This is a genomic window from Capnocytophaga haemolytica (assembly GCF_001553545.1).
Taxonomy (GTDB): domain Bacteria; phylum Bacteroidota; class Bacteroidia; order Flavobacteriales; family Flavobacteriaceae; genus Capnocytophaga; species Capnocytophaga haemolytica.
The window spans coordinates 2139618-2197288 of record NZ_CP014227.1 but is presented as its reverse complement, the minus strand read 5'-3'; the positions used below and the strand labels follow the sequence as shown (position 1 = coordinate 2197288).

General features: G+C 43.9%; 48 protein-coding genes and 1 tRNA gene (2 of these 49 cut by a window edge). 35 read left to right on the top strand and 14 right to left on the bottom strand.

The genetic code is table 11. The annotated features are described in order from the left end of the window. From AXF12_RS09840 to AXF12_RS09820, 4 genes are all read left to right on the top strand, one after another. Positions 1–853: the 3' portion of a DUF1835 domain-containing protein gene (locus AXF12_RS09840; protein WP_074860820.1), read on the top strand. It extends 53 nt beyond the left edge of the window; 853 of the gene's 906 nt are visible here — the last part of the coding sequence; the start codon falls outside the window, past its left edge; the stop codon is at positions 851–853. A gap of 624 nt (positions 854–1477) precedes the next feature. Further along, positions 1478–2296, top strand: coding sequence for a 3-methyl-2-oxobutanoate hydroxymethyltransferase (gene panB, locus AXF12_RS09830; protein ID WP_066430693.1), 819 nt, complete (start codon positions 1478–1480; stop codon positions 2294–2296). Then, positions 2296–3087 carry a YoaK family protein gene (locus AXF12_RS09825; protein ID WP_066430692.1) on the top strand — a complete coding sequence of 264 codons (792 nt, stop codon included), beginning with the start codon at positions 2296–2298 and terminating at the stop codon, positions 3085–3087. Before panB ends, AXF12_RS09825 begins: the two co-directional genes overlap by 1 nt. Beyond that, the gene (locus AXF12_RS09820) at positions 3023–3706 is read left to right on the top strand and encodes an RluA family pseudouridine synthase (RefSeq protein WP_066430690.1); all 684 of its coding nucleotides are present in this window, start codon (positions 3023–3025) and stop codon (positions 3704–3706) included. Before AXF12_RS09825 ends, AXF12_RS09820 begins: the two co-directional genes overlap by 65 nt. Before the next feature lie 72 nt (positions 3707–3778). Here the strand turns inward: AXF12_RS09820 and AXF12_RS09815 are convergent, their stop codons facing one another. From AXF12_RS09815 to AXF12_RS09805, 3 genes are all read right to left on the bottom strand, one after another. Further along, complete coding sequence (locus AXF12_RS09815; protein ID WP_066430689.1) at positions 3779–5575, bottom strand: AMP-dependent synthetase/ligase; 1797 nt, start codon at positions 5573–5575, stop codon at positions 3779–3781. Between the two features lie 119 nt (positions 5576–5694). After that, on the bottom strand, positions 5695–6372 hold the full coding sequence (locus AXF12_RS09810) for a PAS domain-containing protein (RefSeq protein WP_066430688.1): 678 nt from the start codon (positions 6370–6372) through the stop codon (positions 5695–5697). 40 nt (positions 6373–6412) lie between these two features. Next, on the bottom strand, positions 6413–7111 hold the full coding sequence (locus tag AXF12_RS09805) for a PAS domain-containing protein (RefSeq protein WP_066430687.1): 699 nt from the start codon (positions 7109–7111) through the stop codon (positions 6413–6415). Between the two features lie 375 nt (positions 7112–7486). Here AXF12_RS09805 and AXF12_RS09800 point away from each other — a divergent pair, with 375 nt between their 5' ends. Next, a complete protein-coding gene (locus AXF12_RS09800; RefSeq protein ID WP_095114462.1) occupies positions 7487–9184 on the top strand; it encodes a M23 family metallopeptidase in 1698 nt (565 codons plus the stop codon). Between the two features lie 13 nt (positions 9185–9197). Then, positions 9198–9575, top strand: coding sequence for a RidA family protein (locus AXF12_RS09795; protein ID WP_066430683.1), 378 nt, complete (start codon positions 9198–9200; stop codon positions 9573–9575). Between the two features lie 90 nt (positions 9576–9665). Here the strand turns inward: AXF12_RS09795 and AXF12_RS09790 are convergent, their stop codons facing one another. Continuing rightward, positions 9666–10850 (bottom strand): C1 family peptidase, encoded by a 1185-nt coding sequence (locus AXF12_RS09790; protein WP_066430682.1) that lies wholly within the window; start codon positions 10848–10850, stop codon positions 9666–9668. A 99-nt stretch (positions 10851–10949) separates the two neighbouring features. On the opposite strand from AXF12_RS09790, the gene AXF12_RS09785 reads away from it, so the two are divergent. From AXF12_RS09785 to AXF12_RS09730, 12 genes are all read left to right on the top strand, one after another. Next, positions 10950–11597, top strand: a complete 648-nt coding sequence (locus tag AXF12_RS09785) for a hypothetical protein (RefSeq protein WP_066431968.1) — start codon at positions 10950–10952, stop codon at positions 11595–11597. A gap of 44 nt (positions 11598–11641) precedes the next feature. Beyond that, the gene (locus AXF12_RS09780; RefSeq protein WP_143325018.1) at positions 11642–12046 is read left to right on the top strand and encodes a hypothetical protein; all 405 of its coding nucleotides are present in this window, start codon (positions 11642–11644) and stop codon (positions 12044–12046) included. Between the two features lie 138 nt (positions 12047–12184). Then, complete coding sequence (locus AXF12_RS09775; RefSeq protein ID WP_066430680.1) at positions 12185–13282, top strand: efflux RND transporter periplasmic adaptor subunit; 1098 nt, start codon at positions 12185–12187, stop codon at positions 13280–13282. 64 nt (positions 13283–13346) lie between these two features. After that, positions 13347–13892 carry an NAD(P)H-dependent oxidoreductase gene (locus AXF12_RS09770; protein WP_066430678.1) on the top strand — a complete coding sequence of 182 codons (546 nt, stop codon included), beginning with the start codon at positions 13347–13349 and terminating at the stop codon, positions 13890–13892. A 299-nt stretch (positions 13893–14191) separates the two neighbouring features. Beyond that, a complete protein-coding gene (locus AXF12_RS09765) occupies positions 14192–14752 on the top strand; it encodes a peptidase associated/transthyretin-like domain-containing protein (protein WP_066430677.1) in 561 nt (186 codons plus the stop codon). A 149-nt stretch (positions 14753–14901) separates the two neighbouring features. Next, a complete protein-coding gene (locus tag AXF12_RS09760; protein WP_082752995.1) occupies positions 14902–16350 on the top strand; it encodes an efflux transporter outer membrane subunit in 1449 nt (482 codons plus the stop codon). A 90-nt stretch (positions 16351–16440) separates the two neighbouring features. Then, on the top strand, positions 16441–17286 hold the full coding sequence (locus AXF12_RS09755) for a DUF6261 family protein (RefSeq protein ID WP_074860805.1): 846 nt from the start codon (positions 16441–16443) through the stop codon (positions 17284–17286). Between the two features lie 113 nt (positions 17287–17399). Continuing rightward, the gene (locus AXF12_RS09750; protein ID WP_066431966.1) at positions 17400–20555 is read left to right on the top strand and encodes an efflux RND transporter permease subunit; all 3156 of its coding nucleotides are present in this window, start codon (positions 17400–17402) and stop codon (positions 20553–20555) included. Positions 20556–20885: 330 nt separating this feature from the next. Further along, on the top strand, positions 20886–22280 hold the full coding sequence (locus AXF12_RS09745) for a PSP1 domain-containing protein (RefSeq protein ID WP_082752994.1): 1395 nt from the start codon (positions 20886–20888) through the stop codon (positions 22278–22280). After that, positions 22267–22755 (top strand): gliding motility lipoprotein GldH, encoded by a 489-nt coding sequence (locus tag AXF12_RS09740; protein WP_066430675.1) that lies wholly within the window; start codon positions 22267–22269, stop codon positions 22753–22755. Before AXF12_RS09745 ends, AXF12_RS09740 begins: the two co-directional genes overlap by 14 nt. Before the next feature lie 8 nt (positions 22756–22763). Further along, positions 22764–25070, top strand: coding sequence for a penicillin-binding protein 1A (locus AXF12_RS09735; RefSeq protein ID WP_066430673.1), 2307 nt, complete (start codon positions 22764–22766; stop codon positions 25068–25070). 177 nt (positions 25071–25247) lie between these two features. Further along, positions 25248–25619 carry a PUR family DNA/RNA-binding protein gene (locus tag AXF12_RS09730; protein ID WP_066430668.1) on the top strand — a complete coding sequence of 124 codons (372 nt, stop codon included), beginning with the start codon at positions 25248–25250 and terminating at the stop codon, positions 25617–25619. A gap of 58 nt (positions 25620–25677) precedes the next feature. Here AXF12_RS09730 and AXF12_RS09725 read toward each other — a convergent pair whose 3' ends face one another. From AXF12_RS09725 to AXF12_RS09715, 3 genes are read right to left on the bottom strand one after another with little or no spacing between them, the layout of a single operon-like run. Beyond that, positions 25678–26601: a site-specific tyrosine recombinase gene (locus AXF12_RS09725; protein WP_066430666.1), complete on the bottom strand. Its 924-nt coding sequence runs from the start codon at positions 26599–26601 to the stop codon at positions 25678–25680. Further along, complete coding sequence (locus AXF12_RS09720) at positions 26601–27695, bottom strand: BT_3928 family protein (protein ID WP_066430664.1); 1095 nt, start codon at positions 27693–27695, stop codon at positions 26601–26603. Before AXF12_RS09720 ends, AXF12_RS09725 begins: the two co-directional genes overlap by 1 nt. A gap of 45 nt (positions 27696–27740) precedes the next feature. After that, positions 27741–28280, bottom strand: coding sequence for a DUF1599 domain-containing protein (locus AXF12_RS09715; RefSeq protein ID WP_066430661.1), 540 nt, complete (start codon positions 28278–28280; stop codon positions 27741–27743). A gap of 113 nt (positions 28281–28393) precedes the next feature. Here AXF12_RS09715 and tpx point away from each other — a divergent pair, with 113 nt between their 5' ends. From tpx to AXF12_RS09695, 4 genes are all read left to right on the top strand, one after another. After that, positions 28394–28891, top strand: coding sequence for a thiol peroxidase (gene tpx / locus AXF12_RS09710; protein WP_066430660.1), 498 nt, complete (start codon positions 28394–28396; stop codon positions 28889–28891). 344 nt (positions 28892–29235) lie between these two features. Next, entirely contained in the window at positions 29236–31623 is a 2388-nt protein-coding gene (locus AXF12_RS09705; RefSeq protein ID WP_066430659.1) for an FtsK/SpoIIIE family DNA translocase, read from the top strand. A gap of 85 nt (positions 31624–31708) precedes the next feature. Beyond that, the gene (gene lolA1 / locus AXF12_RS09700) at positions 31709–32350 is read left to right on the top strand and encodes an outer membrane lipoprotein periplasmic chaperone LolA1 (protein WP_066430658.1); all 642 of its coding nucleotides are present in this window, start codon (positions 31709–31711) and stop codon (positions 32348–32350) included. 72 nt (positions 32351–32422) lie between these two features. Continuing rightward, entirely contained in the window at positions 32423–33973 is a 1551-nt protein-coding gene (locus tag AXF12_RS09695) for an LptF/LptG family permease (RefSeq protein WP_066430657.1), read from the top strand. 72 nt (positions 33974–34045) lie between these two features. On the opposite strand, the gene fmt is transcribed toward AXF12_RS09695, so the two are convergent. The 6 genes from fmt to AXF12_RS09665 form a co-directional block, all read right to left on the bottom strand. After that, entirely contained in the window at positions 34046–34999 is a 954-nt protein-coding gene (gene fmt, locus AXF12_RS09690; RefSeq protein ID WP_082752993.1) for a methionyl-tRNA formyltransferase, read from the bottom strand. Then, the gene (locus AXF12_RS09685) at positions 35000–35716 is read right to left on the bottom strand and encodes a DUF6261 family protein (RefSeq protein WP_066430651.1); all 717 of its coding nucleotides are present in this window, start codon (positions 35714–35716) and stop codon (positions 35000–35002) included. Between the two features lie 653 nt (positions 35717–36369). After that, a complete protein-coding gene (locus tag AXF12_RS09680) occupies positions 36370–37023 on the bottom strand; it encodes a potassium channel family protein (protein WP_066430650.1) in 654 nt (217 codons plus the stop codon). A gap of 3 nt (positions 37024–37026) precedes the next feature. Then, a complete protein-coding gene (locus AXF12_RS09675; RefSeq protein WP_066430649.1) occupies positions 37027–38355 on the bottom strand; it encodes a TrkH family potassium uptake protein in 1329 nt (442 codons plus the stop codon). A 124-nt stretch (positions 38356–38479) separates the two neighbouring features. Beyond that, positions 38480–40603, bottom strand: coding sequence for a suppressor of fused domain protein (locus AXF12_RS09670; RefSeq protein WP_066430647.1), 2124 nt, complete (start codon positions 40601–40603; stop codon positions 38480–38482). A 146-nt stretch (positions 40604–40749) separates the two neighbouring features. After that, entirely contained in the window at positions 40750–45087 is a 4338-nt protein-coding gene (locus AXF12_RS09665; protein ID WP_066430645.1) for a translocation/assembly module TamB domain-containing protein, read from the bottom strand. Positions 45088–45437: 350 nt separating this feature from the next. Between AXF12_RS09665 and AXF12_RS09660 the strand changes: the two genes are divergently transcribed. From AXF12_RS09660 to AXF12_RS09615, 10 genes are all read left to right on the top strand, one after another. After that, positions 45438–46649 (top strand): DUF6051 family protein, encoded by a 1212-nt coding sequence (locus AXF12_RS09660; RefSeq protein WP_066430643.1) that lies wholly within the window; start codon positions 45438–45440, stop codon positions 46647–46649. Positions 46650–47088: 439 nt separating this feature from the next. After that, complete coding sequence (locus tag AXF12_RS09655; protein ID WP_066431964.1) at positions 47089–47850, top strand: TatD family hydrolase; 762 nt, start codon at positions 47089–47091, stop codon at positions 47848–47850. Between the two features lie 125 nt (positions 47851–47975). Then, on the top strand, positions 47976–49109 hold the full coding sequence (locus AXF12_RS09650) for a 1-acyl-sn-glycerol-3-phosphate acyltransferase (protein WP_066431961.1): 1134 nt from the start codon (positions 47976–47978) through the stop codon (positions 49107–49109). Beyond that, a complete protein-coding gene (locus tag AXF12_RS09645) occupies positions 49096–50124 on the top strand; it encodes an asparaginase (RefSeq protein WP_066430641.1) in 1029 nt (342 codons plus the stop codon). The genes AXF12_RS09650 and AXF12_RS09645 overlap by 14 nt, the downstream gene beginning before the upstream one ends. A 63-nt stretch (positions 50125–50187) precedes the next feature. Further along, a tRNA-Ser gene (locus AXF12_RS09640) sits at positions 50188–50275 on the top strand. A gap of 69 nt (positions 50276–50344) precedes the next feature. Next, the gene (locus tag AXF12_RS09635) at positions 50345–51079 is read left to right on the top strand and encodes a MotA/TolQ/ExbB proton channel family protein (RefSeq protein WP_066430640.1); all 735 of its coding nucleotides are present in this window, start codon (positions 50345–50347) and stop codon (positions 51077–51079) included. 27 nt (positions 51080–51106) lie between these two features. Continuing rightward, positions 51107–51508, top strand: coding sequence for a hypothetical protein (locus tag AXF12_RS09630; RefSeq protein ID WP_066430638.1), 402 nt, complete (start codon positions 51107–51109; stop codon positions 51506–51508). A gap of 4 nt (positions 51509–51512) precedes the next feature. Then, on the top strand, positions 51513–52127 hold the full coding sequence (locus tag AXF12_RS09625; RefSeq protein WP_066430636.1) for an ExbD/TolR family protein: 615 nt from the start codon (positions 51513–51515) through the stop codon (positions 52125–52127). A 13-nt stretch (positions 52128–52140) separates the two neighbouring features. After that, entirely contained in the window at positions 52141–52620 is a 480-nt protein-coding gene (locus AXF12_RS09620; protein WP_066430634.1) for an ExbD/TolR family protein, read from the top strand. Between the two features lie 116 nt (positions 52621–52736). Continuing rightward, complete coding sequence (locus AXF12_RS09615) at positions 52737–53237, top strand: outer membrane beta-barrel protein (RefSeq protein ID WP_066430633.1); 501 nt, start codon at positions 52737–52739, stop codon at positions 53235–53237. Between the two features lie 49 nt (positions 53238–53286). Here the strand turns inward: AXF12_RS09615 and AXF12_RS09610 are convergent, their stop codons facing one another. Further along, a complete protein-coding gene (locus tag AXF12_RS09610) occupies positions 53287–55515 on the bottom strand; it encodes a helix-turn-helix domain-containing protein (protein ID WP_066430632.1) in 2229 nt (742 codons plus the stop codon). 329 nt (positions 55516–55844) lie between these two features. On the opposite strand from AXF12_RS09610, the gene AXF12_RS09605 reads away from it, so the two are divergent. The 3 genes from AXF12_RS09605 to carB form a co-directional block, all read left to right on the top strand. Further along, positions 55845–56555, top strand: a complete 711-nt coding sequence (locus AXF12_RS09605) for a DUF1266 domain-containing protein (RefSeq protein ID WP_066430631.1) — start codon at positions 55845–55847, stop codon at positions 56553–56555. 194 nt (positions 56556–56749) lie between these two features. Next, entirely contained in the window at positions 56750–56908 is a 159-nt protein-coding gene (rpmH, locus tag AXF12_RS11935) for a 50S ribosomal protein L34 (RefSeq protein ID WP_074860808.1), read from the top strand. Between the two features lie 228 nt (positions 56909–57136). Further along, a protein-coding gene (carB, locus tag AXF12_RS09600) for a carbamoyl-phosphate synthase large subunit (RefSeq protein ID WP_066430625.1) crosses the window boundary here: on the top strand, positions 57137–57671 show its start. The gene runs 2318 nt beyond the window's last position; only the first 535 of its 2853 coding nucleotides appear in the window; it begins with the start codon at positions 57137–57139; its stop codon lies beyond the right edge, outside the window.

Genomic DNA, 57671 nt, shown 5'->3' with positions numbered 1-57671 from the left:
AAAAATCGCTCCACAGTCGGAGGTGATTACGTGGAATGAGATGCTTAGTGAAGGAAAAACTACCACTGATGTCGGGAGTGAACATTTTTGGCGCAGCCGATACGAATTCCTCAAAAGCGAATATAACACAGGTAAAAAATCATTTATTGACAATGTGCTTAAAGAGTACCGCAACCTCTGTCAGCAGAAAACCCAAGATGAGGCAGTACTTTGGTTCAGTGAGGATCTTCAAAGCCAAATCAATATGATCGCTGTGATGAGTTGGCTGAAAAAATACCGAAAAAACATTCATATCACTTGGGTTAAAGAGCCTATCTCAGCAAAAACAACTCAAAAAGATGCCAAACAGTATTATCAGGCACGTCAAGTTTTTAATACCGACGACCTCGAGTATGCCGATTATATCTGGCAGCTCTATTGTAGCAAATCTCCGCTGCAATTAGAAATACAAGCCAACGCCAACACAACTACCCATCTTACCGCCCTTCCTGAGGCTTTGAAACTACACCTACAACGTTTTCCTTCTGTAAAAAATGGACTTAGCTCTGTGGAGAATGAAGTTCTTACCACCGCATATACTTTTAAAGGTTCTGCGGAAGATTTAGCGCAACAAATGGTGAAATCACAACTCCATTTAGGTTATTCTTCCTTGCAATTCAGTGCGGTGATAGAGCGCCTTAAGGATTTATTCTCATCACTAAATCCTTTGAAAATCAATTTAGAAGGTGAGCAAGTTTTAGCAAATCAAATCAATATGTATCCAATTTTGCGCAATGATGACACTTATTTAGGAGGTGCTCTCAAGTACGACTTCCTGCGCTATGGTGACAGCGATAAATTGTTAAAACTTTGATATAAGAAAAATTTTCCCAATATTTAAATAAAGCTCTCTTTCCTCTGGGGAAGGGAGCTTTCGTTTATAGATTTTCATAGAGGAAGTAACACCCCGAAAAACTTTTAATATTGAGGGTTTTGAAAAAGGCGCAAAAAACTTTTTATATTGAGGGTTTTCAAAAACCCTCGAAAAACTTTTTATATTTGACCATTTCTGTAATTTTGGCGTCAGAAACTTTTTATATTTGACCATTTCTGTAAATTTGGTACCAGAAAATTTTTCTTTTTGGCTATTTTTGTAAATTTGGTGCCAGAAACTTTTTCTTTTTGACTATTTTTGTAAATTTGGTGCCAGAGAACTTTTCTTTTTGGTCATTTCTGTAAATTTGGTGCCAGAGAACTTTTCTTTTTGACTATTTTTGTAAATTTGGTGCCAGAGAACTTTTCTTTTTGATGAATTTTTGAAAAATGGTCAAATTGTAGCTTACAACGGCGGCTTTTTCAAAAAACTGCTAAACGCAATAGTTTTTTTCCACTAAGATGATCTGTGTGAAAATACGTGAAAAGGTTTTTCTGAAAATAATTTTGCCGTTATCTCATAAAAAAACTGTACCTTTGCCCTCGAATTTTAAATGATAAGAATATGTCAGCAGCAACAAAAGAAATCAAGCGCCTCTCGACCAAGACGCTCATCAATATGAAAGCCAAAGGTGAGAAAATTGCTATGCTCACCGCTTATGATTACACTTTTGCCCGCCTTGTTGATGGCGCAGGCATCGATGTGATCCTCGTGGGCGATTCTGCCAGCAATGTAATGGCAGGACACGAGACTACGCTGCCCATTACCCTCGATCAAATGATTTATCACGGGGCTTCTGTGGTGCGTGGCACTTCACGCGCGTTGGTGGTGGTGGATTTGCCCTTCGGCACCTATCAATCCGATCCTCAGGGAGCATTGCATTCGGCGGTACGCGTGATGAAGGAAAGCGGTGCCCACGCACTTAAATTAGAAGGTGGCAAAGAGATCGAGGAGTCGCTTCGTTGTATTCTCGCAGCAGGAATCCCCGTAATGGGGCATCTGGGCTTAACACCGCAGTCAATTCACCAGTTTGGCTCCTTTGCCCTCCGCGCTAAGGAGGAAGCAGAAGCGCAAAAGCTAAAAGAAGACGCCTTATTATTGGAAAAATTAGGTTGTTTTGCAATCGTTTTAGAGAAAATACCCGCAGCATTGGCTGAAGAAGTGGCAAAAAGCGTACGTATTCCTATTATAGGTATTGGTGCTGGGGCTGGCGTGGACGGTCAGGTGCTGGTAATGCAGGATATGCTGGGAATGAACAATGAATTTCACCCAAAATTCTTAAGAACTTATGCCAATCTTTACGAAGAAGTGCATAAAGCAGTCGGAAATTACGTGTCGGATGTAAAATCGGTGTCATTTCCTAATGCAGAGGAGAGCTACTAATGTTTCGGCATCAAGGCAAACGGCGATCGGCTAAGCACAATCTGCACATAGCCATAGTGCTCTCGGCGGTGGCAGGTATCGTGAACGTTACGGGCTTTCTCTTCATCGGGAGGCTCACTACCAATGTTACGGGGCACTTCGCATTGTTTATTTACGACGTCTCGGTGGCGGAGTTTTGGAAAGGCTTGATTTACTTCCTATATATCTTTGCCTTCTTAGCAGGCTCGTTTACTTCGGGGCTACTCATCGAGATGGCGAACCATCTGCGGACGCACAACAAGTACCTCGCCCCGACGCTTTTAGAATGTGCGATGTTGGTGCTTGCCATAGTGCTCAACAACCCAGAAACGCCTCCGCCAGCCGATGTAACTGCCTGCGTATTGCTTTTTGCGATGGGTTTGCAAAACTCCTTCGTTACGAAGATCTCCAATGCCGTAGTTCGCACCACGCACCTCACAGGCTTATTTACCGACCTTGGGATTGAGCTCTCGCAACTCACTTACGCACGGCGTAATCATTACCAGCAGCAGAAGCCAAAAATTAAAGCCAGCGTAAGGTTGCGTCTTGCCATCATCACTTCGTTTTTTGCAGGAGGATTGGTCGCTGGGCTGTGCTACATCAAATTTGGCTGGGGATTGCAAACGCTCTTTATCCCTGTGGGAATCTTGCTTGCGGGACTTTTTTACGACGATTTTAGGTTTATCTATTTAAGGAAAAAACGCCATTATGACCACCGACATCGAAAACATCGCCGTCATCTACGAAGACAATCACATCATCGCCGTCAATAAGCGTGCAGGTGATATTGTGCAAGGAGATAAAACAGGTGATACGCCACTGAGTGAGATCGTTAAGGCTTATCTCAAGAAGAAATACAGCAAGCCAGGGGAAGTTTTCCTCGGGGTGGTGCATCGGCTTGATCGCCCTACTACGGGAGTGGTTATTTTTGCCAAAACTTCTAAAGCCTTAGCGCGCCTCAACGCGATGTTTGCCGATAAAACTGCGGTAGAAAAGACGTATTGGGCAATGGTGGAAGGCAGCCCAGAAGCGCAGGCGACGCTTACGCATTATCTTACGCGCAACACTGAGCAGAACAAATCGCGTGCCCACATCAAGGAAGTGCCTAATAGCAAAAAAGCCGTCTTAACCTATAAAAAGCTACGACAGCTCGATCATTATTCTCTGTTGGAAATCACCTTGCTCACAGGGCGTCATCACCAGATACGTGCCCAATTGGCGGCTGTTGGTTGCTTCATTAAAGGCGACCTGAAGTACGGTGCACGTCGCTCCAATGCTGATGGTAGTATTCATCTCCACGCGCGCCGCCTGAGGTTTCTTCACCCCGTAAAGAAAGAGATGGTGGAAATTATCGCCGATGTACCTGAAGATGGGTTGTGGCAAAGTATTTAATTTTAGAGGTACACTTATTCCTATATTGAAGGAGTATTTTAATAGGAGATGGGGTACTTATGATAAGACTTTTTAGTGATACATCGCTTCAATTTCGTTGCTGTAATTTGCATAGATCACTTTGCGGCGAAGTTTGAGTGTTGGTGTAATCTCATTGCGCTCAATGCTGAAAGCAGCAGGCAGTAGGGTGAATTTTTTTATCTGCTCGTAGTCGGACAAATCACTCTGGAAACGCTGCAACTGCTTAGCGATGTATTCAATCACAGCACTGTGACGTATCATTTCGGCAGTATTTTTACATTTGATATTCAGCTCTTTTAAGGCTTGGGTAAGCATCTCAAAGTTGGGCACAATCAGCGCTGAGACGAACTTCTTCCCATCGGCAATGATAGCAATCTGCTCGATGAGGTTGTATTTGCCTACTTTGTTCTCAATAAGCTGCGGAGCGATGTACTTACCGTTAGAGGTTTTCATCAACTCTTTGATGCGCTCGGTGATAAAGAGGTTGTTGTGGGCATCAACGCTGCCAGCATCGCCTGTGCGTAGGAATCCGTCAGCAGTAAAAGCCTTAGCCGTTTCCTCAGGATTCTTGTAATAGCCTTTCATCACCATACCACCTTTGACTAATATCTCGTTGTCCTCACCTATCTTCACTTCTATGTCAGGCATTACCTCTCCTACCGATTGCAAATTAAAAGTATCGTCGCCCCAGCAGGATACAGTAGCAGTAGTCTCGGTCATTCCATAGCCTAACTTCACGTTAATACCTATCGACTGGAAGAAACGCCCGATACTTGGCTCTAAGTTTGCCCCGCCACAGGGCATAAAGCGTATGCGCCCACCGAGCAACGTTTTGAACTTAGAATAGACTAACTTATCGAATAAGTTGTATGCTTTTTGCAATAGCAGGCCTGGTTTTCTTCCTTCTTCCTTTGCTTTGAGCATTTGTCTGCCTGTCCTCACAGCTAATCTGAAGAGAGAACGCTTCGCAAATGAGGAAGCATTGGCTCTGTCGTGTACTGTAGCGAATATCTTTTCGTAAAAACGCGGTACGGCACACATCAGCGTAGGTTTCACCTCTGAGAGTGCTTCGCGTACTTGATTTGTATCTTCTAAGTAATAAACTGTTACCCCTTTAAATAAGCAATAGAACGTCCACGCGCGTTCATAGACGTGTGAGAGCGGCAGGAACGACAGCGAGCTATCCGCTTCGGATACCGATAGGCGCTTGTTGTGGGCTACCATCTGATGGGCTAAGTTTGCATAAGTGAGCATCACCCCTTTGGGATCACCTGTGGTTCCTGAAGTATAGATGATAGTAAATAGGTCGTCGAGGCTGCGTTCTGAGATGCGGTGGCTGAGGGCTTCCTCTTGTGCTGTGCCTTCTCCCAAAGCGAGGAAATCAGCCCAGTGCATTGAGCGCCCTCCATCATTTTCCAGCTGGAAATCATCTTTAAAAGTGATAATCTTTATCAATGAGGGGCAGTTATCTGCTACCTCAATAGCCTTCTCATACTGTGTTTTGTCGCCTACGAAAAGCACTTTCACCTCTGCGTGATTGAGTACATATAGTGCCTGTTCAGGGATGTTGGTGGTGTAGATGGGCACTACTCTTGCACGGATTTGGAGTGTTGCCAAGTCAGCCATCGTCCACTGGGGGGTGTTTTGTGAAAAAATCCCCACAGACTCTTGAACTCCTACCTCCAGCGATAGGAGTGCCTTTGAAAGACGACGCGTAATCTCACCGAGCTGCTGCCAAGTGGTGCCGCACCAAACCTCTCCTTCTTTCCCCATCAGGGCGTTTTTAGTGCTGTATTTCTGAGTATTCTCTTGAAATACGTTTATATAGTGATATGATATTAAATTCATTGCTACGGTTGTATTAGTTAGTTTTCGGGGGCAAAGGTACATAAAAATAATTACGCAAGCAAAAACAATATAAAAAAGCCTCACTCAAAAGTGAGGCTTTAATTGATATGAATACGGAATTAGTTAAATAATCTCCCGAAAAAGTTCTTGCGTTTTTCGTCCATTGATTCATCTACATTGTAGATGTCGTCAGGTACGCTTACGTTGTTACTGTCGATAGCGGTGACGTTTTCAGCAGTAAAACTGCTTTGTGTTTCGGACATCACACCGATAACGAAATCGACATAGTCTTTACCTTGTTTCGCTAAGTAATTCTTAAAGAATCGGCTGCTTAGGTCAACGCCTCCTATTTTTTCCAGTTTAAGGAGTGACTCATAGAAGGGGGCTAAGTAGTCGTTGATAGCTTTTTCAGGTACGGACTTGCGCCTACCGATGTAATGAGTGATATTGCCGCTGGCATCTCTACGCATTTCGAAATCGGTTACCACCCAATAATACTCACCTGTCTTAGCGAGGTTTTTGATCACACCAACGAAGTTGTTTCCTTGTTTGAGGTTATCCCAAAGGAGCTTGAAAATAAGCTTTGGCATATCGGGGTGGCGTATTAGGTTGTGCGGCTGACCGATAAGTTCAGCAGAGGAATAGTGAGAGACGTTGCAGAAGACATCATTCACATTGGTGATGGTGCCTGCTACATCGGTTTCGCTAATGAGTGTTTTAGTTTTGTCCCAGCTTACTTCTTTATCAATAGGGGCTGGACGTGGAATGGTTGGTACAGGGCTTTGAAAGTCTGCCATAATGATTTCTTTTTTTATTGTTATGTACTAAGATTCGGGGCTATTGGAATAGTTTGCCGAAAAAGTTCTTGCGTTTTTCATCCATTGAGCCACCAACACCTACGGTAACGATATCATCAGTAACGAGTTCAGGCTCTTTGTTGCTGCTGAAAGTAGCCATTGGTATTTCCTCAAATACAGCGTCTTCACGGTTTTTATTCATCACGTCGATGATGAAGTCCATATAGTCTTTACCTTGTTTTGCTAAGTAGTTTTTGAAGAATCGAGCGCTGAGTTCCATTCCCCCGATTTTCTCAAGTTTGAGGAGGGTTTCGTACAGAGGGGTAACGTAGTTGTCGATTACTTTTTTAGGTACTGACTTGCGACGTGCGATGTAGTGAGTGATGTTGCCTGAGGCATCACGGCGCATTTCGAAGTCGGTAATTACCCAGTAATACTCACCTGATTTTGCTAAGTTTTTTACTACTCCTGCGAAGTTGTTGCCGAGTTTAAGGTTGTCCCAAAGTAATTTAAAAGTGATTTTAGGCATATCGGGGTGACGAATGATGCTGTGTGGCTGACCGATAAGCTCATCAGCGGAGTAGCCACATACGCTACAAAAGATGTCATTCACATTGGTAATACGCCCATAGATGTCTGTTTCGCTAATAATTACCTTTGATTTGTCCCAAACGACCTCACGGTCGATAGGGGCAGGCCGTTGAACGGTTAGTTCGATGTCTCTGTAATCTTTAATCATTGCTTAAAAAACTATTTCATTAAACTTTGGCAAAGATACGGCTTTTTAGTGGATTACGTATAGGTTTTTTTGAAAAAAAATCGCAAAAAGTTATTGATTTTCTTCATAGGCTATGTAATTCGTTTGTTTACAAATACTTATATTGTCCTAAAACAGTGTTAAAATTTGTGTACTTTTTTTGCAGAATGGATTCGTTACGGATTCGTTACGGATCCGTTATGGCTTCGTTTGGAGATCGTTGGAGATAGGGGGGTGATGGCGTTTCATTTGGTGGAGGGTTGTATTTTTTTTTGAAAAAGTTTGTGTATAGGGCTGTTTTTTCTTGAATAAAGTAGTATCTTTGCCGCGATTTTATTCAGAAGTTTTATTTTAAAAATGATGAAAAAGAGCTTGTGGCTAATGGCTTTTTGTGGCTTTTTGGCTGTATCAGAGGTAGATGCGCAGCGCTTTGCGCCTTCCTATCCTTTGGATGTGCCTCCGCTATTGGCGGGCAATTTTGCTGAATTGCGCCCGAATCACTTTCACGGAGGTCTTGATTTTAAAACGCAAGGCAAGGAGGGGCAGTATGTGCGAGCTGTAGACGATGGCTACATCTCGCGTATTAAGGTAAGTCCGTTTGGGTATGGGAAGACGATGTATGTGACGCACCCGAGTGGCTATATCACCACGTATTCGCACTTGCAACAGTATGCGCCTGAGATTGAGGCTTATGTGAAGCAGCAGCAGTATGCGAAGAAGACGTACGAGATTGATATCTTTCCTTCAAAAAAGGAGTTTGTGGTGAAGCGGGGTGATTGGATTGCGCTCAGTGGTAATACGGGGGGCAGCCAAGGACCGCATTTGCATTTTGAGGTGCACGACGCGAATAATAACGGCTTGAATCCGTTTTTGTTTGGTTATCAGGATATGGAGGATACGATTGCCCCTGAAGTGTTACAGGTGCTTGCTTATCCACTGGGGGGTAACTCGCAGGTGGAGGGTAGTGAGCTGCCCCGAGTGCTGCCACGGACGAAACAGCCTGATGGTAGCTACCGCACAGCGAAGATAAGTGCCAGTGGAACATTGGGCTTTGGGATTGTTGCTTTTGACAGGATGAACGGTTCGTATAACCGCAATGGTATTTACAAGGTTACATTGAAATTGAACGGTGAGCCGCAGTTGCAAACTGTGTTTGATAAGGTGAACTACGATGATACACGCTATATCAATGAGTTGTTGGACTATCAGAGGCTTGTGGAGCACAAGGGTTATGTGCAGCGCTTGTTTAAGACGAAGGGCAACAAGCTGGAGTCGATTTACCCTTTATTGAAGCCTAATAAAGGGTATTTGCCTATTGAGGAGGGCGCCTCGTACGAGGTTACGATAGTTGTGGAAGATTTCAAGGGGAATGCAACGACGGTTCATATTCCTGTAGAGGGTAAGCCGATGGTAGTGAAGACGTTCCGCCCGCGTCCTAAGACGAATAAGCAGCTTGTAGCGGATCGGGATAATCTGTATGAGTTTGAGGAGGGCAGTGTGTATTTTCCTGCTAATACTTTCTTTGAGGATATGGCTATATTTTTAGAGAGCAAGAAGGATACGCTGCGGGTTCACGATTATAAAACGCCTATCAATAAGGCTTTTACGGTGACGATTAAGAATCAAACCTTCACAGAGGATGAGATACCCAAGGTGTTTATAGCGCGCTCATCGGGTGGGCGATTTGGAGCTGAACGGACTACTTATAAAGATGGGGTGTTTATGGCTAAGAGTAAATACTTAGGTAACTTTTATCTGAGGAAAGACGTTACCCCGCCTACATTGCGACCTCTTAATTTCAAGAATAATGGGGTGGTAAAAGGTAATACTTTGAAGGTGGCTATGAGTGATAATTTGACAGGGATTGCTTCGTGGTCGGCATCGATCAATGGGCAATGGGTGCTGTTTGAGTACGAACCTAAAAATCATACGCTTACATTTAATTTTGACGATATAGACACTACTAAAGTGGATACGTATCAGCTGGAAATGTCGGCTACGGATGGGGTTGGAAACATTCAACGTTTATCGGCTACGGTTATTAAGAGAGATTAAATACGATTTTTATATGAATAGAGTTATTTTTACAGAGAAAGCGCCTGCGCCTATAGGTCCGTATAATCAGGCTATTTTAGCAGGTAATACACTTTATGTATCGGGACAGATACCCGTAGATCCTACTACTGGTGAGGTAGTATGGGGCATTGAGGCTGCGACTGTGCAGGTAATGGAGAACCTCAGGGCGGTACTGGCTGAGGCTGGGGCTACTTTTAAGGATGTGGTCAAAACGACTATTTTTCTCAATGATATGGGGCAGTTTGCTCAGGTGAATGAGGTATATGGTCGTTATTTTGAAGAGGAGACTGCACCTGCTCGTGAAACAGTACAGGTGGCTAAGTTGCCTAAGGGTGTAGAAGTAGAGATATCCTGCATTGCGGTGATATAACCGATCTTTTTAAATAGGATATTTACAAAAAAAGGACTGAGATTGTTTGGGTGATAATCTCAGTCCTTTTTGTTATGTTTATTTAGGGGGTTATTGCTGCTTTTTCCAGTTTTTTAGGATATCCTTGGGTACGCCATCTTTGTGCACCATAATAGCAGTGGTTTTGTATTGTACGTACGCTTTGCTAACGTATATGAAGCCTTGGTAGTCGTTTTTTGCTCCCCAAGAGTTCTTGACGATGTAGTATTCGCGTCCTGTTTGATCTTTTGCCAGCCCGACGATGTGCATACCGTGGTCGTCTTGGGTTTCGTAATTATCAAAGGCTTTTTGGCGCATTTCGGGGGTGATGGTTCGTTCTGCTTTTGGTGGAGCAAGGAAGAGATTTAGCTGATCAGCCATTGAGAGTGTAGCGATATCCTGTTCAGGGACGAAGGCTACACCGTTTTTCCAACTGAAATAACGCTCGCTGACATCGGATGACCAGCCTACGGTAAAGCCTTTTTTCAAAGCGTTGTCGATGACTTTGGTAAGGTCGGTCATTGCGACATTGTATGCCCAATCGAAACTCCAGTTATCGCTAACTGCCATAAATACGTTTTGGTATTTAGGTTGATCTTCATAGGAAACCATCTCTACATAGTCGGCAGGGTTAATGCCTACGACTTCTTTTGCGAAGGATTTTGGTGTGTACTTTTTGCCCTCGAAAGTGAATGTTTCAGGTACTGCACCGAGGTAGGCGTCGACAGTGGCGGTGAATGCAGGAAGCCAGCTGGGGGTTAGTGGTTTTTTGCTGTCGTGCTTCATCAGCCCTTCTAAAAAGCCCTTGAATACGGCGTGCGACTCGCTGAAATCATTGCGATTGGTGCCGTAGTTGAGCCCTGTGTAAACGGACTGTGGCAGTGCCCCGTATTTGGCGTACATATTGATTACGTCGTGGAGCTCGCCACCTTGTCCATAGTCGAGATAGCCGTGCATACGTACGTATTGCTTGGCTTTCTCAATGTACGAATTGCGGGCGGTAAAAATTTCTGCCAGATCGACAGTTTTTTTGCCCATACGTATCATTTCACTTTCAAGAAATGATGCTCCTGCATAGCTCCAACAAGTGCCGCTACTGCCTTGGTCTTTTACCTCAGTATGGCTGAGGTCGATAATTTTAGTGAACTTAAACCCAGCATTATCTGTTTGATTACCAGATAATGAGTTGATGAGATTGTCCTGAGCACTTACGTATGATACTACTGAGAGTGCGATGAATAATGCTATTCTTTTCATAATAAAACTTAAAATAATAGGCGCAAAGGTATAATTTTTTTTTGTTATAAAATAAATTTTGGCACAATTATCGCTGTGAAAAAATAAATGTGAGAAATGATGAATAGAATAATTATCTTATTTATGATGCTCTTAGGAGGTCAGTTCTTGATGCAGGCACAGCCTTTCGAGATACAACGTCGGCAGATACCCGTAGTAGTCCCGCTGGAGAAAGCTCCTGAGGTGAATAAGCCCAGTAATTTGATGAAATTGCCTGTAGCTCCTAAAAATGAGAATAATCCTTTTATGAAACTTCCTGAAAAGCAAATTGATTTTACGGGGAAGAGCAACTTGGTGCATCGGAAGATTGATTTTCAGCCTAATTATGGGGTGCTTAACGATCATAAGCAGGAAGAGTACGATGCGCCGAAGGGAGATCAATTCTTCGGGGATTTTACCAATAATGGCAAGTATGTGAATGTGTATTGCAGAGATTTTCAAGCGATTGATGGTGACAGGGTTAGTATTTTCGTCAATGGAGTTGAAGAGGTGCGCGATATAATGTTGGTAGGCGAATTTCGAGGGTTTCAGATAGCGCTTAAGCCTGGGTTTAACAAGATAGAGTTTTTGGCTTTAAATCAAGGGGAGTCGGGACCTAATACGGCAGAGTTTCAGGTGCTTGACGACCAAGGGAACGTAATAGCCAAGAACCAATGGAACTTAGCAACAGGCTCGAAGGCACACTTTGTGATTATCAAGGATAAATAACCTAACGGAGACTGTTTTACTGATGAATTTTAACAACTTGTTTTATGAAATATATTTTATTGTCAATGACCCTATTAGCCCTTTCCTGCAAGAGCGCTCAGCCGCAGACGAAAGCTGAGCCTCAGCCGCAGCAAGAGGTAATAACCTTTAAAGAAATGGACATCACGGCTCAAAAAAAGGAAGCCCCTGAGCGCACTCGCAACTTGATCATCTATTACAAGGACGACGCCGATTTGCAACCTCTTTTAAACGTTGCAAAGAAAGAAAAGCTCGAGCTGATTTATCAGTATAAGAACTTCAAGGCTATTGCAGTCAAAGTCCCTGACGATCGCGATCTTGAAGGGGTGAAGAGCTACTTGCAAACACTTGCGGGGGTGCTTTCCGTCAATTATGATGAAGTAAATCAAATTCAAGGGGCAGGCACAAGTGAGGGTAGCTTCCAGCAATAACCTCCGTGAGGTAAAAACTTTAACAAACATTTAACGGAGTTCGCTGTTCGGTGAATTCTATTTTTTTTGTAATTTTGTCGCCGAAAAGATAGACATTGGGTCACTTAATAATTAACACTGTAAAAAGATATTATAAGGATGAATAAAACTTTATTAACACTCGCCGCCGCAGCTCTGGCGGCATCTTGCAACAATGCGCCACAGCAAAACGCAATGGGCGCGCCCTCGTACCCAGTCATTACTGTGGGCACGAGCAATGCCGTCTCCGATTTACAATACCCTGTAAACATCGAAGGCACCGTCAATAGTGCCGTCCAGGCGAAAGTCTCGGGCTACATCACAAAAGTTCTGGTCGATGAAGGCCAGAGAGTGGTGCAAGGGCAACCGCTTTTCCAGTTGGAAACACAAACGCTGAACCAATCCGCACAGTCGGCGAAGGCGCAAGTAGATGCGGCGCGCGTAGAAGTAAACAAATTAAAGCCCTTAGTAGAGAAGAACATCGTCAGCGCAGTTCAGTTGGCCACAGCCCAAGCCAATCTCGCACGCGCGCAAGCCGCTTACAACGAAGTCGCTGCCAATATCGGCTACGGCGTGGTGAAAGCCCCCGTGAGCGGCGTTGTGGGCGCGATAAACTATCGTGAGGGCGCGCTGGTAACAGCCAATAACACCGTGCTGACAACCGTTTCGGACGTGAAAGACGTTTATGCTTACTTCTCGATGAGTGAAAAGGACTATCTCCAATTTCTGGAACGCGCCCCAGGAAAGTCGCCCGCCGAAAAACTAAAGAATATGCCCCCCGCGAAACTTGTTTTGGCCGATGGACAAACGTATGCTCACTCGGGGAAAATCGCTGCCATAACAGGACAGATCGATAAAACCACCGGAAGTATGCAGTTCCGCGTTACCTTCCCCAATCCTGAGGGGCTGCTAACGAATGGCAACAGTGGCACAGTGCTGATTCCGCAGCAGTTCAATGACGTGGTGGTAATCCCTGAGGTGGCAACCTTCGAGCAACAAGGTAAGGTCTTTGCCTACAAGGTGGAACACGACACGATAAAGCAGGTTATCATTACCCTGAAGAATCGCGCCAACAACTTCGCTGTCGTGGAGGAAGGTATTAATAAAGGTGATGTCATCCTCGTTCAAGGGCTTAACGCCGTACGTACAGGAATGGTCATCAAGCCTCAGCAGGTAGATATGGACAGCCTTGTGAAAGCTATCCAGCCTATTTTTTAGAGATATCAACGCACTGATTACGGTCAGTCAGAAAATTATTTCGAAACACCCAATACATAAGAATATGAGCAAAACATTAGTAATCGTAATCCACCCTGATATAGAACACTCAATGGTCAATAAGCGTTGGATCGCCGCACTTGAAGAGCAGCCCGAAAAATACACCGTGCATCAGCTTTACAAGACGTATCCAGACAGCCGCATTGATGTGGGGCACGAGCAACAATTGGTGGAAGCCCACCAACGAATTATTTTCCAGTTTCCGCTCTATTGGTTTAGCTGCCCACCATTGTTGAAGCAATGGCTCGACGAGGTGCTTACCTACGGATGGGCTTATGGGAGCAAGAGCGGGTATAAGGTCGGAGGCAAGAAAATTGCTTTGGCGATTTCCGCAGGTATTGACGACTATGAATATGCTCACGGGCAGAAGTACAAATACACTTTGGAGGAGCTCACTCGTCCGTTTGAAATCACCTTTGAATATGTGCACGCTAACTACCAACCCCTGTTCGCCTATTATGGTATAGAGAGAAACCCCTCAGAAGAATGGGTGGAGAAAAGCGTACCTTTGTATTTGGCGTATTTAGAAAAATTTGGAGCTGACGAATAATAGAGGCGTTAAGCTCAAAAATATGGGCGACATATCAACGCACCGTTGAACCCTCCAAAACAATTTTCGGCGAACTATCAACGTATAGGGAACGTGTACTAAAAATTGTTGGCGACACATCAACGGGTAGTTGATGTGTGTAAAACAATTGTTGGGGAACTATTAACGTATAGGGGACGTACGATAAAACTTGTTGGCGACACATCAACGTATAGGGAATGTGTTCCCGACAAAAGTTTTCAAGCCGCCCACAGTTGTGGGCGGGAAGATAAAAATTCATCTTTATAACGTAAATAAGTATGTACGTAAAGCAGAAAATCGTTTTACTCATAGCCTTCATTGGGGGCGTGTTGCTTACGGGTGGTTTGCAAGCGCAAATTACGGTGTACGGTACGCTCACCGATCATAATAAACATCCCCTCGTTGGGGTGCGGGTAGACGTTGAAGGCGATTCGATACGTACCCATACAGATGCAGAAGGAAAATACTCCCTTACGGTGCGCCGCTGGCAGTTGGTGCATTATTGGATACAACCTTCGCGCTGTGTACCTATCACGGATAGCGGCACGCGTCAGCGTATCGACCTTGCCGAGCCGAAGATCGTTTCGGAGAGCGAACTCGAGGGCGGTCGCTGTCGTGTGGTATACGTACTCGACGGCAAAAAAGCAGATGCCCGCGCCTTTGGCAAGTTAGAAGAAGAAGGTCGGCTACATCAGCACTTAGTGTTGCAGGGGGCAATGCTTTCCGCACTCACCTCGGGACAGTATGGGGACGCGCGTACTGTAGTTCTTGGATTTACCGAAAAAGGATGGAGACAGTACCAACGCGATAAAAAGCGAAAGAAGAATGTATTGCGGTAGGGGAGAGGAAATTAGAAAAGTAGGAGAGTAGGAAGATAGAACACCCCCCTAATCCCTCTCAATGGGGGAATATCATACCGAGAACGTACTGAAAACATTTTACGAGTATATATAAATAGTAGAAGAAAAAACAGAAATAAAACCATTTTATGAAAATAATGATATATAGAACCATTGCCGTTATGGGCGTTACTATTGCCCTTGTAGCGTGTGCGGGGCGAAAACAATACGAACGCCCCGATGCGTACTCCGATAAACTGTTCCGAACAGAGACGGTGGATACGGCAAACACTTCGGCAGGGGCGATCGAGTGGCGTGAGCTCTTCACCGATAGCCAATTGCAGGGGCTCATCAGTCGGGCACTCGATCGCAACCTCGATGTGAAGGTAGCCCTCGAAAACGTGAGGGCATCGCACGCCTATTTGAAGCAGTCGCGGATGGCTTTCGCCCCCACGCTCTCGGCTTCGGCAAGCTACACGCGCTCTACGCCCTCAGTAAACGCATCGGGAGGAATGGGCGAACGCACTTATAATAACCTCTTCGACCTATCGGGGTCGGCTTCGTGGGAATTAGATGTGTGGGGCAAACTCACCGCACAAAACCGCGCACAATATGCCAGCTTCCTTGCCAGCGCAGAGGCGTATAAGGCAGCACAATCGGAGGTGGTTGCCACATTGGCGACTGCCTACTACCAATTGCTGATGTACGATGCCCAACGTGAGATTTTGCAGCACACGATCGATTTGCGACAAAAAAGCCTCGAGACCACCAAGGAACTCAAAAAGGCTGGAAGCACCACCGAGGTGGCGACACAGCAAACCGAAGCGTTGGTGCTCAATGCCCAATCGCAGCTTATCTCCATCGAAAATAGCGTGTGGGCGTTAGAGAATAGTATCTGTGTGCTCCTCGGTGAGGAGCCGCACCCCATCGAGCGGGGGAAGCTCGCAGAACAAAAGTTCCCAGCGCAGCTCCATACAGGCTACGCGATGACGACACTTTACAACCGCCCCGACATACGCCGTGCAGAGCTCCAACTCATCAACGCTTTTGAGCTCACCAACGTGGCGTGCGCTGGTTTTTATCCGTCGCTAACGCTCACCGCACGGGGAGGGGTTAGCAGCACTGAGTTGGATACGTGGTTCTCGGCTAAGTCGCTCTTTGCCAATTTTGTGGCGGGCTTGGCACAGCCAATACTCAGCGCCCGACAAGTGCGCACAAAGTACGAAGTACAGCGGTCGGCACAAGAGCAAGCGCTTTTAACCTTTAAAAAGGCATTGCTCACCGCGGGCAAAGAAGTTTCGGACGCGCTGCACAATTTTGCCGCTCAGGACGAATTTATCCGCCTCAAAACCCAAGAGATGGAAGCCTACAACAAGGCTACCGACTACTCAAAACAACTGTTTAACAGCGGTATGGTCAATTATTTGGAGGTAATCACCGCCGAGGTAAATCGCCTCAACGCCGAGCTTGCGGTCGCCAACGCCCAATTCACGAAGCTACAACAAGGCGTGGTGCTCTATAAAGCCCTCGGGGGCGCCTCGCAGGTGAATATCGACCCCGCGACCTTGAGTAGAGGACGTAAAGAAAACAAAAAGTAGCGAGACAATCTCACTACATTGATATATCGAAAATTTTAGGGGACGCGTTTGCCCCACAGTTATATTTATTAACCAATAATTGTTTTTGTTATGGCACTTAAAATAAAAGGCTTAAACATTAAGAATCTCCAGAATCACGAACACTACGGCTTCGTGACAGAGATTAAATTGATTTTAGACGCGGCGAATATCGAATCGCTGGCAACTCTTTTGGGTAGGTTCTCTGCCCTTGTAGAGGAGGAAAACAAATCGCTGGAACTGATCGTAAAGAGCGAACACACCCAACAATTGGCGTCGCTTGACAAAGCCACCGATCAGCTCTATCGCGGACTATCGGCGGCAGTGAGTGCAGCATCGTATAGCCCCGTGAAAGAGGAAAATGAGGCGGGAACCTTGCTTAGGATACTCATCAAAACTTATGGGCGAGTAACCTCCGAAAGCTATGAGTCGCAGCACAGCAAAATTGAGAACTTGTTGCAAGATATGAGGAGCGATAAGTACAAAGTTGCTGTGAAGAAGATCGCGATAGGGAAATGGCTCGACTGGCTTGAGGATGCGGATCGCAAGTTTATGGAGCTGTACCGAACTCGGCGCGATGAGAAGGCTACCGTAAAGAAGGACTTCCGCTCAGTAAAAGCTGTGCGTGCAGACATCGATGGGGTATACCGCGAAGTAATCGAGCATCTGAACGCCATCGCTGTGTTGCAACCTTCCGAAGAAATTAGCAAGATAGTCTCTCGTATCAATGTGCTCATCGAGAAACTTACTGCACTGAAAGCCAGCCGCAAGACTCGTAAGAACAATACGAAGAACAAGAAGTCCGACAATGGGGATAAGGGTGAAAACACTGAAAAGCAGGACGCTCCTCAGGATAAGAAAGACGCTCCGCAAACCGATCCGACCCATCCTCAGGGTGAGGGCGAACCCAAGGCTTAGCGCGTAGTGGAAGTATTTATATATAGAGGTGCCGCTGCAAATCAGTGGCGGCACCTTCTCTATTACACACTGCACGCAACGATTTTTATGAAGAGAACGTAAGATATAATTATATGATTAAAAATTTTATTAATAGACCCGTGCTCTCTACGGTGATCTCTATACTGATAGTGATTTTAGGGGTGCTGGGTATCATTTCGCTGCCGATTTCGCAGTATCCCGACATTGCCCCAGTTACGGTACAGGTGTCGGCAAATTACGGGGGTGCGAACGCTGAGACGGTATTGAAGTCGGTAGTTGTTCCGCTGGAAGAACAAATCAACGGCGTGGAGAATATGGATTATATATCCTCGTCCGCGAGCAATAGCGGGGCGGCGAACATTAGCGTATTCTTCAAACAGGGCACGGACGGCGACGTCGCGGCGGTGAATGTACAGAATGCCGTATCGCGGGCGAACGCTCTACTACCTGCGGAGGTGAAGCAAGCTGGGGTGACGGTTCGAAAACAAAATTCGGGGAACTTGATGTTCCTATCGTTTTACTCCGAAAATCCTAAGTTGGACGATGTCTTCTTGCAGAATTACCTCAACATCAATGTGATTCCTGCCCTCAAGCGTATCAGTGGGGTAGGAGACGCCAGCGTTTTCGGGGGTAAAACCTATTCGATGCGCGTATGGCTCGATCCGCAGAAGTTGCAAGCCTACAAACTTAGCCCCACAGAAGTTACTGCGGCGATTTCCTCGCAGAGTTTGGAGGCGGCAGCAGGTACGCTGGGGCAAAACTCTGGGCAGAGCTACGAGTACGTAATTAAATACAAGGGAAAATACAACAAGGTTGAGGAGTACGAAAACATCGTGCTCAAAGCCTTAGATGGGGGCAAGGTGCTGCGATTGAAGGACGTAGCGACCATACAGCTGGACGCGCTGAGCTACTCTGGTTTCTCGGAGAGCGGAGGGAAGGCTGACGTGGCGATGGGTATCAGCCAGACGCCCGGATCGAATGCCCACGAGATCATACAAAATATCGAGACGTACCTCAAAGAGGCTGAGAAGTCATTTCCTGAGGGGATCAGTTATTCGATCAATTACAACGCCAATACGTTCTTGGACGCGGCGATCTCTAAGGTGGTAAGCACGCTGCTCGAGGCGTTCCTCTTGGTCTTCCTTGCGGTATACTTGTTTTTGCAAGATTTCCGTTCGACCTTGATTCCGGCAATCGCCGTGCCCGTTTCGATCGTGGGTACCTTCTTCTTTCTCAACTTGTTTGGATATTCGATCAATATGCTCACACTGTTTGCTCTGGTGCTGGCGATTGGGATTGTGGTGGACGACGCGATTGTCGTCGTGGAAGCGGTTCACGCCAAGATGGAACACGGCGCGGGCGACGCCAAAGAATCGACCGTGGAGGCGATGAACGAGATTGCTGGGGCGATCATATCTATCACGCTGGTGATGGCGGCAGTTTTTATCCCCGTAACTTTTATCGGGGGGACGACCGGCGTGTTTTACAAGCAGTTCGGGATTACTTTGATGGTAGCCATCGCGATTTCTGCCATCAACGCACTTACGCTCAGTCCAGTCCTCTGTTCGCTTTTCTTGAAACCACACGGCGACAAGGCGTACGAGGAGAAGGGCTGGCTGGGAAAATTCTTCCACAAGTTTAACATCGCTTTTGCTGAGGGTACGCGCCGTTACGGGAAGGCGTTCACCTTCCTGCTCAGGCACAAATGGCTTACGTTGGTGATGTTCGCCGTTGCGGTCGGCTCGCTACTGTTTATGAACAAGCAGCTCAAGTCGGGGTTTGTGCCCAGCGAGGATCAGGGCTTCGTGATGATGAATGTGGAAATGATCCCCGGCGCATCGATGGAGCGCGTTGCCAATGTGATGCGACAATTAGAGAAAAAGGTGTCTAACATTCCTGGTGTCGATAGGGTTACCTTCGTAACAGGGCGCGGGATGCTCTCGGGCGAGGGTAGCAATAACGGGATGGGTTTCTTCCGATTAAAGCCCTTCGAGGAGCGCGCCAAGGCTGAGGGACAAGACATTCAAACTATCATACAACGTGCATTCGTTGCTACGGCGGGCATTAAAGATGCTAAGATCATCTTCTTTCAACCGCCTTCGGTGCCTGGCTTCGGTATTGGCTCGGGCGCGTCATTTGTTTTGCTGGATAAATCTGGTGGGGAAATCTCGCAGGTATCTAAGGACGCCGATGCCTTTATGGCGGCACTAATGCAGCGACCTGAAATACAATATGTACAGACGTCGTTCAACACGAATTATCCGCAATACCAGATGGACATCAATGTGGAAAGGGCGATGCAATCGGGCGTGAGCGTGAGCAACATCTTGGGCACCTTGCAGAATTTTATCGGGGGCTATTACGCGAGTGATTTCACCCTCTACGGCAAGCAGTTTCGGGTGATGGTACAGGCGTTGCCGGACGACCGCAAAAATGTGGAGAGCCTTTCGAGCATGTATGTGAAGACGGCGACGGGTGAGATGGCTCCGATCTCGCAGTTTGTTAGCTTGAAAAGGGTTTTCGGGCCGCAGTCATTGAGCCGTTACAACCTGTTTACATCCGTTGCGATGACAGCCAGCAACAATGCTAGCTACAGCACGGGTGATGCCATCGCAGCCGTTGAGGAGGTCGCCGCCAAAACACTTAACGCCAACTATTCCATAGATTATACAGGCCTGACGCGTGAGGAGCAGAACGCGGGCTCGCAGACGGTCATCATCTTTATGCTTAGTTTGGTGTTTACCTACTTTATTCTCGCGGCGCAGTACGAAAGTTACATCGTGCCCCTATCTGTGCTTCTCTCGCTGCCATTTGGTATCTTCGGAGCCTACTTGGGGCAATGGTTGTTCGGTTTGGAAAACAACATATACTTTCAGATTTCTCTGATAATGCTGATGGGTTTGCTGGCGAAGAACGCTATCTTAATCGTCGAATTTGCTTTGCAGCGGCGTCGCACCGGCGATAGTTTGTCCAAATCGGCTATCGATGCGGCAATGGCACGCCTGCGACCCATCCTAATGACTTCATTTGCTTTCATCGTAGGGCTTTTACCGCTTGTTTTTGCTAGCGGAGTAGGCGCCGCCGGTAATAGGTCGGTAGCAACGGGAGCCGCGGCGGGACAACTTATAGGTACGTTCTTCGGCTTGGTAGTGATTCCGGTGCTGTTCGTGGTATTTCAACACCTACAGGAGAAAATCACGGGCAAATCCCCTAAGAAGAAAGTGGTGGCGTGGATTGAGAAGGAGTAAATAACTAATAAATCTATCTGTGAAAATGTCTTCAGAGGAAGTAATTCTCTCTGAGGACATTTTTGCATTATGGGTGTTATCTGTTAAAAGCCATAGCGATATATAGAATGATTTTCTATCGAACCGTTGTCGATCCGTTGCTGAGCTGCTTTTGAAAGTGTTGCTGTATTATTTAATTTATGGAAGGTGGATACTTATTTTTTGATTGGGATAAATGCTTGTGTTGCACCGTAATCTATATTTTTTTGCAGAAAATACTTTGTCAGTAAATATAAAATATGTACCTTTGCAGATTATAATACATACTATCATATATTAAAAGAGAGAAAGATGAGTTGCAATACTTGCACTAAGGGAAATACAAATGATTATAGAACAACTGATTGCGGTGATTTAGGAGGTCCGAGCAGTTTTGGGAGTGTGAAGCTATCAGTTTTTGATTGGCTGGCAAATACGTCGTTGGCAGGTGGTTTAGATTTTTTTGATTGTGTAGAAGTGCGGTTTAAAAATAGCCGTAAAGAATACTTCCGCAATGTGGATAAACTTCCTCTGCAAGCGGGTGATGTTGTGGCGACTGAAGCTAATAGCGGGCACGATGTGGGGGTGGTGACTCTCACAGGGGAGCTGGTGCGTATGCAAATGAAGAAACGCAGTATCGATTGGAATAATGAGGATCTTCCAAGGGTGTATCGCAAGGCAAACCAGAAGGATATTGACGTTTGGCAGGAGTCGCGTAAGCGTGAAATATCTGTGCAGAAGCGCTCACGTGAGTTGGCAATAGCACTGGGGCTAGAGATGAAGATCTCAGATGTGGAGTTCCAAGGTGATGGCTCGAAGGCTACCTTTTATTATACGGCTGAGGGACGTGTTGATTTTCGTCAGTTGATCAAAGATATGGCGAGGGCTTTTGGTATTCGTATTGAAATGCGCCAGATAGGTTTTAGACAGGAGGCTGCACGTTTGGGGGGAATTGGTTCGTGTGGACGTGAGTTGTGTTGTGCTACGTGGCTTACGGACTTCAGGAGTGTATCGACTTCGGCGGCACGTTACCAGCAACTTTCGCTCAATCCGCAGAAGCTTGCGGGACAATGTGGGAAGCTAAAATGCTGTTTGAATTTTGAGCTTGACACCTATTTGGATGCGCTGAAAGATTTTCCAAAGACGGAAACAAAGCTCCACACGCAAAGAGGTTTGGCGACTTGTCAGAAGATTGATATTTTCAAGAGATTGATGTGGTATACTTACGATGAAAGTCCGATGACGTGGTATAAACTTTCGGTGGATAGTGTCAAGGAGATCATTGAGTTGAATAAGGAAGGTCAGCAGATTGAGGAATTAGAAGAATATACGATCATCAACGACTTGAGCAGTAAGCGCAGCTCTTCGTCGATGGGCTTGGAAATGAAGCCTGTGGAAGAAGATAGTATCACTCGTTTTGATACACCGAGGCGGAGGAAGAAAAAGAATAATCAGGCTAAAAAGGCACAGAATCGCCCTGATCGCGCATCACAATCACCAGAAGGAAAGGTTTCTCAAAAAGCTGAAAATGTTCAGGGACAAGGCAAAAAACAGGGGCAGAACCCGAACGCCCAAAAGCAGCGACGTGGACAAGGACAGCAACAGGCTGCTACTGAAGGGCAAAGCCAAAAGAGGAAGCCTAATAATAACAAAAACCAAAAACGACCTAATAATAACTCAGAGATATCGAAAGATGAGAAGAATTAGTTTACTATTGCTACTTATAGTTCTTGTGGGGTGTAATAAACAGTTGGAGTACGCACAGTATGTATCCCTTCCTAATGGCTGGGTTGAGCATCAGTCAATTCCATTTTATTTAGATGAAAATGATACGCTTACCCCTAAGAACCTGTTTATAATGTTGCGTAATGATGAGCAGTATGAGTTTAGTAATATATTTCTTATCACTAAAATGGAAGTGCCTCATAGTAATAAGGTGATCATTGATACTTTGGAGTATGAAATGGCGAATGCAGAGGGGCAGTGGCTTGGTGATGGATTTTCGGCAGTGAAAGAAAGTAAATTGTGGTATAAAGAGAATTTCCGATTTCCTGCTAAAGGTAAATATGTTGTAAAGATAGAACAGGCAATGCGTAAGATAGGAACTAACCAAGGTATTGAGGTATTAAAAGGAATTACAGAGGTGGGGCTTCGTGTGGAGAACCCACAGCTAAATAAATAAAACTTAATATGAAAAAGACAACTGAAAACGAGGAAACAGATACTTCAAAGAAGCGATTTTTGAAGTGGTTCTGGGGGGTATTTGCCGCTGGAGTGCTCTTAGTGATATTGTTATTTCTATCAGCTTCATTGGGGCTGCTCGGAGAAATGCCAGACTTCAAGCATTTGGAGAACCCTGATACAAATTTAGCTACAGAGATTGTTTCTGCAGATGGGAAATCGTTGGGGAAGTTTTATTTAGATGAAAACCGTACCCCTATCAAATTTAAAGATCTGCCAAAGCCTTTGGTAGATGCCCTCATAGCTACTGAAGATGAGCGATTTTACCAACACTCAGGTATTGATGTGAGGGGCACAATGCGAGCACTCTTCTTTTTAGGTACCAAGGGAGGGGCATCGACTATTTCACAACAGCTTGCTAAACAGCTTTTCCATAAAACAAAAACCAGAGGTTTGCAGCGTTATACTCAGAAGATTAAGGAGTGGGTGATCGCTACGCGTTTGGAACGTCAATACACAAAGGAAGAGATCTTGGCGATGTATTTTAATATTTATGACTTTAATAACAATGCTGATGGGATTCGCTCAGCAGCAAGGATATACTTTGGTAAAGAACCTAAGGACTTGAAAATTGAAGAAGGAGCAATGTTGGTAGGAATGTTTAAGAATTCTGCTTTGTATAATCCTTTGAAGAATAAAGAGGGAGTGACCAATCGCCGCAATGTAGTGCTCTCTCAGATGGCTAAGAATAACTATATTACACAAGAAGAAAAGGACTCGTTGCAAGCACTTCCGCTGAAAATAAAGTATACCCCTGAAAGTCATAATGATGGGATTGCGACGTATTTTCGCGAATATCTGCGCAGCTATATGAAGGCTTGGATAGAAGCAAATCCCAAACCAGATGGCTCTAAGCATAATCTGTACTTAGATGGGTTGAAAGTTTATACTACGATTGATTCGAAAATGCAGGCTTATGCAGAGGAAGCTGTGAAAGCGCATATGAAGCAATTACAGAAAGCGTTCGACGCTGAGAATAACCCTAAGAAGAATAAGACCTTTCCTTTCGTAAGAGTGTCAAATGATGAGTATAAATCATTGATGGAGAAGGCGATGAAGAACTCTAATCGCTGGATACACTTGAAATATTTGGGCTACTCAGAGGATGAAATACGTGCTACCTTTGATAAGAAAGTTGAGATGCGTGTGTTCAGCTGGAAAGGAGAAAAAGATACGATAATGACCCCTCGTGATTCTATTCTTTATTATAAGGCGTACTTACGTGCAGGCGTAATGTCAATGGAAACTAATACAGGGCATATCAAGGCTTGGGTGGGAGGTATTAACTATAAACATTTCCAATATGATCAAGTAATTCAAGGAGCACGACAGACAGGCTCTACATTTAAGCCTTTTGTGTATGCTACGGCGATTGACCAATTGCATTACTCTCCTTGTTTGGAGCTTCCTGATATACAAACTTGTGTAGAGGCAGGTAAATACGGAAATCCTCAACCCTGGTGTCCACGTAACTCAACAGGGAATTTTACAGGGAGGATGATGACCTTAAAATACGCATTGGCAAACTCAGTGAACTCAATCACTGTGAACCTGATGGATAAGGTGGGACCTATGCCTGTAATAAACTTAGTAAAGAAATTGGGAATCTCTACCAAAATACCAGAAGTGCCAAGTATTGCATTGGGTACATCTGAAGCTACTGTCTTTGAGATGACGGCTGCCTATGGTACTTTTGCTAACGAAGGAGTGTATGTGAAACCTGTGTTGATTACTCGTATTGAAGATAAAAATGGCACAGTTCTCTTTGAAAATACTCCTGAAACACACGATGTGGTGAGTGCAGAGGTGTCACGCGCTGTTATAAACTTGATGGAAGGAGTAACTCGGTATGGCTCAGGGGCAAGATTGAGGACTAAAGGTGCAGAGACCTATAACGTTATTTACAAAAATGTAATGACAGGCTATCCATACAGTTTTACAAATGCGATCGCAGGGAAAACAGGGACTACCCAAAATAACAGTGACGGTTGGTTTATTGCAATGGTGCCCAACCTCGTAACTGGTGTATGGGTTGGTGGTGAAGATCGCGCAGTACACTTCCGTACGACAGCTTACGGACAAGGAGCTACAATGGCGCTTCCTATTTGGGGCTATTATATGAAGAAATGTTATGCTGATAGAGATTTAAGTGTTTCAAAAGAAGCATTCCCTCCACCTCAAAATAAGCAGATACAGATAGATTGTAGTAAAGAAAAAGAAAGTGAAGGAGAAGAATCTCCACAGATAGATTTCTAACAACGAAGTTGATGGAGCGAAATAATTTTAAGATAAAAGAGCTTTTACGGCTGATAAATCTTAAAATTATAATAAAATAACAGTTGTAGTGTGAATTTTTAAGCTATTTACTTGCTTCGTATATACTTTTTTTAAGACTTTTGCAGAAAAGTAATTAACAATACTAAAACAAGTATTATGGAAGAAAGAGAATTTATAGACAATGAAGAGATTTTCTCAAAAGTGTTGAGAGCAGGTCGCAGAACTTATTTTTTTGATGTGAGAGCTACTCGTGCAAACGATTACTATTTGACAATTACGGAAAGTAAGAAGTTTACTCACGAAGATGGTTCCTTCCATTTTAAAAAGCATAAAATATACCTTTATAAAGAGGATTTTGAGCTTTTTAAAGAATTTCTAAATGAAGTTACTGCCTATGTCTTTGATGAGAAAGGTACAGAAGTAATTTCTGACACTCACCAAAGAGATTTTAAAAGAGAACCCTATGGGGCGCAAACACGTGAAGATAAGAGCTCTTCTTTTACAAATCTGAGCTTTGAAGATATTTAATCGCTAATTATAGTAGAGGAATGAGCTTTATTCAATAGTTGTAAACTAAAACATTTAACTATTGGGTAAAGCTCATTTTTTGTCGAGGATGGTATTTTACTAACATCTCTCTTAAGTACGATTTCTCTACGTGTACATACACTTCTGTAGTTGTGATATTTTCGTGACCTAACATTAACTGTATAGCTCTGAGGTTAGCTCCATTTTCTAATAGGTGTGTCGCAAATGAGTGCCTAAAAGTGTGTGGACTTATTTTCTTCTGAATTCCAGCCTGCTTAGCCACTTCCCTTACAATAGTGAATATCATAGCCCGTGTAAGTTGTTTTCCTCTTCTATTTAGAAAAACAATATCCTCAAAACCTCTGGCTATTTTAAGTTGTTTCCGTTGGTTGTTGATGTAGTTGGATATCTGTTGCTGGGTGAACTTCCCAATAGGGATAAGCCTTTGCTTGCTACCTTTCCCTATTACCCGTATGAAATCTTCATTAAAGAAAAGGTCAGAAAGCCGTAAAGAAGTCAACTCCGAAACACGTAGTCCACAACCGTAGAGTGTTTCAATGATAGCCCTATTACGATGACCTTCATCAGTGCTTAGGTCAATGCTATTAAGCATCATATCAATCTCTTGAAGAGAAAGAGTGTCAGGTAATTTTACCCCAATCTTAGGGCTGTCGATTAAATCCATAGGAAAATCCTCTCTACCTCGTTCGCTCATCATAAACCTAAAAAAACTCTTTAGGGCAGAAATCAAGCGTGCTTGTGAGCGTGCGTTGAGGTCTTTTGATACTTCATATACAAATTCTCTCAGAGTGTCTACTCCTATTGTATCAGGACTTTCATCAATCTCATATTGAGCTAAGTAGCCGATCAGTTTCTCAATATCTAAGCCATAAGAAATCACTGAATTCTTCGACATACCACGTTGCAAACGCAGATAGTTCTGATACGCCTCTTTAGTAGTATGCCACAGATGTGTTGTCATTATAGTTTTAGTTTCTCTAAGTCGTAATAATGCTTCTTCATCTTAATAGTCCCTTTATTGAGAATTATCACGCCAGGGTTAGATCGGATCATTGTTTTAAGCGTTTTCTCATCATTATAATAGAACCTAAAATTGAGCTCATAATCCTTTACTAATTTGTCTGCCTTGTCAAGAGTTGAAGTAAGCCCAATAACTGTATAGCCTTCTTTTAAAGCTCTGTCAGTAGTTACTTTTACAGCTTTAAATGCCTCTACATCAGCCTTTCCGATATCTTCAGAGACGACCATCATTAGTTTTTCTTCCTTCATAAAATCATCAAAGTAACTCTTTCTATCCTTGTCCTCAATATAAAAATCGTGAATAGGAGGTACATATCCCTTGTCAATCATCTCTGTTGTGACGTCCTTAAACTCACCGTTCACTTTCGGATATTTTCCGTTAGTAGTAACCACTTTCTCTTTGCCATTAACTATAAATCGCCAGTGATATTCATATTTAGGTAGAGGGGCTCCCTCTGGAACAACCATTCCCTCAGGGATATTGGCACCGATCTTATACGGACGGAAATCTTTGATAGGTAGATGTTTATAAGTGTAATTAACTACCAAGGCACTAACGATAATCCCTGCAAGAGTAAAGTACAGTGGAATCATTCCCTTTGCAATAGGTTTGATATACTTTTGTCCCCAAAACAGAATGAGTACTAATGCCAATAGCACCATATCCTTAGTAAAAGATTGCCAAGGGGTAAATTTAATTGCATCACCAAAGCATCCACAGTCCGTAACCTTATTAAAATAAGCAGAATAGAAGGTTAAAAAGCCAAAATACACCGTCATTGCTATCAGTAGCCATAAGGTTAGCTTTTTTAAATAACCAACCAATAGCATCACTCCCAAGGTTACCTCTGTGATACATACTAAGATCCCGATAGCCATTGCAAAAGGCTCAAATACAGGCATATTAAGCACAGGCTTACTGAAATACTCTTCTAACTTAATAGCAAAACCAACAGGGTCATTTAGCTTTACAAGGCCACTAATGATAAAAATAATACCAACTACAACCCTAATACAGTTAATTACATATTTCATAACTTACTACAAAAATAAACATTATTGTTTTACTTATATCAAAAACTATGCCAAACCTAAATGAATTAGTGCGAAAACAGCATAGTTGAGCATATCCTGATAGTTTGCCCTGATGCCTTCACTCACCAAGGTCTTACCCTCGTTATCTTCAATCTGTTTGACTCTCAATATCTTCTGCAAGATAAGATCCGTGAGCGAACTCACTCGCATATCACGCCAAGCCTCACCATAATCGTGGTTCTTATTCTCCATCAGGGTGCGTGTTTCAGCGATCTCTTTTTCATACAAAAGTGTTGCCTCTTCCGCATCTAAATCAGGTTGAGTAGCAATACCTCTATCTATCTGGATAAGTGCCATCACTGCATAATTGACAATACCGATGAATTCAGCCGTCTCATCTTCTTCAATTTTATGTACAGAATTCTCTTGCAACCCTCTGATACGTTGTGCTTTAATAAAAATCTGATCCGTTAAGGAAGGCAACCGCAAAATACGCCACGCACTCCCGTAATCTTTCATTTTTTTGCTGAAAAGTGCTTGACACTCTTTTACAACATTATTGTATTGCTCAATAGTTTTATTCATTTCTTTATCCTAATGATTCAAGTGCAAAAGTACAAAAAAAATATAAGACAGTGCTTTGTTTTCAAAAAAAATACTACCTTTGCCCTATTCATTAATTAAAAACAGTTCATTTTATGGCAAAAATTACATTCCACAATGAGCCTGCACATACCGTAGGCGAACTACCAAAAGTAGGTTCTACAGCACCTGATTTTAAGTCAGTTAGTGATAAATTGGCAGAAGTATCACTACACGATTTCAAAGGCAAAAAGGTAGTCTTGAACATCTTCCCAAGTGTCGATACAGGGGTATGTGCAGCCTCCGTTCGCCGCTTTCACAAAGAGGCTTCAGAGCTCAATAATGTAGCAATTTTATGCATCTCAAAAGATCTTCCTTTTGCGCTTGGTCGCTTTTGTGCTGCTGAGGGAATTGACAACCTAACGATGCTATCTGATTTTCGAGGCGATTTCTCAGCTCACTACCCAGTGGTCTTTACCGATAGCCCGCTCAAAGGCTTACTCTCACGTGCGATTATCGTATTGGATGAGAATGGTAAAGTAGTTCATACAGAGCAAGTTGCTGAAACAACTGATGAGCCAAACTACGTAGCAGCCTTGGCAGCACTTAAATAGTGTCATCACACACATTTGAGTTTTATAAATAGTATGCTTAGAACACAAAAATGTTGTAAGCATACTATTTTTATGATCTGAAAGGCTGTTGTAATTTAGTTGTAAGAGAAACGAACCCCTATCGAATCCGTATCGGATAAAAACTACAAAAATCCACTCATTTTACAAAAGTGATACAATGGAAATGATGCTATAAACGTTTGTTTATAAGTTATTTGTAAAAAATAAAACAACTCCTCCCCTTTATATTTGTTTTTATAAACTAAAAATTCGTATCTTTGCAACTTCAAAAAGAATGTCAAAATAGCTCGTCACTCTATTAGAGAAAAGACACTCAAAAGGTAATGACTAAGAAAAAAAATAAAAAATCAGATAAAACTCAAGAAACCAGCACAGTAGATAAAGCTAAGCAGCGCAGGCTCTTCTTCGGATTAGCCCTGATAATACTTACTATTTATTTAATGGTAACATTCTTGTCGTACTTCTTTACTTGGGAAACAGACCAAAGCGTATGGGATGATATCACCAACCGTGAAGAAACTGCTGAGAACCTTACTAGTAAAATAGGCGCTTACTTAGGTCACTTGTTTGTATATCAAGGATTTGGTGTAGCGATATTCATTCCACTTGCACTCCTTTTCCTCACGGGGATGAAGTACACTTTCAACCTCAAACGTCCACTACTAAATCGCTGGTTTTGGGGTATCCTTTGGATGGTTTTTATCTCCACATTCTTAGGCTTTCTCACTGGCAAGGCTACCGTATTAGCTGGGGTATCAGGCTATGAAGTCAACCATTTCTTGCAAGACTATTTAGGCAAGATTGGCACAGTGCTGCTGTTGCTACTCTTCTTGCTTTTCTATTTGATTTTCAAGCTTGATCTAACAGTCGAAAAAGTTACTTCCTTCTTTGGAGGAATGACTCATAAGTTTTCTAAAGAAGAATTCCCAGAAGAGAATGAAGACGAAGAAGTACAACACTCCGACGACGAAAGTGAGGTATCTCAAGAAGGAGATATCTTTATAAAACAAGAAGAAAACGAAAAGTTAGATCCTTTTACACACAAACGCGAAATACCTTTCTTAGACGTTGAGAATCAAGGAGATTTACTAATAACCAATCCACCTTCTGATGGGGAACTCAACTTCGAAGTGCAGAAGCCTATTCAAACAGAAGAGGTTGATCCAGAGGCGTTAGCACAGAAACTCGTAGAAAACTATGGCGAATATGACCCACGTTTGGATCTGAGCGATTACCGCTTTCCTTCTATTGACCTTCTCGACGAATCTAAGGATAGTGGTATCATTATCAATCAAGAAGAGCTTGAGGAGAACAAGAATACCATTGTACAAACGCTCCGTGATTACAAGATTGAGATCTCGCAGATTAAAGCTACCATTGGTCCTACGGTAACTCTCTATGAAATCGTGCCTGTGGCAGGTATTCGCATCTCGAAAATTAAAAACCTTGAGGATGATATAGCTCTCTCATTGGCAGCACTTGGCATCCGCATTATTGCGCCAATCCCTGGTAAAGGAACCATTGGTATAGAGGTACCTAACAAGAAGCCGACAATGGTGCATATGCGCACAATGATCACTTCTCCGAAGTTTCAACACGCCGAGATGGAGCTTCCGATAGCCTTCGGGAAAACTATCAGCAATGAAACTTTCGTGACCGACCTCACCAAGATGCCTCACCTCTTGATGGCAGGGGCTACAGGACAGGGAAAATCAGTGGGTATCAATGTGGTGCTTACCTCGCTAATCTACAAGAAACACCCTGCAGAGGTTAAATTTGTCCTTGTCGATCCTAAGAAGGTTGAGCTCTCTATATTTGAGCATATTGAGCGCCACTTCTTAGCGAAACTCCCCGATAGTGAAGAGGCGATTATCACTGACAATAAAAAAGTAGTTAATACACTCAATTCGCTCTGTATTGAGATGGATAACCGCTACGAGCTTCTTAAGAATGCACAAGTCCGCAATATTAAAGAATACAATGCCAAGTTCAAAGCCCGTCAGCTGAACCCCAACGATGGTCACCGATTCCTTCCTTATATAGTGCTGGTGGTTGATGAATTTGCCGACTTGATTATGACCGCTGGGAAGGAAGTCGAACTGCCTATTGCTCGTTTAGCTCAGCTTGCGCGGGCTATTGGTATTCACCTTATTATAGCCACTCAGCGTCCGTCGGTGAACGTCATTACAGGGATTATCAAGGCGAACTTCCCCGCCCGTATTGCCTTCCGTGTTACCTCTAAGATCGACTCCAAAACCATATTAGATGGCTCTGGTGCCGAACAGTTGATAGGTCGTGGAGATATGCTCTACACTCAGGGCAATGAGCCTGTGCGCATTCAGTGTGCATTTGTTGATACGCCTGAGGTAAAGCGCATTACCGAGTATATAGGTGCGCAAAAAGCCTACCCCGATGCGTACCTATTGCCTGAATATGTGGGTCCTGACGGTGAGTCGGCGGACTTGGACTTTGATCCCTCGGAGCGTGACCCTATGTTTCGTGAGGCGGCTGAGGTGGTCGTCAATGCACAACAGGGATCTGCTTCACTGCTACAACGAAAACTCAAACTGGGATATAATCGCGCAGGTCGCCTGATCGATCAATTAGAGCACGCAGGGGTTGTCGGACCTTTTGAGGGAAGTAAAGCACGACAAGTTCTTATTCAGGACATTACCTCGCTCGATAGACTGCTCGGCGGACAGGAATTCTAACAACTTTCTAACTCAAAAACACAGTTTGGAACGATAATTGATATATTTATACACGAAAAATTAAATTATAAAAGTAGTAAAAATAATGAGAAGAACACTAATAATGATGATGGCTTTCGTAGCCACAATCGCCAACGCCCAAAAAGCAGACAAAGCTAAGAACCTGCTGGATGAAGTCTACAAAAAAATGACCTCGTACGAGAACATTTACATCGATTTCAAGTATAATTTGGACAATATGGCTGAGAATATCAAGCAGGAGACTCGTGGCAATGTCACGATTGCTAAGGATAAGTACGTGCTCAACTATCTCGGCGCTACAAAAATATACGATGGCAACAAAACCTATACAATCGTGCCTGAAAATCAAGAAGTGACCATTGAAAAGAATGCAGGCAACGACGCTACTATTACCCCGTCGAAGATGTTGACCTTTTACAAGAAAGGATACACCTATAAGTGGGACATCCAGCAAAAAGTAAAAGGTAGAAAAATACAGTACATAGAGCTCAAGCCCCAAAAAGCAAACTCTGAAGTAAAGCAGATACTCCTCGGGATAGACACTCAGACCAAAAGTATCTACAATCTGATTGAAATAGGTAAAAATGGCACCAGAACTACTATCACGGTGAATACTTTCAAAACAAATCAGCCTATTTCAGCCAATCTGTTTAAGTTCGACAGAGAAAAATACAAAAAAGAAGGTTACGTGATCTCTGAATTGTAACAAAATAGCGCGCAGAAACCCCCTATGCGCTTCTTCTTTGCCCTAAAATCAACAAATTATTTACTCCCTGATATGAGAATATTAGACCGATACGTACTTTCACAGTTCCTGCGAAACTTCGTCGCCACACTCTCCGTGTTGATTCTTATCTTTGTATTCCACACGATATGGACTTACATCGATGAGCTGGCGGGGCGCGGGCTCGAATTATGGATCATCGGTAAGTTTTTACTCTTTTTCATCCCCCAGTTGATACCCATCATTATGCCTTTGGCGGTGGTGGTGTCATCGATTATGACCTTCGGCGCGTTTGCTGAGAATTACGAGTTCGCGGCGATGAAAGCATCAGGAATTTCTCTGCTGCGCGTTATGCGCCCCCTAATCATACTGATGACTTTGCTGTGCATCGGCACTTTCTTCCTTGCCAATAATTTGATACCCGTAGCCTACCGCGAGGTGCGCGCGCTCCGTGAGAATATTGCCAAAGTAAAACCCGCGATGGCCATTCCCGAAGGAATTTTCTCCAAAGTGGGTGATGATATCAGTATAAAAGTCGGTAAAAAACACGGTGATAATGATCAGTACCTCGAAAATGTCCTTATACACAAAAAAGCACCTGATCTGGTGAACAGAACCGTCATTAACGCTAAACACGGAGAACTGCGGAGCTCAAAAAACAACAATGGATTCCTTCAACTCATTCTGCGGGACGGTAGCTACTATGAGGATATCAAGACAAATAGCTACGAGAGAGAGCAAAAAGTGCCGTTTGCAAAGGTTCACTTTGATAAATACATCATTAATATGGATTTATCACACCTGAATGATGTCGATTTCAATGAAAAATCGGGGGTAACAACCTACCGAATGATGAACGTGGGGCAACTTTCGTACGCAATTGATTCGCTGAAGAGTGATTTCAAACAAAGTGTGATGGATTACGGCGATAATATGTTCCGAAGGATGCCTGTTTTCACCGAAAGAAATGATCCGAGCCTCAGCCAGACCCCTGAAAAGAAGAAAACTCCACCGAAGGAGATAAAATCGGTGCGTGAATTGATCCATATCGTTAAGCCCGAACGCCGAGGCATACTGCTCGATATGGCGATGAGCAACAATCAGTCGCGATTCGAAAGTGTTGACTTTAGGCAAACCGACGTTGAGTTCCGCTACAAGCAAATGAACCTGCATATCATCAACCTGAGCGATAAATTTGCCCTTGCCGTGGCGTGTTTTGTACTGTTCTTCGTCGCCGCACCCCTTGGCGCGGTCATTCGCAAAGGCGGGATAGGCTTGCCCTTAGTGTTCGCGATGATTCTTTTCTTGACGTACTACTTCCTCGGGCTATTTGTGAAGAATATTGCTGAGAACAACACCATCAACCCTGCGCTCGCACCGTGGATTCCCGCACTGCTGCTCTTGCCCTTAGGGATTTACCTCACGTATATGGTCACGACCGATAAGGCGGTATTTCAATTTGAGTGGGCACATAAGCTGGGCGTCTTCTTAAAGCCGTATTTCAGGTGGGTTGGCGTGCTGCGCAACTTCATCAAGAAAATTTTTAGGTGGCTCTTTGCCCCGCTGCGTTCCCTCAAAGGATTATTTAAGAAAAAAAGAGCATAGCTATCATAAGTTGGTAAATAGAAAAGCGAGATCAGTAATCTGGTCTCGCTTTTCATTTGAAAAAACTATTAGCTATGAAAATCTCGCATTAGCTGCAAGAGAAAATCCGTTGAGTAAATCAGCCGCGCGCATCCGCTTCTTGGCTGGAAGCTGTAGCTCGCGTATTTCTAAGTAGCCGCCCTTTACCGCCACCTTTAGCTGTCGCTTTTCTACGCAGAGACTCCCTATCGCCTCTTGCGACGGCGATGGGTGGAACTTCGCATCGTAAATCTTCACGTCAAATTCCTTGTCGCCATTGTGCAGCACAGCCCACGCAGTAGGGTAGGGGCTCATTCCGCGGATCAGCAGCTCAATCTTATGCCCCTCATCTTCCCAATTGATTTTGCAGGTCTCCTTAAATATCTTAGGAGCGTCCGACAGCAAATCCTTATTGGGTTGCTCCGTTGGTGCAACCTCACCGCTCTCGAGCAGATCGACGGTTTTTAACACTAATGCAGCGCCGACCTCCATCAGCTTATCGTGCAAGGTGCCCGCCGTTTCGCTCTCGGTGATCGGTACGCGTTCTTGCAGGAGGATTGCCCCCGTGTCGATCTTCTCATCGATGAGGAAGGTCGTTACGCCCGTCTCGCGCTCGCCGTTGATGATTGCCCAGTTGATCGGTGCCGATCCGCGGTACTGCGGCAATAGCGATGCGTGCAGGTTGAAGGTGCCGAGGGTGGGTAGCGCCCAAACTTTCTTAGGGAGCATCCTGAATGCTACCACCACCTGCACGTCGGGGGCGAGTGCTTTTAGCTCGCTTACGAACTGGTCGTCTTTTAAGTTGGTGGGTTGCAACACGGGGATGCGCTGGCTTTCTGCGTACTGCTTTACTGCCGAGCTGTGTACTTTCTGCCCTCTGCCCGAAGGTTTGTCAGCCACCGTAACTACGCCGACCACATTGTAACCGTTTTCGACGAGGGCACGCAGACTTGCCGCAGCAAATTCAGGCGTGCCCATAAATACTATCCGAACTTTTTTCATTGATATCTATTGTTTTCTACGGGAAAGGACGTCAGCGTAATACTTTCTGCTGTTGTTGATCACGTCCAGCACTTTTTTGTAGAACTCGTCTTGCTTAATGTTGGCAAGCGTTACTACGTAGTTGCACAAGCTCTGGTATATTTCGCCAATCTCTTTGCGTAGCGTGCGAATGCTAAACGTCTCTTTTTGCAATACTTGGAATGAGCGATGTGAAAAAAGCTCGTTGAATTGATTGTTGGAAGTCTCCAGCTCATCGATAAAGTTCTTGATTGATAGCTCTTTGACGTGCGCCTTACATTCATCACCTTTGAGGGTGGCGATCAGCGAGTTCAGCTCACTGGTTTCCTCCTCGTAAGTGTCCTTGCTGACTTCTTTGTATTTGTCAAGCACTGTTTTTAGGGCTGAGTAAGCCGCCTGCTTAGCTTCCGTCTTTGCATTTTTATATGGGCGGATGCTATCGCGCAAAGCCTGCATATCGTAATCTCTGACTCTGTCGAGCTGGGCTAATTTTTTGGTCTCTTCATTTGCCCTGATCTGTTGAGAGGCTTTGTCCAAGGTCGGGATTTTAGCCTTTAAGTTGTCGAAGAGTGCTTTAAAGTCAGGATCTGTTTCGGTGCTGAGTCCTGTCTTATCAAAATCTTCAAAAAATCGAGTAAAGAACTGTTTAAACTCTGCGTTGTGAAGGTTTTGAAGGTTAAATGTTATTAGTTTTAGTTTGCTCATAATAAAAATTGATTAAAAATTTCACTTATTTTCTCTTTATTTGCTCAGGATATTGGTGTTTTCTGAATATTTTTACCTTTTCCCTGCTCGGGATTTTTATTTTCTGAACTTTTTCTGTCTTGCCCTGCTCGGGATTTTCATTTTCTAAACTTTTTCTGTCTTGCCCCGTTCGGGATTTTCATTTTCTGAACATTTTTGGACTTGCCCCGCTCGGGCAAGCTACAAAAAAAATATTTTTACGTTTGCCTTGCTCGGGCAAATCATTCAAAAAACATTTTTACATTTGTTTGACTTAAAAAAAATATCTTTCATTAAAGAAACATCTCCTCGGCTAAATAATCAAATTTTGAAAAACAAATTTTTAAGATGATGACATCCTTGGTTGTGAAGCCGAAGGAGATGTTCTTACTTGATATGAAAGATAATTTTTAATATCTATAGGGCTGGTCAGCCTTCTATAGCGTTGTATAATCGTGGCAAAGGTACGGAGATTAATTTTTATATGCAAATTTTTTGCTGGAAAATTTTTTGAAGAAATTTTAATGATGTGATGATGTAAATTACTCCGTATTCAATAAATCCCCCTTTGAAGAGGGTGAGCCGAAGGTTCGGGGTTGTTGGCTTACACCTATTATTATATAGCTGTACCGTTCCTACTGCGTAATCTTGCCGATCACATTGGCGCGGGTGAGGATGATGAGCAAATCTTCCTCGCCTAATTTTAAGTTGGGGTCGGGCGTTACGTTCATCTTGCCGTCGGAATGCTTCACGGCGAGGATATTGATGTCGTATTTGTGTCGGAGATTTAGCTCCATCAACGATTTGCCGATGTACACCCTCGGCACTTTTAGCTCGTAGATGAAATAATCTTCGGAGAACTTAAAGTATTCGATCACGGTGGGTCGCAGTACCGAAATAGCGATCTTTTCTCCCATTGATTCCTCGGGAAAGACTACTTGCGTGGCACCGATTTTCTCCAATACCTTGCCCTGCGTATGGTTCACCGCCTTGCATATAATGTTTTTCACGCCCAGCTCTTTTAGATGCAGGGTGATCAGGATGCTGGCTTGGAAATTGTCGCCAACACTCACGAAGGCAGTCTCGAAATCGTCCTTCACCGCGTTTTTTAGGGCGATTTCATCGGTGGCGTCGAGTATGATTGCCTCGTCGGTGATCTCATCGTGCAAGGCTTGCTTGATGCGGTCTTCATCCGTATCGATGGCAAGCACCACGGCTTTGTTGTTATAAAGGGTTTTGGCGACGGATTTCCCGAATTCGCTCAGCCCGATTACTAAATAATTATTCATTGTTTATCCGATTAATATTTTCTCTTTTGGGTATTTGTATTTTCCTTTATGGCTCTCGCGCGAGAGGGCAAGTGCGATGGTGAGTGGCCCCACACGCCCGAGGAACATTGTTGCCATCAGGATGATTTTCGAGGCGGCGCTCAGCTCGGCGGTAATCCCCATCGAGAGCCCTACGGTGCCGAATGCCGAGACGAGCTCGAAGACGATTTTCATTATGTCGATCTCTGGGTCGAACTGTGCCATCAGCAAGATCATCGCGCTTACGTATATCATCGCGATGAATACCAATGCCGATGCCTTGTTGAAGACGCGCCACGAGATGCGTCGCTTGGAAAATTCTATGTAGTTCTTGTTCTTCAAGGCAGTTCGGATCCCTAAAAATAAGACGCCGATGGTGGTGGTCTTTACCCCACTACCTGTAGAGTTTGGCGAGGCACCGATGAACATAAATATTGCGCAGAACAAGGCTGTCGCGCTAGTGAGTCCCGTCATCGGCATCGTGTTAAAGCCTGAACAGCGCAGCGCGGTGGAATGAAAGAAGCTCACCAATACCTTCTCGAAGAAGTTTAGCCCTTTAAGCGATAGAGGATTGTTATATTCAAAAAGGAGGAAGAGCAGCGTGCCCAGCGCCAGCAAGAATAGCGTGATGGTGATTACAAAACGGCTGTAAACTGAGATGTGGCGCTTGCAGCCCTTTATATATCTGTACAAATCTAAGATCACGATGAAGCCCAGCCCGCCAAATATCACTAAAAACGATATCACGAGGCTGGTGTAGGGGCTGTACTCATAGCCGACGAGGTTGTCGGGGAAGAGCGAGATACCTGCATTGCAAAAGGCTGCCACCGAGTGGAAGATCGCATAAAAAATTGAGGTGAAGAAATTATGCTCGCCGATGAAGGAGAAGAAAAGCAAGACCGCACCCAGCGCCTCGAAGCACAGCGTGATGGCAACTACCTTCTTGATATAGGAGTAGATGTCGAATCGCGCCTCGTGATTGAGCCCTTCAGCCACCACGCGCTTGGTGTAGTAACCGATTTTCTTTGCGATAAATATCATTATCACCGACGAGAAGGTGAGTATGCCCAAACCTCCTAACTGGATGAGTATCAAGATCACACTTTTGCCAAAGAATGTAAAGCTGCTGCTGATGTCCACTACGCTCAAGCCCGTTACCGTTACGGCGGAAGTGGCTGTGAAGAGTGCCTCGAAGAGAGTCACGTGGCAGCGCTCCACCGTGGCGAAAGGCAGGGTGAGCAATGCCGCCCCGACGCATATCAGCGCGATGAACGAGAGGATGATAAGATTGTAGGGAGATATATTGCGTATCATTTCAGTGATGAATTGAAATCGGCTGCAAAATTACACATTTTCTTTTGAATGAACAAATGAAAAGCCAACCTGCGAGAGGTCGGCTTTTCTTTGAAGCTATGAGTTGATCTAACTTGATCCTAAATTAACTACCTAAATAAAGGTAGATGACAGGCGTACCATCTTTTTCATAGCCCTCGACGTTGATTCCTTCGAAGAAAATATGGTCGCCAAGCTCTTTGTTGTAGAGCAGATTGTGTATGTTCCACAATAGTTCGAGTGCGCCGAAGTTTCCTTCTTGCCCAGCGCTGAGTTCTGCGATGATTTCCACCTCGTTCTCTTCTTCATCAACGAAATCTTCCTCACCGACGATCTGCTCGAAGTCGTAGAGTTGCTTTTTACTATCGATGATTGCCTCGTAGATAACTTTGACTTTCGGTGTATTGAAGATGGTGCCGAACGGCTTGAAGTATTCAAGGTCGCGATCGAGATCTTCGTTGTAAGAGCGGACATCGTCCCAAAAATTCATCAGTGAGCTATAGCTCTGACCGCCGAAAGCCCACGCGATACCTTCTAATAAAGAGGGGTCGCTACTGAGTTGGAACCCTTCGCAGGCGTTTTTGCGGTGAATATCTACCACGGGAGGGAATGCGATGCCTTTTTCTTCGAACTGCTCGAAAAGTTCATCGGCGCTATGCTCTAATTTGTAGTTCATCTCCTCCTCATATATAGGTATAAGCGTGTAGAAGATCACCCGCTCGCCATCTTCTTGGTTGAAAACATTTTTTTCAGCCAGCGGCAGTAGTGCGCCTCCATCGTCCATCAGTTCGCCAAGGACAAATCCTTTGAAAGGAGTGCCTTCCAAGGCGTCGCCAGTGGGAATAGAATGCCCAGCGCCCAGCCACGTGTTGCGCTCGATAGGCAGGCGTGCGAGGTTCTTCAGCCAACGGATAGGCCAGTAATCCTTCTCATCTTCGCTCTTGATATTCCACGTAGGCGGTAAGAGGATCATCAGCTCGGCACGATTAAAAGGGTAATCTTCGGGCACGTCCATCGGATAGGCGCCCATTCCGCCTGTTATCAGTACGTAGAAGGGGTTCTTCTCGGTAGGATTGACGATGTATATATCGCAGTGAATATCAGGTGACTCAATCTCGTGGAATACTGATTCGAAATGACCTATATTCTTTTCGATATAAGCCTCGAGCGCCGTCCTTTGCTCCTCAGTGTAATAATAAGGCTCGTCGTCGTCATACTGGGGGAAGTCCAGCGTACCTGTTTCCTCGTTGTAAGTTAAGTAGCCGTTGTTGATGGCATCTTCCGAGAAGTTGAGCCAATCGGTGATCGACCAAAAGGCGAAATCCGTAGGGAAAGCTTCCTTCTCCTCAGGGCTGATCTGAATGGTAAGCACCTGTCCGAAGGCTCCGTCCTCATCGGGATCCAAATCCAAGCACAGGTAAGAGTGATTCTCCCCAGCGAGAAACGGTATCCACAGGGGATTGTAAGGCGCATTCTTCACGCCCACCGACTCGGCGTATTCTTTTTCCTCGGAAGCCTGCTGCCAATCTGCTCCATAGGTTTTTTCTACACAGGCGAGCCACTGGGCTTGTACTTCTTCGATTTCCTCTAAGCTGATGAAGCGCTGGTTGTCAATCCCGAAGAAGGGCGTAGGCAGCACTTGCCCGTTGAAGGTTCTGTACAGTTGTTTGTAGTCCTCAGGAAGTTCGACGCCTAATTTCTGCTCTAATGCGCTCAGCTGAGCATCAGTGGCACCTTTAAGGTTGAGGTTGTTATATAGTTCAGGGGCTTTTTCTTGCAGATGTTTGAACCAGATTTTGAGTGTGTACTCTATGCCTCCCTTGCCGCCTTGCATAGCCTGCTCAATGGTAATGCCTTTGCTCTGTGCAATCTCGATGTTGCGGAGCATTGCTTTGGCGTCATTGCCCTCTTGCCCTTGGAGGAGGTGCTGCTTGGCTTCTTCAAGCTGGTTGAGGTAGTAGTAAGCGTACCCGATACGGTAGTGCCACGAAGGCGTGTCGCCCAAGTCTGGCTGTATATATTTGAAGATGCTCACAGCTTTTTCTAAGTACTTTTTGTTCTCCTCGGACTGATCTTCCCAGAAAATATTATTGCAGGCACGTGCCATCTCACTGAGCACGGCAGGAGTTTTCTCCTCGATGGGTAGTTTATCGATAAAATCAATGATGGCGAGGAACTTATCTTCATTGTCCCAAGCGTCAATCTTGCGTAAAATGGCTTTCTCTGTCATTTATTGTTATGTTTTTAATATGTGGGTGCAAAGGTACGTCGCAGCACTGAGAAAAACAAGTTTTCAGCTTGTAAATTATCTGGAAAGTCAATAAATTAAGAAAGATTTAACAAGTCGCCGTTTTTCTTTGAGGAGAATGCAGTGTATTATTTTTTCTTTTCAATCACCTTGCCACCTTTTTTGAAGATCTTTTGCATCAATTCCTTAAAGGTACTAAAATCAACAGTGTAGGTAATGCCAGCGCCCTGTGCGTACCCAATGCGATCGAGCATATATTGTTGCCATTCGTTCTCCCGATTGAAGATCTTAGCAGTGAGGCTACCGTCGGAGTTGAGGCGGAACTGAACCTCTACGTTGCCTGCCACGGCGGTACGGCTCACGCCTCCAACAGGGATACCAACTTTGGCATTGACACTCGCCCAGTCGGTGATCTGCGTAGAAACAGTGAAGCCGAGACGGTCGCTGTTGTAGTCCGAGGTGCCATCAGTAGTCCCTGCCTCGTACGACACGCCAAGATTCAGCTTGTTATCCTCGTCGGAAAGCAGCTGATTGAATAACCCCGCCGCCGTCTCGAAGAGGTTGTATGCCACCAAACGATTATCGGCATTTCGATCACTCATAAACGAGCCCTGTGCCAAGAGCGAGAAGGCTTGCAGTTGCTTGCGGTCTTGATCCTCTAATTTATAGTTCAGCTCGGAAACCAAGCTCGGGTTGCTATCAGGGAAATTGATGTCGAAGAGCGTCTCGGGATGCATCAGTTCTCCTTCGAGCTTGATGACTACCTGCGTGGCAATCTTGCGGTTGTACTGCGAGTTGTCGAGCAGCGCACTTGGGTTAGCGTACAAGGTATAAGCAGCTTTTAGGTTACGCAGTACGGCTTTCATCGGGTCGCCACTCCACGATATGGAACCCCCAGGCAGCACCGTGAAGCGCTTATCGATCACGTTTTCATACTTGAAGTTATAGAAACCTGAATATGTGATAAAGTCACCCCACATATTGAACTTCCCGTTGGTATTAATCTCAATGAGCAGTGTGCCAGCCCCGCGCCCCACAAGGCTACTACCCGTTTTTCGGTCCATTACTATCTCCACCTCGGCAGTAGGCAGCACATCCAGCTGGAAGTTGAGTTCCAGCCCTTTAATCGACTCTAAGTCGCGCTCTATCTTCACCACCTTGTCAGTTTTGTCAAGGAAAGTAATGAAGGAATCGTCGCCAATGTTCTCGCTATCACTCAGAGGAATTTTGAAGGAAGTGCCTTCAGCAGTAGAGGCATTCACTTTTATGGTGATTTCGTCCAGTGCCCCTTTGATGGAGGCATTTCCCTTGATGAACGCCGTCCCGTAGAACATAGCATCGTCGGTAAAAGGCGTATTGAGCACCATAAAGCGCTTGCCCAAAGTCTTGACTTTTAAGTCGAGGAACCAATCCCTGAGTTTATTATGGCGAATGGTACCGCTGAGGTTCGCCTGCGTTTTATAGGCGGTATCTGTCAGCAGCCAGTTATCCAGATCGAAGGTGCGATTGGTTACTTTTATAGTCGCACCGTCGGCAATATCGGAATTGAGCTTTAAGTAAGTTACCCCGATACCTGCCTTGTTGAGTTTCAGCTCGCCATTCATCTGCGGATCGCTTACATTGCCTTGTATCTTCACATCGCCTGTAACCGTACCGCGTAGGTTGTAGAAGATCCCTTCTAAGAAAGGGTTCAACGGTGAAAGGGCAAAGTCTCTAAAGCGTGCATTGAGGTCTAAGAGTGTGCCTTTATTCTTGTCCAAAAGCACTTTTCCCCGCGTGGCAAACCCCAGGCTACGCCCATTGACAAAGTGAGCGTCCACATCAAAGGATGAGAGGTCGTTATTGCCATAGATGCTTGCCTCCAAATCGCCATAGTCATAACCATTGAGTTTGAAATAGCGTATGAAAAGGTCGGCTGAGGGGTAATAGAGTTTGCCTTTCTGGGTGAGCGATAGGCTACCGTTTACCGTCCCTGTGAGGTTCAGCCCCTTCATCTCAGGGGTGATTTTATCCAAAGCGACGTTGTGTGCCACCAGATGCAAGTTCTTGTAATCCTTAGTGGTAAGCAAGCCGCTGAGGTTGATGTACTGGTTCTGGTGTGCCATCTTGAAGTTGCTGATCTTTAGCGTATCGGCAGTGCGGTTAAGCACCAAGCGATTGTATTGATCTACTGAGTTCTCACGATTGATATACCACTCATTGCCTTTAAAATTGATGAGCGACTTCTTAATCCCTATGATCGACTCCTGTTTCTTGTTGAGTGTGTGATAGAAATTGAGCTCGTAGTTATCGGCCCCCGTCTCGCCCCCTCTGAACTCCGTGCGGAAGAAGAGCGTATCCTTGATTGTAGTGTTGATAAGGTTGAAATCTTGCAGCTTGTAAGCACCCAAGTCTGCCCTTTTGACCTCGACATAGGCGTTGTACAGCGGGTTTTTGTTGTCAATCTCAATGTTAATACTGTCGATCTGCTTCTTATAAGCGTTAATCTCAGGGGATTGCAACTGAAACTTAAAGCTACCATTATCGGCGTCAATAGCTCCTTTGATGAAGGTGTTACTGCCTATTTTCACCTGTGGAACAAAGATCTCTATGATTTTATTATAGATGTTGAAATGGAAATCAACGTACTGATTCTTAGCAATCTTGTAAGGGTTATATTGGGTGTAGATACTCCCCACAGCGTTCTGCAATACCTTTTTGAGCTCTGCTATCCTGAATTTTCCCTTTACATTTCCACTGATGATGTCAGGCGAATTGATCGTAATCTCCTTAACACCGCCGTTGATCGTTGAGGTAATCTCAAAATCGTCGAAGGTAAACACACCTGCCGAGTTGGTGTACTCAGTGTTCTTAAAGGCGATTTTCCCAACGATGTCGTCGAGTTTATTGCCTTCAATATCAATGATTACCTTCCCTTTTAGTTGTGAGATGCTATCCATCTCGATGAATTTCAGCGCACGGAGGTCCGCTTTGTCTATATCCGCCTGAAAATCGAACTTGTTGTTGCGGCGTGAGAGGTCGGCAAGCCCTCTGAAGCGCATTCTCAGGTTCGGGTCGTTAGCGTTGATATCGCCGTTGAACACTTGATTTTGTAGCTCGCCATTCACCTGAATGTTCTGATAATCATAATCGTTATAGCCTACAGAGTAGATAGTGCCATTGGCGTAGAGCTGCATTGTATTAAGGTCGAAGCCCTTGCCACGGATGATCAGGTCGGCAGTCAGGGTGCCTATGCTGCTCTCGTCGAGAAGCTTGCCCAGTTCAAAGTCGTTCGTATTCACCGAGCCTTTATAAGTCGTCTCTGCTGTATTCTGGAGGTTGTCCATCTCCCCATCAATATGCGCCTCCCCATCAGTAGTATTCAGAGTTATGTTTGCCTTCAAGCCCGTAGTGTTGTAAGTGAAATCGCCGTCGATGGAGAACATCCCCAAGCCCTCTATCTGCTGAGGGAGGTTTTGCCCAATCTCCACAGGCATCAGCGTAGCAAGGTCGTTATAGATGCTCTCAGCATACATATCCGTAGCGGTGATGATGATAGGTTGGTGCTTGTCCAAAAGGTTTTTAAAGGAGAAAACCCCATCGATTACCGTGTTCTGATAGCTAATCACCCCCTGAGGAATGTCGAAGTTATTGAGCGTGCCGAGCATCTTAACATCTTCAAGCTCAATAGTCTTATCCCTGCCAAAGCCGTTGTAGAACGCATTGAGGTCGTTGGTGCTCACACGCGCCTTCGGCAAGCGCACATCCAGCACTACCTTATTGACAAAATCGCTGTAACTCTTCTTGTGAGGATAGAGCCGCACTTCGCCCTCAATATCCGAAAGTGCCGTTTTCAGGCGCAGGTTCTCGGCACTCATCAGCGTATCTGTGTAAGAGAAGTCAGTGTCCAACTCATTTACCTTCAACGCGTTGTTGTACGTAAGCGACGCCTTTCGCGCATTTACGTACACCTCAGAACCCAATATCTGAAAATCCTCCAAGCGCGCACTCAGCTGGGTGATGCTCAGCACCGAAGGGTCAGCTGCATTCTCATCGCGTATCTTAAAGGAACTCTCGAGCAGGTTAATTCTCTTGGCTTTCATTATAAAATGCCCTGTGCTGGGCTTGCCCGAGTCGAACTTCGCCACGAACCTATCCAGATTGGTCAGCGAGTCGCCTTTGTGAGTGATCATATTGAGTTTCAACCCACTGCCATCAACCTCACCGAAGAATAAGTTACCGCTTATCAATTGTCTGAAATCGAGAATCGAAGCCGTAAGTTTCTCTGCGGCAATAAGCGTATCCTTTGCCTCGTCGCGGATGAGCACCTGCTTTATATCGGCAAAGCCATTAGGCTTGATATGCACCCGCTCAATCTGTATGTCGATACCGTAATCCTCATTGAGATAAGCCACTACCTTTTGGGCGATAAAGCTCTGCACCACAGGTAGCGTCAGCAATATGGCAATAACCCCCAGCAAGAGCAGGGTGATCCATAGGCAGCGAAATAATATTTTGATGAACCTTTTGATAGCGCTTCTTTGTTTTCAATGAGGGTGCAAAAATAATGATTTATTTACGATTATCAAAAAAAAAACACTAACTTTGTCCCCAGAATTTGTAATAAAAGAAAAGATAGTTTTGTAATACACTGGTAAACAGGTTAATATATAAACACAACATACAGATACCCTACTTTCATATATCGCTGAGGATTGCCTTTATGCACCGCATTGCAAAAAGATACAATCACTATAACACCCCCTTTCGCATACCGCAAAACAATAACACTACTTCTCCATTAAACATTCATCATTGAACATTCATCATTAAAAAAATGGAATATTTCGAATTACATCACCGTCTGAAAACCGCCTTCGACACAGGCGTAGACTGTCGCTTGCCCGACTTAGGCATCAGCATCACCCATCACAGCTTCTTCTCACAAGGGGCAAACGATTATCTGCCTGGCAGTCACCACCTTTACTGTAAGCAACACGACTGCTGCTTCGAGTCCGAATACTACCGCACGATCGACGACCTCGGGCTGCCCGACTCCGATGTCGATTGCAACGTACACTTCCCCTACCATATCCTCCAGCCCCTCGGCGAGGCGAAAGCCAAAGGCGTGGTCATCCTCATCCACGGGCTCAACGAGAAAAAGTGGGAGAAGTACCTGCCTTGGGCTCACGGCATCGCCACAGCCACAGGCAAAGCCGTAGTGCTCTTCCCCATCGCCTTCCATATGAGTCGCGCCCCCGAGATTTGGAGCTCCCGCCGCGAAATGTTCGCCATCGCAGCCAAGCGCGCCGCCGATTTCCCCGACAACTCCGAAACCTCCTACGTCAATGCCGCCATTAGCACCCGCTTAGACGCTTTCCCTCAGCGCCTCTTCTGGTCGGGATTGCAAACCTATAATGATGTGGTACAGCTCATTACCGACATACGTGGTGGCGCACACCCCACCATTAGCCCTCAGGCGAGCGTCGATCTCTTCGGCTACTCCATCGGCTCTTTTATCTCCGTGATCCTGATGATGGCAAACCCCCAAGGCTACCTCAGTACCTCCAAGCTCTTTTGCTTCTGCGGCGGAATGACTATCGACCGTATGTTCCCCATTTCCAAGTATATAATGGACGGGCGGGCTGCCATCACAATGCAAAAGACCTTTGCCGAGCTACTCAGCACTAATTTCAAAACCGACGATCGACTACGCCACTATCAGGATAGTGCCCTACACAGCGGTGAAGGCTGGTTCAAGACGATGTTGCGCTACAATTACTACCAAAAAGAGCGCGAGGCACGCTTCCGAGCCCTTGAAAATCAGATCAAAGCCTTCGTACTCGAGCAAGACGAAGTAACCCCACCCATCGAGGCACTCAACACCCTAAAAGGCGGCTATCGCAACATTGAGATCCCTGTGGAAATCGACGATTACCCTTATCCCTATACCCACATCAGCCCCTTTGCCCTGACCACCAAGAACGCCGCTGAGGTAACCGCCTGCTTTGAGCGTTTCATCAGTAGTGCTGCCCAGTGGTTTGAATAGCATTGAAAAGGCAACTCCTTATAGATTGTTACACAGTGGTTTAGTAACTTTCTATAAGGAGAATGAAAAAAAATACGCCCTTATAGCGATTACGTAATAAAAATGTATTACCTTTGCAGCGAAGGTTTTCCGCCTTACCAGCCTCCGCGTGCCAGTAATCATTCTTCAAAAAAAGCACAAAGCCCCCCTGCGGAGCGAAAAAAATCACACAAAAATAAGCAAATCCCAATTATTTGAGTTCGTTCTGACTTCGTTCTGACTTCGTTATGAATCCCAAGTGAGCCCCAAGTGAGTCCCAAGTGCTCCCTATGTTTCCCCACTGATGGCAGCGCGGCAGTCCTCATTGAAAAGAGTAAAAATACATTTTTTTTGCGATTTGCTTTGTTTTTGGAATTTTTTACGTATCTTTGCCGCTGGATAATATCAGTAACGAATGGTTATAACAGATACACATACACATCTTTACAGTGAGCAGTTCGTCGGCGATCGCAAGGCGATGATTGAGCGTGCGCTTGCCGCAGGGGTTACGCGTTTTTTCCTCCCTGCTATCGATTCGAGCTATACTGAGGCTATGCTCACGCTGTGGAAGCAATACCCTGAGAATATGTTTCTTATGAACGGGCTACACCCTTGCAGCGTAAAGGAAAACTACCGTGAAGAGCTCGCTCACGTCGAGGCATTAATGGAGCAGTACAAATGCTACGCCATAGGTGAAATAGGCATTGACCTCTACTGGGATACGACCTTTTTAAAGGAGCAGCAAGAGGCTTTCCTCACTCAGATACGTTTGGCAAAACGCCACCATTTGCCTATTGTGATTCACTGTCGCAATGCCTTTGACGAGGTGTTTGAAGTGCTTGAAGAAGAGCGAGATGCGTCGCTATTTGGCATATTTCACTGCTTTACAGGCACAGAGGAGCAGGCGCATCGTGCCATTGGTTATGGATTGCATCTGGGCATTGGCGGGGTAGTTACTTTTAAGAATGGTAAGATTGATACGTTCTTAAAAAGCATTCCTTTGGAGCATATCGTAATGGAGACAGACAGCCCCTACTTAGCCCCTGTGCCTTATCGCGGAAAGCGTAACGAAAGTGCTTATATTGTGGAGGTTATGAAGAAGCTCTCGGATATATACGAGCTTTCGGAAGCGGAGGTAGCGCGTATCACTACGGAGAATAGTGAGAAAATTTTTGGTGTATAATGCTGTTGTTTCATTTCTTTTTTGTATCTTTGCCGTAAATTTGGTAACTATAGATAGGTTGGTACTGCCTAAGGGATGCAGCCGAGTGAGGGTGTGATATGGCAGTGCTTAAAATAGAGAGCGTAATGGAGGATAAATACAAGTCGATACGCCCTTTTTACGACGATGAGGTGTTGGGGGCATTGTACGAAATCAAAGATAGCCCTTTGATAAAGGCAATGTTGGCGTACACCTTCCCTGAGTGCAGCGAGGAAGAGCAGCAGGCTAAGTTGCTTGCCTGTAAGAAGGTATCTGACTTTCAGGTAAATATAATGGTAAATGTCGTTACAAAGGCAATAGAGAAGAGTATTACTAATTTTACGTGGGAGGGTTTTTTAGATTTAGATCCTCACCACGCGTACGTTTTTATTTCCAACCATCGTGATATTGTTCTTGACACCTCTTTGCTGAATCTTGCGCTTTACAACAATGGCTTGGAGATGACGGCTTCGGCTATGGGTGATAATCTGCTAAAGAAGAAGTACTTGAAGATATTAGCGATGCTCAATCGCAATATTATCATTTATAGGAGTTTGCCACCACGTGAGGCGCTGGAACATTCGCGCTTGGTGTCGGAGTATATTTACGATTGTATTACTTCGCAACACCGCAATGTGTGGATTGCGCAGCGCGAGGGTCGCACGAAGAACGGAGATGACCGCACGCAGCAGGGGGTGCTGAAGATGCTTTCACTCAATACGCCTGAGGGGATATCGCCTTTGCAGTATTTGAAGCAGTTGCATATTGTGCCGATGGCTATTTCGTATGAATTTGACCCTACCGACGCGATGAAGCTGCCTGTGCTATTGGCAGAGCACTATGGTGTGGATTATAAGAAGGACAGTCAGGAGGACTTTAACAATATTATTCAGGGGTTGCTCGGTCAAAAGGGGAGGGTGCATATCTCTGTGGGACAGCCTTTGGGAGCTGAGATGGATGCTATAGAGGCTGAACACACGCACATCAATAAGCAGTTGCAGGCTTTGGCGGAGTGCTTGGATAGGTCAATACATCAGCAATACAAACTTTTCCCAGCAAATTATATTGCGTATGATATGTTGTACCACACCTCTATATATAAGGATTTCTATAATGAGAAAGAATATCGGCAATTTGAACGTCGCTTGAGCAATAGGGCTAATGAAAGTAATCTATCGCAAGAAAAGTTCTTAGAAATGTATTCTAACCCCGTAAAGAATAAGGAAAATGGAAGTAGATAAACCAAGGGTGCTGTTGATATACACAGGAGGTACGATCGGGATGATGAAGGACTATAAGACGGGGGCTCTCCGTGCTTTTAAGTTTGAGTATATCTATGACCGCATCCCTGAGCTTTCACATTTGGATTGTGTGATTGAAACAGTATCGTTTGAGAAGGCTATTGATTCCTCAGATATGAACCCTCAGCATTGGGTGGATATTGCTGAGATGATTGAGCAGCATTACGATAGCTATGATGGGTTCGTGGTGCTTCATGGTAGTGATACGATGAGCTATTCGGCTTCGGCACTGAGTTTTATGCTGGAAGGGCTTACGAAGCCTGTGATTTTTACAGGGTCGCAATTGCCTATTGGAGATTTACGTACGGATGCTAAGGAGAATTTGATTACGTCCATACAGTTGGCGGGAATGAAGGAGAATGGGGAGGCAGTAATTCAGGAGGTGTGTTTGTATTTTGAGTATAAGCTATATAGAGGTAATCGCACTACGAAGATTAATGCAGAACATTTTCAGGCGTTTGCCTCAATGAACTACCCTACATTGGCGGAAAGTGGTGTGCATTTAAAGGTGTGGAAGGAGTATTTATTGCCTCGAAAGAGAAATGCTACATTGAAGGTATGGAAGGAGTTTGATCAAGATGTGGCTATAATAAAGCTTTTCCCAGGTATTACGGAGGTAACTCTCAGGGCGATGCTGAGTATTCCTACTTTAAAAGGAGTGGTATTAGAAACTTTTGGGTCGGGAAATGCCCCTACGCAGCAATGGTTTTTAGATGTTGTAAAAGAGGCTATTGACCGTGGTGTACACATTGTGAATGTGACGCAATGTTCGGGAGGAAGTGTGATTTTGGGGAAATATGAAGCTAGCGAAGCCTTAAAAAGGATGGGAGTTATAGGAGGAAAAGACATCACAAGTGAGTCGGCAATTGTAAAATTAATGATTTTTCTTAAAAAAAATATTTCATCTAAGGAGTTCAAAATCAAGTATAAGGAGAGTATAGCAGGAGAAATTTAATAAAATTTTATGAAAAAAATTTGGTAGGTAAAAAAAATATTCGTTACTTTGTCCGTTAGAAATAGAGAGGTGTCCGAGTGGTTGAAGGAGTACGCCTGGAAAGTGTATATACGTCAAAAGCGTATCGAGGGTTCGAATCCCTTCCTCTCTGCTTCGAAGAATTAAATTATTTATAAACATTAAATTAAATTATTAACTAACAATTTAAAAGATTAAACAAATGAAAAAAATGTCATCTAAGCTACTTCTTGTAGCAATGTTAATTTTGAACGTCGCTATGGCTAGCGCTCAAGATGCAGCAATGGGGGGAACAGCATCAGATACTTCGTTCCACCAAATGTTTAAAGAGCGTTTTATTGAGGGTGGTCCAGCGTATATGGCACCGATCCTATTGTGCTTAATTCTTGGTTTGGCAATTGCTATTGAAAGAATTATCTATTTGAATATGGCAACAACCAACTCTAAGAAGTTGCTTTCAGAAATTGAAACAGCTTTAGATACTAAAGGTATTGAGGGGGCTAAAGAAGTGTGTCGTAACACGAGAGGTCCTGTAGCTTCTATCTTCTATCAGGGGTTAGACCGTTCAGCAGAAGGTATTGATATGGTTGAAAAATCAGTAGTATCTTATGGAGGTGTACAGATGGGTCTGTTAGAGAAAAACATTTCTTGGATTTCTCTATTTATCTCTATTGCTCCGATGTTAGGGTTTATGGGTACGGTAATTGGTATGATTCAAGCGTTCGACAAGATCAGTTCAGCTGGTGGGTTGGATGCGTCATTGATTGCGGGTGATATTAAGGTTGCCCTGCTTACTACAGTATTTGGTTTGATTGTTGCGATGATTCTTCAAGTGTTCTATAACTACATTATCGCTAAGGTTGATGCGATTGTGAATGATATGGAAGATGCTTCAATCTCGTTAATTGACCTATTGGTAGCAAAGAAAGTTAGATAATTCAATCACCTTTTAAGAAAATTAATTATGTATAAAATAGCAAAATATGGAGCACTTGCTTTAGGGGCTATTTCAGTGATTTTGTGGCTTGTGCTCTCAATGTCAGATGCGCAATCAGTACAAGAATTTATGAATAATGCTTCGTTGCAATGGTTATTTATCCTTATGTATGTGCTATTGGCTATTGCAATAATAGCAGTTGTAGTATCAGCATTGATAAATATCTTAGCATCGCCTAAAGCATTGAAAAAAACACTTATCTACACAGGAGGTTTTATTGTTATTCTTCTTCTTTCATATGTTTTCTCATCAGGGAATGATGCAACAGAGAAGTGGGTAGGTGCAGGTTTAATCGCTTTTTATATATTAGCGCTTGTGGCTGTTGGAGCTTTAGTAGCGGCTAATGTTAAAAAAGCACTAATGAGATAAAATTATGTCAAAACGTTCAATACCAGAGGTTAATGCGGGGTCTATGGCTGACATAGCATTCTTGTTGCTGATATTCTTCTTGGTAACAACAACAATTGAAAGCAATTCAGGGATTTCTGTAAAATTACCTCCTAAACAACCTGAAAACGCACCGCCACCACCACCTGTTAAAGAGAAAAACGTATTGGTTGTGGTAGTGAATAAGTACAATCAGTTACTAATAAATAACCAAGTAAAGGAATTAAAGGATGTTAAGCAAACAGCTCTTGATTTCTTGGATAATAATGGAGATGGTACCTGTGCACACTGTAGAGGAGCAAGGAACCCATTATCATCAGATAATCCAGATAAGGCTGTCATTTCATTGCGTAACGACCGCGAAACATCTTATAAGACTTATATAGCAGTACAGAATGAATTGATTGCTGCCTATAATGAGTTGCGCGAGCGTGAGCGTAAACGTCTGTATCCAAATGAAGTGCCTTATGTAGAAATAGAGGCTGAATTTAATGCTGCGAGAACGCCTAAGGCTCGTAAGGAAGCTTTGGAACCTAAGATTCTAAAATTACAAGAGTTATTCCCAAGGAAATTGTTAGAAACTGCACCTAAAAAGAACTAAAATATAGAATAATATGTCAAAATTTACAAAAAAGAAAAGTGGTGAGGTACCAGCTATTTCAACGTCATCTTTGCCTGACATTATTTTTATGCTTTTGTTTTTCTTTATGACAGTAACGGAATCAAAAGATAGTGATTTGATGGTTCAGAATAAGCTGCCTTCCGCAGACCAAGTACAGAAATTGGATAAGAAAGACCCTGTAGTTTATATTTATGCGGGGAAACCTCTTCCTAAATACCAAGCTAAGTTTGGTGAGTATGCCAAAATTCAAGTGAATGATAGATTCATTGATGTTTCAGAAGTAGGTCCTTATATTTTGAAATATAAAGACGGAATTCGTGAAGAACTTCGAGATGTATTTATGACAGCTTTGAAAGTAGATGCAGACACAAATATGGGGCTTGTAAGTGATATTCGTGAGAAATTACAAGATGTAAATGCTTTAAAATTAACTTATATCACTCGAGAAGGTTCTCCTCTTAATCAACAGTAAATTACGAGCTTTCTAAAATAATAAAAGAGACACATAGAAAAATATGTGTCTTTTTTTTGCTATATATAATTTTATGTGTACCTTTGCACTGTTAAACAAATTAATAGTAATAAAGAATGAAAAAAATTATTTTACTTTTCGGTCTATTCTTAGGAATAGCAACAGCCTCAGCGCAAGATTCAGGTGAGGTGCAAATCAATGGTGGATTAGGGGTTTCTGGTATGGGGTCTCCTATTATTTACGCAGGAGTTGACTTTGGAGTTGGCTATAATATTTCAGTGGGTGCGGAGCTTTTATTCCGTACGAAGTCGTATGACAGTACTAATTATACTAACTTTGGGTTCTTAACACGTGGTGATTATCACTTTGCAGAGCATATCAGAGCCATCCCTTCAAATGTGGATTTCTATGGAGGGCTTAGCTTAGGTTATTATTCTTGGAGTAATGACGATGATAAAAGACATCCTTATTATGACTCAGCAGTGGCATTTCGTATTCAAACAGGAGCCCGTTATTTCTTTACAAATAACTTTGCTGTGAACGCTGAACCTTTTATAGAGTTTAATAACTCAATTAGTTCAGGAGGTATTAAAGCTGGGGTTACTTACAGATTCTAATTAGCTTGATTTCATAATGTTGAGGGCTGAGATTTGTTCTCAGCCTTTTTTATTTTTTTAGCAAGTGAGCTTTAAATAAGCGGAGTTCATCCCAAGTGTATTTTTCATTAGAACTATCATAAGCACTTTGTAGGCTTAGTTCTTCTGCTTGGCTAAAAATGTGATTAAGTTCTGAGATAGCTTCCTGAGAGAGGACTTCCTCAATGTTTATTTTTCCTTCTTCAATAAGTTTACTTATATGTTTATAAATAGTTGAAGCAGTGAGTGTTCGAGCATTTGCTACAGTTGTGATATCTTTACTTTCTTTCCAAAGTTGTAGTGTTGTTTCATAAGTGGAAGTTTTCTCTTTAGTTGTTTTATCTGTTTTCTTAGTGGGTGTTTCATTGATAAATAGATGTTTGGTTTTTAGGTGCTCAGTGATTTTATTACTTATTTTTGAATGTAATTCTATTAGTTTTGTGGTAGTTATAAGGGTATTGTTAAAGGGTTTGTGCTCTATTTCTAAGTTGATGATTTGTTGCGTTTTAAAGAGTTTTTTAACAATTTCTGCGATGGAGAAATCAAGCTCTTTTAGTTCCTCTTTGAATTGTTTTACTTTTTTATGGTAGGTAATTTCTGCATCAATGCGAAGTACTTCATACCATAGATTTTCTAATAAAGGTGAGAAATAGTTAAAGGCTTTCTCAAATCTGGAGGCTATGTAGTTAAAATCATTATCAGATGTAAAGTAGTTTTGCAGTTGTTTTGTAAACTTTTCAGCAATGGTTGCCAGTTCTCTTACCTTACCAAGTTGCTCAATAGCCCAACTCTTATAGAGATTTTTGTTACCGATATCACCTGAGTAGCTACTGACGTGTAACACCCATTGCTCTAAGAGTTTATTCCAGGAGAAGCAGTCGATAAGGAGGTTCTCTAAGAATTGCTTTTTACCTATATGATACTCATTAGTAAGTTCTTTTCCACTGACTTTATTGTTGGCATAGCGTTTTACCTCTTCACTATTATTGATGCCTTGAGAGTTTATAGATGAGAGGAGTACTAATCCCTCTAAGGAGCGCAAACGAGAGAAGGCAACGTACGCCTGCCCAGCTGAGAAGACGCTTTTCAGGTCGAGGGTGGCTTTTTCAAAAGTGAGTCCTTGGCTTTTGTGCACTGTGATGGCCCACGCCAATCGCAAGGGATATTGTGTGAAAGTACCTAATCGCTCCTCTTCAATTTCTTTGGTATTTTCGTTGATTTTGTAACGGATGTTTTCCCACTCGTATCGCTCGACGTTGATAGAGCCTTCACCGTCTAATTGCACTACAATTTCGTCGTTTTCAAGTGCTGTGATAGTTCCCATTTTCCCGTTGAAGAATAGGCGGTCAGGTGAGGGGTCGTTTTTTATGAACATTACTCTGGCACCTTCTTTTAGGGTAATGTTTCTGTCGATAGGATAGAGATACTCGGGGAAGTCACCTGCTATATGTGCTTCATAATGAAATGCTTTTGTTTTGAGCTTCTCCATTTCTTTGCTGTTGATAGCATCAGCTTTGGCATTGTGGGTGGTAAGGGTGATATAGTCGCTATGTGTTTCGGCATTGAAGTTGGGTTGTACATATTTATCTAAGAGGCTCAGGTCGTCTTGGGTGAGTTGATTATCGCGTAAGTGGTTGAGAATGTTGATAAAATTAGCGTCGGATTGGCGGTATATCTTATCTAATTCAATGTAAAGAGGTGGGTTTCCGTTTACGACTTTTGATTGGAAGAAGTACATCCCTGAGTAGTATTGCTTGAGGATTTCCCATTCTTCTTGTTTTACAACGGGAGGAAGTTGTAGTAAATCGCCTATAAAAAGCACTTGTACCCCTCCGAAAGGCAAACGGTTCTTGCGAACAGATTGTAGTATATAGTCCATTGCGTCGAGCACATCGGCACGAAGCATACTCACTTCATCAATGACTAAAAGCTCTAAATTTTGTATGATTTGTTGCTTTTTTTTGTGCATTTTGAAGTGTTTTCTGAGGGTAATGCGATTTTCGAAGCGAATATGTTCACTGACAATAGGGGGAGAAGATAGGGTGGGCAGGAAGGCGGCAAAGGGCAGTTGGAAGAAGGAATGGATGGTTACGCCACCAGCGTTGAGGGCTGCAATGCCACTGGGGGCTACAACAATTGTGTTCTTGTAGCTGGTGCGGATGATCTTATGCAACAAAGTTGTTTTCCCTGTACCAGCTTTTCCTGTGAGGAATACATTTCTGTTGGTATGGTTTATTAATGTTAGTATTTGGTTTTCCATTAGTAGAAAGATGTCTTGATTTATTTGCGACAAAGATACGAGTTTTTTTGGATTTGGTGTGTTTTTTCAACGATAATTTTGTGTTAGGTGGGTTTATCCGTAGTGGATCCGTTTGAGCTTCGTTTGTTGAGGGTAAGGGGTAAACTTTTAGAGGGTTACCTTACTTATTGGTTTTAAAAAGGGAAATAGATACTTTATGAAATATTTAACATTTTGTATATCGTTGAATATCAATAATATAAATGGGGGGGGGTAAAAAGTGCTAATAATATTTGTGTTGTTCATATATTTAGTGTGTTTTTGCCGCAGTAATTTTAAATAATAAGTTTATGTTTGCAGCATTAAAGCGTTTTTATGAGCGTTTACAAGGGTCGGATAGGATAGACCCTAATTCGACTCTGACAGATGAGCAACTGCGGGTGCTCACTATTGGTAATGTGTATGCTTGGCAGCAAGAGGCAGTACTTAACTCCTTGGATATGAAGCTCAGCGACTCGAGATTGGATTTAATTCTCTCCAAATGGTGGGGGATTGATAATCGTGAGGAAGCCATTGATACGTTGGAGTATCTGACACAAGGTACTTTCTCACTTACTTTTCCTGATTTATGCGAGGCGTGGGCACTTTATGATCTGAAAAAGGCCTTTAACTTTCTAAAATCAAAGTATGATGAGGATATGTTACAGCGCTTGTGGGAGCAATACAATAATTTGGGCACTGCGTGGGATGATTTGAGGAGGAAAAAGATCTTTAAAGACTTTGAGGAGATGTGTGCCCTTGGCGTGATGGGCTGGGATGCAGGACGCCTTAACTTCGTTGCGCGTGCGAGTTTTAACAAAGAGTATATCAGTGAAGAAGAGTTGTGGCGCTATATGCAGCGCGCTTATGATATGGCGCATAGTGAGTTACATAGTTGGAAGGAACTCGCTAATAGCTATGTGCTGGGGCGTGCGCTTTGGAATGGATCTACTGATATAGCTACTTTTGCTGGCATTGCATTGGAGAATAAATACAGCCCTTGGACGTGGTTAAAATGGTAGTTTATGACCTAGAGAAGGTGTTACTTTAAATATTTTTATCTATTTATTTTCTTTATAATCAGTGCTTTGAAGGTGTTTTTAGCAATAAAAGTAAAAAAATATTTGTGTAGTTCAGATAATTGTCGTACCTTTGCCGCACTTTTGAAATAGAGAAAATTTTAGGTATCATTTGATTTAATTAAGATTTACAAGCAATGAAAAGAACATTTCAACCTTCAAGAAGAAAAAGAAGAAATAAACACGGTTTTAGAGAGCGTATGGCTACTGCCAACGGACGCAAGGTGCTCGCACGCCGCAGAGCTAAAGGGCGTAAGAAATTGACCGTTTCATCTGAACCACGACATAAGAGATAATCGCCAATGTCAGTGAGGAGTAAAATATGAATGAAGTGTTATCTTTTGTAATAAAAGGGTAACACTTTTTTTAATGGATAATGTATAATTGTGGTGAGCTATGGGTGATGTGCTGATATGGCTTAGTGAGGAATGGGCGATGCAACTGCGGGGCGGACTGTATATGTCAATGGTACTGGTAGTATGTGATATTATGCACGATACATTATCAACTATAAATTATAAAAAATGCCAAAGCGAAAAGATTTACACTGTGTCCTGCTGATAGGTTCAGGACCGATTATTATAGGGCAAGCCTGTGAGTTTGACTACTCAGGCTCGCAGTCGCTGCGTTCGTTGCGCGAGGATGGTATCCAAACGGTGCTTATCAACAGCAACCCTGCGACTATTATGACAGACCCCTCAATGGCTGACCACGTCTATTTGAAGCCACTGACGACTGCCTCTATCGTGGAAATCCTTAAAGCACACCCCGAAATAGATGCGGTGCTGCCTACTATGGGTGGGCAAACGGCACTGAACCTCTGCATTGAGGCGAGCGAGAAGGGCATCTGGAAAGACTTTGGGGTAGAAATTATCGGTGTGGATATTGATGCGATACAAATCACTGAGGATCGGGAGAAGTTTCGTGTGCTCTTAGACGAGATTGGTATCCCTATGGCACCCTCAGAGACGGCAAACTCTTTCCTCAAAGGCAAGGAGATCGCCCAGAAGTTTGGCTTTCCGCTGGTGATACGTCCGTCCTTTACGCTTGGTGGCACAG

Excerpts from the sequence above, each read along its gene's own strand:
- AXF12_RS09620 (WP_066430634.1), top strand. The coding sequence starts at position 52,141 with ATGTCAAAATTTACAAAAAAGAAAAGTGGTGAGGTACCAGCTATTTCA.
- AXF12_RS09635 (WP_066430640.1), top strand. The coding sequence starts at position 50,345 with ATGAAAAAAATGTCATCTAAGCTACTTCTTGTAGCAATGTTAATTTTG.
- AXF12_RS09795 (WP_066430683.1), top strand. The coding sequence starts at position 9,198 with ATGAATAGAGTTATTTTTACAGAGAAAGCGCCTGCGCCTATAGGTCCG.
- AXF12_RS09625 (WP_066430636.1), top strand. The coding sequence starts at position 51,513 with ATGTCAAAACGTTCAATACCAGAGGTTAATGCGGGGTCTATGGCTGAC.
- AXF12_RS09685 (WP_066430651.1), bottom strand. The coding sequence starts at position 35,716 with ATGAGCAAACTAAAACTAATAACATTTAACCTTCAAAACCTTCACAAC.
- tpx (WP_066430660.1), top strand. The coding sequence starts at position 28,394 with ATGGCAAAAATTACATTCCACAATGAGCCTGCACATACCGTAGGCGAA.
- AXF12_RS09780 (WP_143325018.1), top strand. The coding sequence starts at position 11,642 with ATGAAATATATTTTATTGTCAATGACCCTATTAGCCCTTTCCTGCAAG.
- AXF12_RS09675 (WP_066430649.1), bottom strand. The coding sequence starts at position 38,355 with ATGATACGCAATATATCTCCCTACAATCTTATCATCCTCTCGTTCATC.
- AXF12_RS09775 (WP_066430680.1), top strand. The coding sequence starts at position 12,185 with ATGAATAAAACTTTATTAACACTCGCCGCCGCAGCTCTGGCGGCATCT.
- AXF12_RS09805 (WP_066430687.1), bottom strand. The coding sequence starts at position 7,111 with ATGATTAAAGATTACAGAGACATCGAACTAACCGTTCAACGGCCTGCC.
- AXF12_RS09755 (WP_074860805.1), top strand. The coding sequence starts at position 16,441 with ATGGCACTTAAAATAAAAGGCTTAAACATTAAGAATCTCCAGAATCAC.
- AXF12_RS09745 (WP_082752994.1), top strand. The coding sequence starts at position 20,886 with ATGAGTTGCAATACTTGCACTAAGGGAAATACAAATGATTATAGAACA.
- AXF12_RS09720 (WP_066430664.1), bottom strand. The coding sequence starts at position 27,695 with ATGAAATATGTAATTAACTGTATTAGGGTTGTAGTTGGTATTATTTTT.
- AXF12_RS09650 (WP_066431961.1), top strand. The coding sequence starts at position 47,976 with ATGGAGGATAAATACAAGTCGATACGCCCTTTTTACGACGATGAGGTG.
- panB (WP_066430693.1), top strand. The coding sequence starts at position 1,478 with ATGTCAGCAGCAACAAAAGAAATCAAGCGCCTCTCGACCAAGACGCTC.
- AXF12_RS09765 (WP_066430677.1), top strand. The coding sequence starts at position 14,192 with ATGTACGTAAAGCAGAAAATCGTTTTACTCATAGCCTTCATTGGGGGC.
- AXF12_RS09815 (WP_066430689.1), bottom strand. The coding sequence starts at position 5,575 with ATGAATTTAATATCATATCACTATATAAACGTATTTCAAGAGAATACT.
- AXF12_RS09750 (WP_066431966.1), top strand. The coding sequence starts at position 17,400 with ATGATTAAAAATTTTATTAATAGACCCGTGCTCTCTACGGTGATCTCT.
- AXF12_RS09730 (WP_066430668.1), top strand. The coding sequence starts at position 25,248 with ATGGAAGAAAGAGAATTTATAGACAATGAAGAGATTTTCTCAAAAGTG.
- AXF12_RS09605 (WP_066430631.1), top strand. The coding sequence starts at position 55,845 with ATGTTTGCAGCATTAAAGCGTTTTTATGAGCGTTTACAAGGGTCGGAT.
- AXF12_RS09715 (WP_066430661.1), bottom strand. The coding sequence starts at position 28,280 with ATGAATAAAACTATTGAGCAATACAATAATGTTGTAAAAGAGTGTCAA.
- AXF12_RS09820 (WP_066430690.1), top strand. The coding sequence starts at position 3,023 with ATGACCACCGACATCGAAAACATCGCCGTCATCTACGAAGACAATCAC.
- AXF12_RS09615 (WP_066430633.1), top strand. The coding sequence starts at position 52,737 with ATGAAAAAAATTATTTTACTTTTCGGTCTATTCTTAGGAATAGCAACA.
- AXF12_RS09735 (WP_066430673.1), top strand. The coding sequence starts at position 22,764 with ATGAAAAAGACAACTGAAAACGAGGAAACAGATACTTCAAAGAAGCGA.
- AXF12_RS09800 (WP_095114462.1), top strand. The coding sequence starts at position 7,487 with ATGATGAAAAAGAGCTTGTGGCTAATGGCTTTTTGTGGCTTTTTGGCT.
- AXF12_RS09725 (WP_066430666.1), bottom strand. The coding sequence starts at position 26,601 with ATGACAACACATCTGTGGCATACTACTAAAGAGGCGTATCAGAACTAT.
- AXF12_RS09770 (WP_066430678.1), top strand. The coding sequence starts at position 13,347 with ATGAGCAAAACATTAGTAATCGTAATCCACCCTGATATAGAACACTCA.
- AXF12_RS09645 (WP_066430641.1), top strand. The coding sequence starts at position 49,096 with ATGGAAGTAGATAAACCAAGGGTGCTGTTGATATACACAGGAGGTACG.
- AXF12_RS09695 (WP_066430657.1), top strand. The coding sequence starts at position 32,423 with ATGAGAATATTAGACCGATACGTACTTTCACAGTTCCTGCGAAACTTC.
- AXF12_RS09610 (WP_066430632.1), bottom strand. The coding sequence starts at position 55,515 with ATGGAAAACCAAATACTAACATTAATAAACCATACCAACAGAAATGTA.
- AXF12_RS09790 (WP_066430682.1), bottom strand. The coding sequence starts at position 10,850 with ATGAAAAGAATAGCATTATTCATCGCACTCTCAGTAGTATCATACGTA.
- AXF12_RS09785 (WP_066431968.1), top strand. The coding sequence starts at position 10,950 with ATGAATAGAATAATTATCTTATTTATGATGCTCTTAGGAGGTCAGTTC.
- AXF12_RS09825 (WP_066430692.1), top strand. The coding sequence starts at position 2,296 with ATGTTTCGGCATCAAGGCAAACGGCGATCGGCTAAGCACAATCTGCAC.
- AXF12_RS09660 (WP_066430643.1), top strand. The coding sequence starts at position 45,438 with ATGGAATATTTCGAATTACATCACCGTCTGAAAACCGCCTTCGACACA.
- AXF12_RS09680 (WP_066430650.1), bottom strand. The coding sequence starts at position 37,023 with ATGAATAATTATTTAGTAATCGGGCTGAGCGAATTCGGGAAATCCGTC.
- AXF12_RS09740 (WP_066430675.1), top strand. The coding sequence starts at position 22,267 with ATGAGAAGAATTAGTTTACTATTGCTACTTATAGTTCTTGTGGGGTGT.
- AXF12_RS09760 (WP_082752995.1), top strand. The coding sequence starts at position 14,902 with ATGAAAATAATGATATATAGAACCATTGCCGTTATGGGCGTTACTATT.
- AXF12_RS09810 (WP_066430688.1), bottom strand. The coding sequence starts at position 6,372 with ATGGCAGACTTTCAAAGCCCTGTACCAACCATTCCACGTCCAGCCCCT.
- rpmH (WP_074860808.1), top strand. The coding sequence starts at position 56,750 with ATGAAAAGAACATTTCAACCTTCAAGAAGAAAAAGAAGAAATAAACAC.
- AXF12_RS09705 (WP_066430659.1), top strand. The coding sequence starts at position 29,236 with ATGACTAAGAAAAAAAATAAAAAATCAGATAAAACTCAAGAAACCAGC.
- lolA1 (WP_066430658.1), top strand. The coding sequence starts at position 31,709 with ATGAGAAGAACACTAATAATGATGATGGCTTTCGTAGCCACAATCGCC.
- AXF12_RS09670 (WP_066430647.1), bottom strand. The coding sequence starts at position 40,603 with ATGACAGAGAAAGCCATTTTACGCAAGATTGACGCTTGGGACAATGAA.
- AXF12_RS09630 (WP_066430638.1), top strand. The coding sequence starts at position 51,107 with ATGTATAAAATAGCAAAATATGGAGCACTTGCTTTAGGGGCTATTTCA.